Source organism: Salinisphaera sp. C84B14, assembly GCF_040361435.1.
In the GTDB taxonomy this organism is placed as follows: Bacteria; Pseudomonadota; Gammaproteobacteria; order Nevskiales; family Salinisphaeraceae; genus Salinisphaera.
Genome location: NZ_APNL01000001.1, coordinates 1 through 55,602 on the forward strand (window position 1 = coordinate 1; position 55,602 = coordinate 55,602).

Sequence of the window (55,602 nt, forward strand, 5' to 3'; positions counted from 1 at the left end):
AAAAAAAACGCGCCGTATAGCTGGCCATGGCGAAAAAGACGGTGACGTTGAACAGGTAGAGCATGAGCAGGGCATGGCCGGCGATCGGCGACAGCGCGCCGTAGTAGCTGGAGGCCAGATACATGCCGACGTAGATGCTGAACAACGCCGCCAGCGGCACGACGATACGAGAGATATAGCCGCTGACCATGATCGCCGGGATGAACATCACCAGGTAATAGTGAAAACCGGCGTTCCAGCCCACCGCGAGCGTGCCGATCACGGCATGGCCCGTGACCTCCAGCCAGATCAGCCACAGGGCAGGGGTGTTGTATCGATAGGCCAGCAGTCGGTTGGCCGTGATGTACAGCCCGATGCTGAGCAGATTGATCCAGGCCATGTAGGCCGGGCCGGACCATAGGAAAAACACGAGGAAAATGGCATCCACGCTCGCAGCGAGAATTGTCACGCGCCGGGTCATTAACCAGAACGCACGGTGCGCGGTTGTGCGGCGCGCGTTCATTACCAGGTCCATGTGATTGCCTCGTCGAATGCCATTCACGCGGAGCGGGCCCCGACTGCGCGCGCTGGCAGAACTGATAGTGTTCATATCGGCCGCAGGCAGCCGTGTTTTATCGATCCGGCCCAGAAATAGATGATTTTTAATTCATAACGCGTGTGCGAAATCACGCGCGCTCAGGCCAGCGGCCTTGAAAACATTGCAAGGAAAGACGGACCGGCGCCAGCGTTTATCTATCGATAGCGTTGAAAACGACTGAGCCGGTGGGCTGTGCTGGTGCCGGATCAAGTACCGATGAGTGTCCGTACCCATCGGGCCTGCCTAGCTCACCATGCCGTGCGCACTGAGTACCGAGTATCTTCTGCTGCGCGGGAAGTTTCGGCTTGGCCGCGAAGTTCGAGTGCGCATGGCCCTGAAAGGATGTACGGGTACGACATGCGACGCCCGGTAATCGGTTCGGCTGCGCGCGGGTTCGATTCGCGCCGGCAATCGGTTCATAATCCGCGCCCTATCCATCCGGGCGAGGCGCTCTGCTCATGCTTTTGACGGCTTTAGGCCTTGCCTCGCTCGAAGGCTATATCTATCTGCTTGCGGTCATGGCGGCGTCCAATCTCATGCCGCCGCTGCCGGCCGAAGCCACCATCCCGTTTGCTGCGGCGCTTTTCGATCAACACGCGCTGCGGGTGCCGATGGCCATCGCCGCCGCCGCTGCGGGCCTGGTCCTCGGCACGCTGCCGCTGTATTTTCTCGGCCGCGTGGTCGGCGAGGTCCGTCTCAAGCGATTCCTGACCGGGCCGGGTCGCTGGCTGCTGATCAAGCCGGCGGATATCGACCGCTCGGGCGGTCTGTTTCGTCGCTATGGCGATGCGATGATCGTCGTCGGCCGGTTGATTCCGGGCATGCGTTCGATGGTCTCGGTGCCGGCCGGTTTGCACCGAATGCCGTTTGGTCGATTCTTGGTGTCCACGGTGCTGGGTTCCACGCTGTGGGCGAGTGCGTTGATTGGCGTTGGGCACGGGCTGGCGCATGCCCTGCACGGCGTGACATCGCTGCGCGTGGGCCTGGTGCTGGTGGGGGCGATGATTGCGCTCTACCTCATCCGGCTACGGGCGTTGCTCAAGGTCGACCGCGGGCTGCGCTAGCGCGGCCCGCCGTGGCCGCTGATACCGCGTGTGTTCTGATCGCAAAAAAGCCGGCAGCGCAGTACGCGTCGCCGGCTTTATCGGTAGGTGCAGTCGTCTACTGGATGGTCGCGATCACGCTGTCCGCGCTATAGCTGAGTTCGACGGCGGTATTGCCGCTGTCGACCCGGGCGAAGCGCCCGGCGAGGTTCTCACCGCTTGGCAACGTCAGCCGGGTGCCGGCCGCTGGCGTGTTGGTGCTGTCTAAATCCAGCGTGAGCGTGCCGCCCTCGATATAGACGGCATCCGTGGCGATCAGCCGACGGGCCTTGGCATTCATGGCAAAGGTCAGGCCGTCGCGGTTCACGGTCAGACGCCCCGCGATCGCCACGGGGTCGGCGCTGTTGATGGCGACAGTGCCGCCGGTGTGGCTGTGGTCGCCGGCCGGTTCGAGCACGCCAGCGCAGCCACGACAGGGTGTGCAGCGATTTCTTGAAGCACGCTGCGATTGACGGTTCGTATTACGGGTTGAACAGGGTTTGCTGCATGGCGAGCTGCGTGAGCGGGCGGGTGTGGCGGTCCGCGGCGCGTAGCGTTTCGCCGGCTGGGGCCGGCCGCGCGAACAGAAATCCCTGCAGTTCGTGGCAGCCGATGTCTGCAAGATAGTCCGCCTGTTCGCGGGACTCGATGCCTTCGGCGGTGATCTTCATGCCGAGCCCGGTGGCGATATCGACGATGGCATGGACGATGACCTGGTCATCCTGGCGTTGGCCGATGTCTTGTACAAAGGCACGGTCGATCTTGATGCGGTCGAACGGGAACAGTCGAAGATAGCTCAACGATGAATAGCCGGTGCCGAAGTCATCGAGGGCAACGCGCACACCGAGCGCGCGCAGCCGGCACAGCATGTCGAGCGCGACTTGTGGCTCCTTGATGAATACCGTCTCGGTGACCTCGATCTCGAGCCGGCTGGGCGCGAGCCCGGTTTGTTCGAGTACGGTAACGATACGGGTATGCAGGTCGGTATCGCTGAATTGCCTGGGCGATACGTTGATCGATATGCGGCGCTCGTTCTGCCAGCTGGCGGCTTCCCGGCACGCCTGTTCGATGACCCAGTTGCCGAGTGCGAGGATCAGCCCGCTTTCTTCGGCCAGCGGAATGAACTCGGCCGGCGAGATCATGCCACGCTCGCTGTGAGGCCAACGGATGAGCGCTTCAGCGCCGGTGATCGCGCCGTTTTGTGCATCGAATACCGGCTGGTAGTGCAAAACGAGCTCGTCGCGGGTGAGCGCTGTGCGTAGCTCCTGTATGACCTGCTGTCGAAGCTGGAGTTCGCTGTCGAGGGCCGGCGAGAAGAACCGGAATGTGCCCCGGCCGTCGTTCTTGGCTCGATATAGGGCCGCGTCCGCGCTCTTGAGAATCTCGGCGCTGGTGGCCCCGTCCGCCGGAGCCAGGGCCACGCCGATACTGGCACCGACGACCACCGTCTGCTCATCGACGAGCATGGGGCGACAGGCTGCATCGATGAGCTGGCGACACAGCGTTTCAATCTGCTCGATTTCCAGCGACCAGATCTGGATGATGAACTCGTCGTCGCCCAGGCGTGCGACCACATCTTTCGATCCGACGTTCTCCTGCAGACGGCGCGCGATTTCGACGAGCGTCGCATCGCCGACGGTATGGCCGAAGTTGTCGTTGATGGCCTTGAAGCCGTCCAGATCAATACTTAGCAGGGAGAACGCACGCCCGCGTGCCAGCGAGCGGCGCAACAGGGTGCTGAAGTTTGCCCTGTTGGGCAGATCGGTGAGGGCATCGTGCTGGGCCAGGTGTGCTGCCCGCGCCTGGGCAAGCCGTGTATCCGTGATATCCGCCATCACGCCGCGATAGCCGGCGAAGCGGTTCTTTGCATCGTAGATCGGCCGGCCCGATATCGAAAACCACACCGCGCGCGCGCCCACCGACAGCGGGATGACCACGTCCCTGAACGAGCGGCGCCGTATGAGATTGGCTTCCAGGTCGGCCAGCGCTTCACTGTTGAAGTCGATGCCCGGGTGCTTCAACAGGTCGGTAATCGTTTTGCCGGCGAGGGTTTGCTCGGCCATCGCCTGCAGGAAGCGCGACGACGGCTGGTCCACGCGCAGCGCGGCATCGGTCTGCCAGAGCCAGTCACTCGACTGATTTTCGTGTTCCTTGAGCAATAACTCGATCGTTTCTGTTTTTTTCGCCAGTTCCAGCTCCTGGACCACCGACTCGCGAAACAGCGCCGACTGCTGGCGGGTGATGGTCAGCGCCGCTATAACGCCGGTGCCAAACAGCACGATGAGGGCGGCCCGTTCCCAGTCCACGCCAGCGATGCAGAGCACCGTGGCCGTGACCAACCAATGCGTGATCGTGAAAGAAAACGCCGCGGGAAACAGTGCGGTGAGCGTGAATGACGCCGACCAGTACGTGCCCAGATAGAGCGAAAGTATGTAGGCCAGCGCCAGCCCGTCGGCGTGCACGATGACCCAGGCAGGAAAGCTGGCGAGCAGCGTCGCGTTGATTATTGTCGCGATGATGACCGGCCGGATGCTCCGGGCCGGCAGGGGAACCGGTCCCCGTGCCGTCGCACGGCGCAGCATCCACATCCGGGTAGGGAATACCACGAGAACGGCAAGCACCCAAGCTATCGCGATCATCCCCCACTGTTCGTAAAACAGCAGGCCCGTGACGATAGCGGGCACGAGAAAGCTAACCAGTCCGCGCAGGGTACTCAGCTTCACGGCATGGATCTGGCGACCGCGTATGATGTCGGTGTGTTCTGCCGTAAGTGTCTTCGGGTAGGGCTTGGGCATCAGAGCACGTGGGGTTCATGGACTTGCCGCTTACGATAGAGCGGGGCTGTGCTCAAACGATGCGGTTGCAAGGTGGGTATCCGTGGAAATGCTAAGAGTCGCCACCAGCTAATGCGCTCAACGCGCTTGGGTTGAAGCCGGAGGTACCCATAGCCTTAGGTGCGCCGGATTCACGCTACTGAATAACCGTCTACTTATCGATCGGCAAAATGCGTCGATTCTTGAATCCATCGGCCCATTGGCCTATCGACCTTTCGATTCCATCCGCTCGCACCGCTTGGCGGGTCAGCCCCATGCCCAGCAATACCTTCCGCGCGCCGCATCGCTTGCAGTACGTGACGTATCGCCTTTTACGATGCATGGGTCGGGGCCGCTCGCGGTATACGCGTCGGGGCGCGCAAACCACACTGCCGGGGTGGCGAGCTGGATGAGCGTGCCCTGCCTGCAGCGCTAGCGCAGTACACCAACCCTCGAACTCAACGTTATAGTCTTGATGTCAATCTGAATCGACTCCCCCGCGGCTAGAAATCGCCTGACACACGGAGCCCATCTTGCCGCCAACCGCAATTACGCCCGATGCTTCCTACGATTATGCGTATTCGATATGCACTCTGGTCACGGATTTGGAACAATACGACGCTTGTCGATGTTCCTTCGAGCAGGCCGGGTTCACGACCGCCGATTGTGAATTTTTATATGTCGATAATACGGCCGGCAATAGTTACGACGGTTTCGATGGCATAAACGCGTTTCTCGATTCGGCGCGGGGCCGTTTCATTATTTTTGTACACCAGGACGTGCGCGCGGATTTCGATAACAGACAGGTTCTGGACGCTTGTCTGGCCGAGTTGAACTCACAAGATCCGCTATGGGCGATCTGCGGCAACGCAGGGCGAAGCCTGGATCGTTTGAATCTCGCCGTTCGCATCACCGATCCACACGGCGCGAACCGGCGGGTCGGACGTTTTCCGGCAAGAACCTATGGCTTGGACGAGAACTTCTTCGTGGTTCGGCGCAGCGCTAATCTTGCCGTCAACAAGGTGTTGAAGGGGTTTCATTTCTATGCCACGGAGTTGTGTTTCGTGGCCGATATGCTCGGTCAGACGGCTTATGTAATCGACTTCCACGTACGCCACCTCAGCCCTGGAAATCAGGACGAGAGCTACTACGCCATGCGCGATGCGTGGCGGGCGTTCAGGAATGGAAAGCAGCGGGCCTATCCCGCGATGTCGACGTCGGACATTTCCGTATTCAGCGCCGGGACTCTGCGGGCACGGCTGTTGACCCAAATTTTGCAGAGAGGCTTCAGGTTTCGGCATCGCCGCCTTGCCCGTGCCTTAGTCAGGCTCTTGTCCCGCCGCCGTGCCTGGACCGATCGATAGTTTACATTCAAGGGGGCATGCGTTGGGCACGATAAATGACAAAGCTATTGTTACGGCGATAAGGCCAGGGCGACCATCCGAAGCTAAGGGGTTGATGACGTTATGGGATTGAGGAAAAAAGTGAAGCGATGGCTTGGGACAGGCAACAAGCCGACGCCGGAGCAGCGATTTCCTGGATGTGCGAGCGATAAAAAAATTGACTGGCGATGGCGTGATACACCCTTCAACCGATTGGCAGCTGTGAATCAATGCGTGCGTATGATCGCGCGCCCCGAGGTTCGCTATCTCGAAATCGGCTGCGATGACGATGTGCTGTTCTTTTCTGTATGTGCCGAATACAAAACCGGCGTGGACCCGGCGCGGGGCGGCACTCACCGCATGACCAGCGACGAGTTCTTTGCGCAGAACGAGGACAGCTTCGACGTCGTTTTCATCGACGGGCTACATGAATACGCTCAGGTGCGTGCAGACGCAATTAACGCCCTTGCCGTGCTGAGCGAAGGGGGCTATATCGCTTTTCACGATCTGCTGCCCTCTGACTGGAAGCAGCAGCACGTGCCGCGGCTGCAAGCCAGTTGGACAGGTGATTGCTGGAAGGCAGCGGTTGAACTCGCCCACGCTGAAGGCGTGGATTTCCGGATTATTCGTATCGATCAGGGCGTGGGCGTGATGCGAAGAACCGGAGGACCTGTTCACGTGCCCGACATGAGCGCCGAGTTAGCGCATGCGACGTTCGACGATTTTGCCGCGCTTGTCGACAATCTGCCCATTATCGAGTGGGCGGATTTTCGTCGCTGGTCGAGTCGGCAGACGGTCGGGTGAGGCATGTCCGGTTCGGTTTATGAGACCAGTGGTGACGGGCGATTTCGCTAGGGAGGACAAGGGTGCATTTCGTCGAATGGAATAAGTGTTTTGAGTACCGCCGGGCGGTTACACGGCTTTTCCGGATGCGTGCGAATCCGTCCTGCAGAGCGCTTGCCTCGTGAAGGGTATTTTGCTGGCGGGCGGTTCCGGTACACGCTTGTATCCGGTGACTGAGGCGGTCTCCAAGCAGTTGATGCCGGTATACGACAAGCCCATGATCTATTACCCGCTCAGCGTGCTCATGCTGGCCGGCATTCGCGAGATTCTGGTGATTTCGACGCCGCACGACCTGCCGTTGTTCAAGCGCTTGCTTCGCGATGGCACTCAGTTTGGCGTGTCGTTCAGTTTTGCCGAGCAGGCACAGCCCAATGGCCTGGCCGAGGCATTCATCATTGGCCGCGATTTCGTTGGCACCGACAATGTATGCCTCGTGCTGGGGGACAACGTTTTCTATGGCGAGGGACTGCGTCAGCTCTGCCAGGCCGCTGTAGCCCGGTCCGCTGGCGCAACGATTTTTTCCTATTGGGTGTCGGATCCGCATCGCTACGGGATCGTGGATTTCGACCCGGAAAGCGGCCGCGCCTTGTCGATTGTGGAAAAGCCGGAGGTGCCGGCCTCGAACTGGGCTGTCACCGGTTTGTATTTCTACGGCAACGATGTGCTCGAATACGCACGCGAGCTCAAGCCGTCGGCCCGCGGGGAGCTGGAGATCACCGATATCAATAGTCGCTACCTCGAACGCGGCGACCTGACCGTGCAGTGCCTCGGTCGCGGCCATGCCTGGCTGGATACCGGTACCCACGATAGTCTGCATGAGGCGTCGTCGTTCGTGCGTACGCTCGAACATCGCCAGGGGATCAAGGTGGCATGCCCGGAGGAAATCGCGTTCGAACAGGGTTGGCTCGACGAGGCAGGTGTGCTCGCGCGGGCCGAGGCGCTGGGCAAGTCCGAGTACGGGCGCTATCTGAGAGCACGGGTGAAGGCACTGCAACGGTAATGGATATAAGACCGCTGGCACTGGATGGAGTTTACGAGATTTGTCCGCCTCGGTTTGGTGATGCGCGGGGCTACTTTTGCGAGACCTTCAAGCGCGATGCGCTCACCGCGCACGGTATCGAATTCGAACCGGTACAGGACAACGAGTCGCTTTCGACTCGTGTGGGCACGCTTCGGGGGCTGCATTTCCAGGCCCCGCCGCAAGCTCAGAGCAAGCTGGTGAGGTCGGTGGTCGGCCGTATTTACGATGTGGTCGTCGACATTCGAGCGCAGTCGCCGACGTATGGCGATTGGCTAGGCCTGGAGCTTAGCGCCGAACAGGGCAACCAGCTGTTCGTGCCGGCCGGCTTTGCCCATGGGTTCATGACCCTCGAGCAACGTTGCCTGATTGCCTACAAGGTCGATGCCGGCTACGCACCGGACACCGAAGGCGCTTTGCGTTGGGATGACCCCGATCTGGCCATTGCATGGCCCGATGTGGGCACGCCGCCGCAATTATCCGACAAGGATCGCCGCGCCGGGTCATTCGCTGACTTTCGCACCCCCTTCGATCGAGGCCGATAGATGCGCATCATGGTGACTGGCGGCGCCGGCTTTATTGGCTCGGCCGTCGTTCGACAACTGGTGGCCCAGGGCGAGGACTTCGTGCTCTGTCTGGACAAGCTGACCTATGCGGGGCACCGCGCATCGCTACGCGATTGCGAAGGCGCGGCGAACTACACATTCGAACAAGGCGATATCGAGGATGAGAGGCAGCTGGATGAGCTGCTCGAACGCTACGATATCGATGCGATCATGCATCTGGCGGCAGAAAGCCATGTGGATCGCTCGATCGATGGGCCGGAAGCCTTTGTTCAGACCAACGTGGTCGGCACGTATCGGCTGCTGTCGGCGGCGCGTCGCCGCTGGCTGAAGCTGGACGATGTGCGCCGTGCGAACTTTCGCTTTCATCACGTTTCCACCGACGAGGTGTTTGGCGACCTCGACTTCGATGACGGCATGTTCACCGAGGACACCCCGTACGCGCCGTCTTCGCCTTACTCGGCCTCCAAGGCCGCATCGGATCATTTCGTACGTGCCTGGCACGAAACCTATGGTCTGCCCGTCGTGCTATCCAACTGCTCGAACAACTACGGCCCCTACCACTACCCCGAAAAACTCATTCCCTTGACCATCCTGAACGCTCTCGATGGGCGGGAACTGCCGGTGTATGGGCAGGGGGCGAACGTGCGCGACTGGCTCTTCGTGGAAGACCATGCCCGTGCACTCGAAGCGGTGCTGAAAAAGGGCACGCCGGGCCGCAGCTACAACATCGGCGGGCGCGAAGAGCGCAGTAATATCGAGGTGGTGCGTGCAATCTGCGTACTGCTGGATGACCGTCGGCCCAGAGGCGATGGCGTTGGCTACTTCGAACAGGTGCGCTTCGTCGGCGATCGGCCCGGCCACGACCGGCGTTATGCGATCGACCCGGCCCGTATCGAGCGCGAGCTGGGTTGGCGTGCTGAACACAGCTTCGAAAGCGGGCTGGCCGCGACGATCGACTGGTTCATCGACAACCGTTGGTGGTGGGGCCCCATTCGCGACCGCGACAACGGCAGCCGACGGGGAAGCCTGTGACGCGCTTGCTGTTGATTGGCCGAAACGGCCAGGTCGCGACGGCGCTACGCGAACAGGCGCCCCAGCATCCGGACTTTGAGCTGGACGTGCTGGCGCGGCCTGAAATCGACCTGGCCGAGGCTGAGGGGCTCGCGCGTCAGGTCGCCGAACGCCGACCGGCAATCGTCGTTAATGCAGCCGCCTATACCGCGGTCGACCGGGCGGAATCCGAGCCCGATCTGGCCGGGCGGATCAACGCGCAGGCCGTAGGCGAACTGGCGGCGGGCGCGCAGGCGGCCGGCGCTGCATTCATCCATCTATCCACCGATTATGTTTTCGACGGTACGGGCACGCATGCTTGGACGCCGGACGATGCAACGGCGCCTCTCGGCGTTTACGGACGCACGAAGCGGGCCGGCGAACAGGCGGCGATAGCGCGCTGCGATCGCACGCTGATCATTCGCACGGCCTGGGTTTTTTCACCGTTCGGCAGGAATTTCGTGAAGACGATGCTGGGCCTGGGCGCGCAGCGCGACACGCTGCATGTAGTCGCCGATCAGTATGGCAACCCAACCAGCGCTATCGATATAGCGCGCGGCGTATGGGCAGCCGCCACGGCGCTCGCACAGGGCCGCGATGAGGGCTACGGCATATTTCACCTGGTGGGCGAAAATGCGACAAACTGGGCCGACTTCGCGCGCGAGATCTTTCGTCAGGCCGGGCTCGGGGGCCGCACCGGCGTCGAGGTCATTTCAATCCCCAGCGCCGACTACCCCACGCCTGCCGAGCGGCCGGCCAACTCCCGCCTTGATGCCAGCGACTTTCATCGCGTCTTCGGCTTTCGCTGCGCGCGTTGGCAAGACGCGTTGGCCGAGGTGCTGAGACGTCTCGACGAGCCGCCGTACGGGGCATGAGTGGCCGTAGAGAGCTGGGATCACGCGAGTCAGGCGGGGGGGACGTTCTGACGTAGGAAGTCGGCAAACGAATAGTCCGATGTAAGCAGCGCTGCCATGTTGGTGTAGACCTCGGCGAGTTCGTCGTCATCAGGCGTAGCGTTCAGGTCGAAGTAGTGGCGACCTGCCAGCAGTTCTTTCGACAGCGGTTCGGAAAATACCGGCTTGCCGGCATGTAGTGCCAGCAGCAGACGTGGATATTCGGTATAAACCCCGGCTTCGTTGTGCACGTTGACGATACCGCGGTGTTTCGTGATGGCAGCAGTGAGCGCTGCGCCGTAGAGTCCCCCGGAAACGATATCGACGGTGTCGGCCGGCAGGCTTTCGAGCATGGCCCGGCGCCGGTCGCTCAACTCGCCGATGAAAACGCCACGAGGGCTGGTTGCCGGGACGTATTCTGGAGCGCGCGAAGGGAAGATATAAGGCCCGAAACGCAAGCGTCGCTTGAGCAGGCCCGGGCACCAGCGATACGCCGGCCGGTTGCTCACAGACAGGTCGAGCAACAGATCGGCGTGGAAAAGGTGTTTGAGAAGCGTTTTATGAATACGCGGTCGGCGCAGCCCCCAAAGCGCGACACCGTTCTCATCCAGCAACTGTTCGGTCTGAATGGCGATGGTGAAATGGTTCTTATAGACTGCCCTTCGATAATTATTGTGTATACCGCAGATAATGGCGACGGGCTGCGGAAGTTCGAAATTTTCGGGCAGACCCGAAAGCAGCGTGTCAGCGAAGTCGTTGAGTACGACGTGGCGCGAGAAGATCGTTACAGGGCCACGGCTCGAACAAACCAGTTCTTTTTTCACACGAGATCGCTTTTGTCGAAGACATTTTCTGCCGAAACCGGCGGCAAACGGTCGTATCGTACCCGACTGCGGGACAGAACCGATTTCGACTATAACAAGGTCTTGAATATGCGATAAGCGACACTTCGCGTGCACATGCGGTGCCGCCCGCAATCGCTTCAAATCGTAGGCGTGGCTTGCAATGCGGTTGTCGTAGCGTCGCGAGCGCGTTTACAAGATCGGTTGAAATTTCATATCTTTGTTTTTGCAGGGAGTGTTCCACGCCCGTGTTTTCACTTAATCCGATCTGCCGGTGCGCTGTGTTTTCCGGCGTGCTGTGCGCGATGCTTTCCCTGTCAGCCTGCATTCGTGACAACGATACGCCGTCAAAAAATGCGCTTGCGGAACAGGCGAGGGCGACGGCCCGTTATATGGCCCGTGCAGCCTCGCCGGGCGAGAATCCGTATCGGGGTTATCACAGCCGCAACTACAGCGAGATACGGCATTGGCTTTGCCACCCGGCGCAACCGCTGGCCAATAACGTGTGTCGCAGCGATACGCGGGCGACCGCGGTCGAAGCCAACGGCACGCTCAAGCCGCTGGATACCGATTTTGAACGCACGTCGGCGGTGGCCTGTTTCTATGTGTACCCGACCGCCAGCATGGAAATGGGTGCGAACGCCGACTTCACCCCCGACGACGAAACCGTGGCGATTACGAAAATCCAGGCCGCCTTGTATCAGCGCGCCTGCGATGTGTACGCGCCGGTCTATCGGCAGTCCACGCTCAGCCTGATGGCGCTCGACATGGTGCCGGGCGTCAAGCGCATGACGTCGCCCGCCAAGCAGGACGCCTATGCCATGGCGTATGCCGACGTGGTCGATGCCTTCATGCAGTTCGTGGGCGAAAACGACGGGCGGGGCTTCATCCTGATCGGCCATTCCCAGGGCTCGGAGCTGCTCATGCGCCTGATTCGCGACGTGATCGAGCCCGATGCCTATCTGTCTCGGCATTTCGTCGCCGCCCATATTCCGGGAGCGAACATTGCCGTGGCCCGCGTACCGGCCCAGGCGGATACCAGCTTTCGGCATACGCCGGCATGCCGCACGGCGAACGATATCCACTGCGTGGTCGGCTACAGCAGTTTCAGTCGCGACGACCCGGCCCTGGGGGATGCGCCCAAGTATGGTGTCACCGACGCTGCCGCTACTCAGGCGCTGTGCGTGAATCCGGCAGAACTCGTCAACGGCGGCACGCGCCTTGATGCGCGCCTGCCGACCGGCTATCCGCCGGTGTTTCGCCTGATCCTCAAGCCCACGGACGCCAACGCCGGTCCGTTCCGCGACCGGGCCCGCAACGAGGCAATCGACACGCCCTTCTATGCGGTGCCCGGGCGGGTACACGGACGCTGCGTGGAACGCAGTGGCGCCCGCTATCTGGCGGTTTCGATCGATTCGCCTGAAAGCGATGCCTTGATCGACAAACTGCCGGGCGCCTTTTTCGGCAACACCGGCTGGGGGCTGCACCTGATCGATATCAACGTGGCCCAGGGCGATCTCGTACGCCTGGCGACGCTCCAGGCAAAGGCATGGGCGGCGAGAAGCGCGGGGGAATCCGAGCGCCGTTGAATAGTCGCCGCGGTGCAGCGCCCCGACGCTAGAGCAGCGCCGGGGCGTCGTTTGGGCAGGTGATTAGTCGCCGGTCGTGCCGTCTTCGGCGTTGTCCGGCTGCGACGTGGCGTCGTCCCGGGTGATGCGCCAGACCGCGTTGGTGAGATCGTCGGCCACGATCACCGCGCCGTCGGGGGTCACGCTCACGCCCACCGGGCGGCCGCGGGTCTTGCCGTCGTCGGTTAGAAAGCCGGAGACGAAATCGACCGGGTCGCCCGCGGGTTCGTCGTTTTCGAAGGGAATGAACACGACCCGATAGCCGACCGGATCGCCGCGGTTCCAGCTGCCGTGCTCGCCCACGAACACGCCGTTGGCGAAATCGCCGCCCACCTGTTCGTTCGAGAACGCCACGCCCAGCGGGGCATGGTGCGAGCCGAGGCTGTAGTCCGGCGCGATCGCCGCCTTCACTTTCTCCGGGTTTTTCGGACGTACGCGCGGATCGACGTTCTGACCCCAGTAGCTGTAGGGCCAGCCGTAGAACGCACCTTCCTGAACCGTAGTCAGATAGTCCGGCACCAGGTTCGGGCCGAGTTCGTCACGTTCGTTGACCACGGCCCAGAGCTGGTCGGTGCCCGGCTGGATGGTCAGGGCGGTGGGGTTGCGCAGGCCGGTGGCATAGGCGCGATGGGCGCCGGTTTCCGGGTCGATCTCCCAGATCTCGGCCCGGTCGACTTCGGCTTCCATGCCACGTTCGGTGATATTGCTGTTGGAGCCGATGCCGACATAGAGATGTTCGCCGTCGGCGCTGGCGGTCATCGCCTTGGTCCAGTGATGGTTGATTTCGGCGGGCAGGGGCGTGACCACTTCCGGCTCGCCGCTGGCTTCGGTCTGGCCGGGCTGGTAGTCGAAACGCACCAGCGCGTCCTGATTGGCCACGTACAGATTGTTATCGATCAGTGCCAGGCCGTAGGGGGCGTTGAGGTTGTCTGCGAAGACGTTCTGCTGTTCGTAGCTGCCGTCGCCGTCGGCATCGCGCAGCAGGGTGAGCCGGTCGCCGCTTTTTACCGAGGTCGTGCCCCGCGATTTGATGATGCCGGCAATGAAGTCCTTGGGACGTTTCTTGGGCGCCTTGCTGCCGCCCTTGCCTTCGGCGACCAGGATATCGCCGTTGGGCAGCACCAGCGTCTGGCGCGGCACCTTCAGGTCGGTCGCGATGGCGGTGATCGTATAGCCGGCAGGTACGGTGGGTTTGGTATCGCCCCACTCTGCGGGCTCGGGAATCGTCATGTTGGGCAGCAGCCCGCGCTGCGGCTCGGGCAGGTTCGGGTTGGCGCCGAACTGCTGCTCGGAATTCGCGGCCGTGGCCGCGCCGGTGAACAAGGTAAGCGCGAGGGCGCTGGCACAGACGTAGACAATGCGGCGTGTATTCATGACCGGCCTCCGAGGCGGGCAAAACCGAGTAGCGTCGCGGCACAGGCCAGCACGGCAACGACGATGGACAGGATGAAGCCGGTTGGCATCATGGCCCAGACGTCGCGGGCATGAATCAGCGCGTTGACGAAGCCCAGCACCCAGGTCGCCAGCAGTAGCAGGAAATAGAGGATGTACGGCCCGCGATGGCTGGCGCGGAACAGGCCGATCAAGCCACAGAGCATGGCAAAACCGGTGAACACGAGCGCGCCCGCGATCAGCCAGGAGGCGAAGGTGCTCCACTGCACAAGATAGGACGTGGCATAGGCGTAATCGCTGAGTGCCGCGCCGAGAAACAGCGGAAAGCTGCCGGATAGCAGCAGGCCGTGCAGCGGGTGAATCCCAGCCGCCGACGGTCGGGTTGAGGTGGCGTTCAAAACAGACTCCGGTGATACATGGGGCTGCCGAGGGGTGCGGCCGCCAATGCAATGGTTGTTACCGTCAGTGTAGTGGTCGCAACCGCCGATTACGAAGATTTCGAAAAGAACCGCTGATCTTGCATGCGCTCTGATGCAAGTCAGCAAGGGTAATCGAGGCTGTCGAAACGTCGCCGTGGTGCATCCGTGAGGGTTTAAAGCGTGGCGTGCATGCGCGTGCGCTGTGAGTCGGGCATGCTGAGGTTTGCGACAGGTATCCATATCGGGGCGAACCCCAGGGGACGAGGCAGGCATGACGCAAGAACCGGAGCAAACGCGCAAGGCGCTCTACGAACAGGCACAGCAGCAGGGCATCGAAGGGCGATCGTCGATGAGCAAGGCAGAGCTGGCGGCTGCGCTGGAGCGCGAATCCTTCGAAGACGCGCGGCCGGTCGTGGCGACGCGCTTCGATGCGTTCCAGCGGCTGGCCGAGTCGGTCGCGGCCGGCGAGTTCGTACTGCGCCCGCGTATTCTCAGCGGCCATGATCGGCGCCGTCACGTGCGCCAGTGCCTGCGCGAGGACCACGAAACACGTATCGCCGATTCCTCCGAGGATGCCGCCATCAAGTTCGACGAACTGTCGGATTCGCTGTATTCGTTCTTTCGCGGTACGGCCCTGCTGTTCTATCGCGACATGGCCGGGGAGGACGCCTGGATGCCCACCGTGCTCACCCTGGGCGATGTGCATCCGGAAAACTTCGGCGTGATGCCGAATGCGAACAACGTGCCGATCTTTTCGGTCAACGATTTCGACGAGGCCTACTACGCCCCGTTCACCTGGGACATCAAACGCGGCGCGGTCGGCTTCATGATCGCCGCCGAGGCGGAGGGCGAGCTCGAGCGCAAGCAGCAGATCAAGATCGTGCGTCGCTTCGTCAAGGGTTATATCGAAGACATGCAGCGCCTGGCGCGCGAGGGCACGGAACAGAACGAGGAGATGCGTTTCGACAACGCGCCCAAACTCATTCGCAAGCTGTTCAAGGAGGCCCACGAAGAACGTGCCGAGTGGTTGGTCGATGATTATCTCGACGAGACGAAGCGTGGCTTTCGCTCGACCGAGGAGCTGGTGCCGATCTCGTCGCGGCGCAAAGAGTTTCAGAAGATCACCGACCGTCTGGTCAAGAACAACGACATCGCCGTGCCCGAGCGGGCGAAAGGCATGCGGGTCAAGGACGTGGCGATCCGGCGCGGGCAGGGCACGGCATCGCTCGGTCTCAACCGCTATTACGTGCTCATCGAAGGCCCGCAGGCCGACGGCACGGATGACCTGATCATCGAATACAAGCAGGCACGCCGCTCGGCGCTGGCGGGCCTGGTGCCGCCCTCGGCCTACGAAATGGACGAGCGCGCCGAGCGCATCAGCCATGCCCAGACCGTGCAACTGGTACGCGGCGACGTGTTCTACGGTCATATCGAATTCGACGGATTGAGCTATATGTCCCGCGAGCGCGCCCCGTTTCGCGACGATATCGATCTCGACGACCTCTCCAAGAGTCAGTGGAAGGCGTACGCCGAGATCTGTGGGCGTATGCTGGCCCGTGTGCATGCGCTGTCCGACGAGTCCGGCAAGATCGATTACGACATCGAGCCGGCCATCGTCAACGCGATCGGCCCGCCCGAGCTGTTCGTCGCCGATATGGTGGAGTTCGCCATGGAAGCCGCGGATCGGGTACGCCGTGATCACGCGATGTTCCGCGAAGATCATGCCCGCGGGGCGTTCGAACAGCTGGACATCGTGCACCGTTGATCGCGATACCGCGGCGGTCCGGGGCTGGTCGGCAGGCCGCAGCGTGCCGGTCTGGCGATTGATGCAGCGCATGCAAACGTAGGCGCGTCGGGCGATAATGGCGGCTCGCGCAGCGTGTTCGTCGGCCCGGACTCAAGCGCTCCCGTGTGCGGGGCGCCCCGATCGGGCCCGCAACGCTTGCGCCGAAGGATTCGGGCAGCCGCCTGCGATCCGTCATCTGTCGTGCCGCAACCTGTTCCAACCGATGAATCAAGACTTGCCCGTAGAACGCATCATGCAGACGGGGCTTCTCAGCTGCGATCGGCATACGCCGCTGGACGTGGCCGCAGCACGCATGGCCGAACGCCGCTGCAGCTCGATGCTGGTAATGGAAAACGACGAGCCGGTGGGCATATGGACCGAGCACGACTGCATTTACCTGGATTTCGCCGACCCCGGCGCGCTACGCCAGCCGATCGGCGACCTGATGATCGAATCCATCGCCACGATTGCCGCCGACGCCTCGCTTGGCGAGGCGGCCATGCGTTTCGCTGCCGAAAACCGGCATCATTTTCTGGTGGTGGATGAGGCCCAGGCGCCGCTGGGCATTCTTTCGCGAAGCGATGCCGTGCTCAATCAGGGGCTGGAGAGCTACCTGCGGCTGCGCGAGGTTCGCCACGCCATGTGCAAAACGCCGCTGGTGTTGCCGGGTACGCTGACCCTCGGCGAGCTCGCCTCGCGCATGCGCTTTACCCACACCGATGCTGCGGTGATCACGCAGCCCGGGCAGGCTCTGGGCATCATCACCGAGCGCGATCTCGTGCGGTTCGTGGCCGCGCATCCGGGGCAGGTGAGCGTGGGCGAACTGGCCACCCGACCGCTGTTGAGCGTGGCGCCGGGCGATACGCTGATTCATGCCCGCGATCAGCTGATCGCGAACCGGGTAAGGCATCTGGCCGTCATTGATGAAAGCGAGCAGGTCGTCGGCCTGCTCGGTTTTCGCGAGATGCTGGACGGCAACGAGCAGTTCTATATCGAAGACCTGCGCCAGGCGCTCGCCCAGCGCGATCAGGCGCTGTCGCAATCGCGCTTCAACCTGGAGCTGGCCGAGCGGGTCATCGATGCCTCGCTGGAAGGCATCATCATCACCGATGCGCAGACCCATATCGAGTTCGTCAATCCCGCCTTTACCCATATGACCGGCTATCGACCGGAAGAGGTGATCGGACGTACGCCCGCGCTGCTGTCTTCCGGTCGCCACGAGGCGGATTTCTACGCGCGCATGTGGCATTCGCTCAAGAGCAACGGCTACTGGCGCGGCGAAATATGGAACCGGCGCAAGAACGGCCAGCTGTACCTGGAGCTGCTGACCGTGACCGCGATTCGCGACGAGGCCGGCGAAACCACCAACTATGCGGCCTTGTTCAGCGACATCACCCATATTCGGGAAAACGAAGAACAGGTCCGGCGGCTGGCCTACTACGATGCGTTGACGCGCCTGCCCAATCGCCGCCTGCTCGAAGACCGTCTGTCGTTGTCCATGCGTCATGCCCATCGCAACAGCCGGCGTCTGGCAGTGATCTTCATCGACCTGGACCACTTCAAGCAGGTCAACGATTCGCTGGGCCATGCCATCGGCGACGAGCTGCTGCTGCAGGTCTCCCAGCGCCTGAGCGCACGCCTGCGCGAGGACGACACGCTCGCGCGCCTGGGCGGCGATGAATTCATTGCCCTGCTGCCCGATCTCGACGAGCCGGCGGAGGCCACCCACATCGCCGGGCGGCTGATCGCGGCCATCAGTGAGCCGTTCAAGATCGACGGCCACGAGTTTCGTGTGGGCGGCAGCCTGGGAATCAGTTTCTATCCCGATGATGCAGCGACCATCGACGACCTGATGCGCAATGCCGATGCGGCCATGTATCGGGCCAAACAGGAAGGCCGCAATACCTATCGGCTGTTCAATTCGAAAACCCATGTGCAGGAAAACCATCACCTGGCCATGGAAAGCGCGCTGCGCGATACCGCGGAAACCGGCGCGGGGCTCGACGTGCACTATCAGCCCATTTTCGATACCCGCAGCGGCGCCCTGCGCGGGGCCGAGGCGTTGCTGCGCTGGCAACATCCCGGCTTTGGCCACGTCGCGCCGGCGGATTTCATACCGGTGGCCGAACGCTCGGGCCTGATCCTGCCGCTCGGGCGGCGCCTGATCCGCAAGGTGGCCGCACAGCAGCAGCGCTGGCTCGCGGCGGGCCAGGCCGTGGTGCCGGTGGCAGTCAATCTCTCGGCCAAGCAGTTCTGGCAGAACGACCTGCCGGCGCGCCTTGCCGCGATTTTCTCCGAGCACGAGCTGCCGCCCGGCCTGATCGACGTCGAGCTCACCGAGAGCACGCTGCTGGATGAAAGCCAGCAGGCGACCCATATACTGCAGTCCCTGCGCGAACTCGGCTGTGGCGTGGCGATCGACGATTTCGGCACCGGCTATTCATCGCTGCGCTATCTGCAGGATTTGCCGGTCACCACCCTTAAAATCGATCGCAGCTTCGTGGCCCGCATGCAGACCGCCCACGGCAGTCGGGCGATCGTGGCGGCGGTCACCGGCCTGGCCCACGAGCTGGGTCTCAAGGTGGTGGCCGAAGGGGTCGAGCAGGCCTCGCAGCTGGCCGCACTGAAGCAGTACCCCGTGCACTGCGTGCAGGGGTTTCATCTGGGCATGCCGGTTGCCGCCGACGTGTTCGCCCGCGAGTGGCTGGGCTCGGCATAAACCTGGCTGGCGCACGCGCGGGGGCGGATGGCGATCCGCTGGCCACAACCGCGGGCAGGCAGCAGGCGGCCGATCAGCTATGCCGCCGTGAGCCCTTTTTGAATTAGGCTAGACGCGATGCTCGCGATCCAGAATGCACTGGGGCCCTTGTTTGCACTGATTTTATTCGGTGCCGTACTGGGGCGCCTCAACTATCCGGGCGGCGATTTCTGGCCGCGTGCGGAGCGGCTGGTCTACTACGTATTCTTTCCGGCTCTGCTGGTTCATACGCTGGCCACGGCGGATGTCGCCGATGTGCCGATAGCCCGGCTGGCGTTGGTGTGTCTGGGTACGATATTGGCCGTAGCGATCGGTCTGTGGTGTTTGCGCCGCTATCTGGCGCGCGGCGACGCTGCCTTCACCTCGGTGTTCCAGGGCGCACTGCGCTTCAATACCTATGTTGCGGTTGCCGGGGCCGGCGCTCTGCATGGCCAGGCCGGCATGGCGAGCGCAGCGGTGGTAATCGCCTTGCTCGTGCCGACGGTCAATCTGTTGAGCGTGGCCTGTTTCATTGGCGTGGGCACATTGGGCCGCAGGAGCCTGGCTCGCAGCCTGCTTGAACTGGTGCGCAACCCGCTGATCCTGGCGTGCGTCGTCGGCATCGCGCTCAATGCCCTGCATATCGGCCTGCCGGGTTGGAGCGGGCCGCTGCTCGAACTGGTCGGGCGGCCGGCGTTGCCGATTGGGCTGATCGCCGTCGGGGTGGCGCTGCGTCCGCGCTATCTCGTACACGGCGGGCGCACGCTCTGGCTTACCAGCGCCGTGAAGCTCGGACTCGTGCCAGCGCTTGCCATGACGCTGGCCTGGGGGATGTCGCTCGATCCGGTCAGCCGCGACGTGGTTTTGCTGTTCACCGGCATATCGACGGCGACGTCCGCCTATATTCTGGCCCGCCAATTGGGTGGCGACGGTGAACTCATGGCGGCCGTGATTACGCTGCAGACAGCCCTCGCGATGTTGACGTTACCGCTGTGGCTGCTGCTGGCGGGCTGACCCGAGCGGGGCGTCGGTCAGGCCGCCGGGCCGCAGACCGCGTTGCGGCCGGCATCCTTGGCGCGGTAAAGGGCGCGATCGGAGAGGATCATCAGGTCGTGAAACGATTGGCATTCAGGCGCCAGGGTCGCGACGCCCGTGCTGATGGTTACATGGATACTGTGCCCGCCGGTTACCGCCACCGGCTGGCGGGCCACTTCGAGTCGTAGTCGATCGGCCAGTTCCAGTGCTTCGTCCAGGCCTACTGCGGGCAATACAATGGCAAATTCTTCGCCGCCGATCCGTCCCACCGTGTCCACATGCGCGCGGGTGCCCCCACTGCAGCGCTGCGCGATCGCCCGAATGACTTCGTCGCCGGCGACATGGCCCAGCGTGTCATTGACGCGTTTGAACCAGTCGATATCGATGAGCAATAGCGCCAGCTCGTGCCTGAGCCGACGCGCGCGCAGAAACTCGTCTTCGCCGGCTTTCAACAGATAGCGACGATTGCGAAGACCGGTGAGCGAATCGCTGGTGGCCAGGGCATGCAGTTCTGCGTTCATGCGTTCGAGCAGGGCGTTCTGCTCGCGCAGTTTCTCGTTGAGCGCCTGCAACTCTTCTTCCTGGCGCTTCTTGATGTCGAGGTTGAAGCTCACCCCACAGAAGCGGTGACCCGGGTTCTCGCCTTCGCGGTCCAGTATCTTGCCGTAGTTGGCATACCAGACCCAGGCGCCGGACTTGGCTCGAATACGGAATTCGCTGTAGTAGCGCTGTGTCTTCGCGGCGAGATGGTCGGCGATGGCCTGTTCCACCGCCGGTTTGTCGTCGGGGTGCATCAGGGAGAATATGTCGTCGATATAGCCTGCCGCTTCGCTCTTGTCGTAGCCCAGGTCGGAAAAGACCCGGTCCAACCCGAAGATGACTTCGCCGGTGAGCAGGTCGTTCTCCCACAGGTCGAGCCCGCTACATTCCAGCGCCAGATCCAGCCTTCTTCTATAGAGCGCTTCTTCTTCCATGCGGGCAGTCTGAGGTGATCAGCCGGGCACTCGGCCACCGTAGCCGATCGCGCGCAACAGGGTGGTAAAACTCTCTACCACGCCGGCGGCGCGACGAAAGGCGGGGGCAGCATCGATCTTGATGACGCTTAGGGCGATGCCGGTGCTCCGTGCGTTGGCTCGATCATAGTAGGGGGCGAGGTCGTCGAAGGCGTTCGAGAAGCCGCGTCCCGTGTGCTCGGCGTAGTAGCAGATCGAGTCCGGTGCCACGACAAGCGGGGCTTCGTGCTGCGCCGAATACAGAATCAGATTCTCGTTCATGTTGTAGATGAAGTACGTATTGCGGCTCTGGCCGATATCCGGATGGTCGTCCAGCCTGATGGTGCCCACGTCGAGCGAAGCCTGACTGGTCGCCTGCTTGACGTCGGTGATGTAAACCTGGATTAAAGCGGCCGACGCGCGTCGGCCGGTGATCGCTGTAATGCGTTCAACCACCGCCTGCGTCGCCGGTTTTTCGTCCCCCTGCATGAGATATTGCCCCAATTTGCGCGTTTGTTCTAACGTGCCGGGCAAATAATTGTTTTTTAATGCGAACCCGTTGCTCCGGGTCGACGGCCAGAGCATGATCGCCGCATAGCTGCCAAATGCATTGACCAGACTGCCTGCCAACGACTCCACTTCGGCAGCGCTTGCGGCGCCGATACGGGCCGACCGGATTGCGCCGGCCGAGGCAGCATCGTCGGCCAGCACGCAGGGGCTGGGCGCCAGCCCGGCGGCACCGCCGTAGACGGTCTGTGGCAGTTGGGGGACGGCACGGCCGGCGCCGTCGCCGTCGACCACCCACGCGATCGATTGGCTGTTCAATGCCGCCGCGATCAGAGGTACGGTGGAATTGATCGGCCCGATCTCGACCGGAATCACGCAGCGCGGCGTCATGCCGCAAAGCGTGCCGAAAGCGTCCACGGTGTTGTGCATGGCGCGTTCGATATCGGCCAGGGCCAGATGCTCGGCCGCGTCGGGCGAGCCCATCATGGCGAGTACGCAAGCATCGGTCGCGCCGTCGTAGTCGCGCACCTCGACGGTGCCGGTCCAGCCGCTATCGCCCAGCTCGGCGATGACGTTGTGTGCGTCGTGATAGCTGCCACCGCCACCGCTACCCAGCAGTGCCGCCCCCACGGCGACCGAACGAAAATCTTCCAGGCCGTAGCGATAGCTCATGGGTTTTTCGGGCCGGTTGGGTTGCTTCTACTTTGTCGGCGCGCGAATCGGGTTCTTAATTGGCCATTGCGCAAAAGTCCTTCTGCGCCCTGTGCGCTACCCGCGGGCAGGGCCCGATCTTGTTGTGTACGTCCCGGGGCGCGTTTCGTGAGCGAACGTCTCCGGTATCCTGTGCGGCCCAATTCATGTCTTCCAGGACAGGCGCCCATGAGTGGAAAAAGCCTATCTCCGGCGTTTCGCAGCCGCGCGGACGAAGTGATCGATATTGCCAACCGCCAGTCGCAGAGCGTGTCGGCCGGCCAGGTCAGTGCTTCGCTGATGTACGCCACGGCGCGGTTCAATGCCTTTCAGGTCGCGGCCACGGCCGAAACCCGCGACGATATGGCCGAGGAGCGCGACAACGCCATCGAGTACTTCACGGCCCAGTACCGCAAGATGTTCGAAGACCATTTCGATGAATGCATGGCGAACTTCGATCGTCATACTGGTCGCGACAAGTCGTAGGGGCGCCGACTTGCCCGGGGTGAGTGGAATCCGGCCAGGGGCGATCGATGGTGGCTGATCACCCGTCTGACCCGGCGCGCACCGGATCGCTGTTTGCCGATGAGGCGTCGGCCCACGCCGGGGTGGGCGCGGCCGTGCCGGATGAAGCGCTCAAGCGGTTGGCGGTGCAGCTGCCGGCCCATCTGCGCCTGGGGACGTCGTCCTGGCATTTCCCCGGCTGGGCGAACCGCGTGTGGGATCGGCTGTACAGCGAAAAACAGCTCTCGCGTGCGGGTTTGTCGGCCTATGCCCGTCACCCGCTGTTCGGGGCGGTGAGCCTGGACCGCGCCTTTTATCGGCCCCTGAGCGTTGCCCAGTACGCAGCCTATGCCGAACAGGTCCCGGACGGGTTTCGCTTTCTGGTCAAGGCGCCGGCCCGGGTGACCGATGCGCTTATTCGTGAAAGCGGCGGCCAGGGCGTACGCGACAACCCCGATTTTCTGGACGCGGACCTGGCCTGGCACGAGTTCGCCGCGCCCGCGAGCGAGGGCCTGGGCGAAAAGCTCGGCGCGCTGGTGTTTCAGATCAGCCCGCTGCCGGGGCGCGTGCTGGCCGATCTCGATGCCTTGATTGCCCGGCTGCACGAGGTGCTGTGCCGCATGCAGCAGGTCAAGGCGCGGGTGCCCCATGCCGTCGTCGCGGTCGAAGTACGTAACCCGCAGTGGTTGGCTCCGGCGTTCGTCGATGCGCTCAAGGACAGTGGTGCGACATACTGCCTCGGGCTGCACCCGAAGATGCCGGCTCCGGGCGACCAACTGCCCATTCTGCGCCAGCTCTGGCCCGGCCCCTTCGTGTGCCGATGGAACCTCAACCCCCGACACGGCGCCTACGGCTACGAGGCCGCGCGCGAGAGCTATGCCCCGTTCGACCAGATGGTCGACCCCGACCCGCATACGCGCGAGATCGTTGCCCGCGTGGCGGCCGGAACGGCCGGTCAGGATCAGCCGGTGTATATCACCATCAACAACAAGGCCGAAGGCTGTGCGCCGGAATCGGTGCGGGCGCTGGCTGATGCCATCCAGTCGCTGGCCACCCGCGGCCGCGATCGCAGCTAGCGGCTTCTATACTGATACCTGCTGCGCTCGGCCGCCGATCCGGCACGGGCGTATACCGAATTCATTCATTTGAACGAGCATTGCCATGGACGAACAGACCCGTATCGAAGCCGAAGCCGCCGCTTTTCGTGGCCTGGTCAAGCATCTGCAAGCCAGGACCGACGTGCAGAACATCGATCTGATGAATCTGGCGGGCTTCTGTCGTAACTGCCTGTCGAAATGGTATCGCGCCGAGGCCGAGCTTCGCGGCGCTTCGATCAGCGATGCCGAGGCGCGTGAACATGTTTATGGCATGCCGTATGCTGACTACAAGCAGCAATACCAGACGCCGGCTACGGCGGATCAGAAGGCGCAGTTCACGGCCGGCGAAGACGGCCACGCCGACACCCGCGCAGGTAACTAGCGCCGGTTAGCAATCTCGCAGCGCTTTATGCCGCGGGTGCCAGATGAATCCTGTTACGGCCCGCATTCTTGGCTTCATAGACCGCCTGATCGGCGTGATCGATGAGCGTGGTGATCTGGCTGTTGCGGGCGTTGTCGGCCGTGGCCACGCCGATGCTCAGCGTGATGTAGAGCGTGTGCTCGCCGACGGTGATCGGGGTACGCTGGATATGTTCACGCAGGGCTTCGGCGATATCGCGTGCGTCGGCCGGCGGCGTGTTGTAAAGCAGGCCCGCAAATTCTTCGCCGCCGAAGCGGTACAACAGGCCACGTGCCGACAGCTGCCCGTCGATCGCCTCGGCCACGCGGCAGAGAATGATGTCTCCGATGCGATGGCCGTAGGTGTCGTTCACGCGTTTGAAATGATCGATGTCGATGAACAGCAGGGCCACGGCGGTATCGGTCTGCAACTGGTGGACGGCGGCTTCGAACAGCGCACGCCGGTTGGGTAGATCGGTCAGTTCGTCGGTGCGTGCGAGTCGATACAACGCGTGTTCGGCTTCGTCGAGACGTTTGATCAGCGACAGCAGCGCGACCATCATCGCGGGCATGATCGTGAGGGAACAGGCAAGCGCGATCAGGTAGCCGATCGCGCCGTGCCGCAGGCCGGCCAGTTCCAGGCTGACGCCGGTGACCGCAAAGGCAATAAGGGTCGAGGCGAACGTGAAGATGGCCGTGCCTTTCCAGACGCCGACGCGGCGTACGAACGAGCGTAGCCGCCCCGACGGCGCGTGCTGATGCGAAACGAGGCGGCGGCCCGGCCGCGAATGTGCCGGTGAGCGATTACGACAAGGTGCAAACACGGTCATTCATAAGGTATGGAACCGCCCGGCTGATACGGGCTTCTATCGGCTTAGAACTCGCCTAGCTTGAAAGTGGCACTGATTAAAGTGGCACTGATTATCGTGCCAACGTCGCGCGAATGCTAGGGAAAATCGTACCAAATCCTTTGGGTTGCGCTGAGTGGGCGCCGATTACGGTTGGCCGCAAACGCGCCGCCACGGCGCCCGCAGCTTGACCTGCCCCTGAGCAGTCGCTGCGCCTTGTAGTTCCCTGGCAGCGACCTCGAAGTCGAGCCGCAAGGCGTTGATCAGAGCTTCGGGTTCGCGTCGGCACCGATATAGCGGTGCGCCGCGACGCCGAGTGCAGCCGCGGCCAGAGCAGCGAACCACAGGCCGTCCAGGCCGATACGGTTATAGACGGCCGCCCCGACCAGCGTGCCGACCACCAGGCCAAGCCATAGCAGCAGGTACCAGGCCCATGCGAAACGATCGCCCTGGCCGAGCAGGGCCGAGGTCACGCGCTGGCCGAGCTTGACCAGCGTGCCGGTCATATAAGTCAGCCCGATGGTGACTTCGCCATTGCGTTCGAACACGGTGTTCTCTGCCCCCATGGCCAGGGCCATGAACATGACCGCCAGCGAGCTCATGCCGGCGTCGTTAGAGATCGCGGCCGCGCACAGCAGCACCGTTACAAGCGCGACCACGGCGCTCGGGCGGCGACTGCGCGCGACCTGGCCGGTGAGCGTGCCCAGCACCACGCCGGCCACGAACAGGCCGATCAGCATCGCCGGCAGGGCGGCCTTCGACCAGGCGCTTTCCAGCCCCACGCCCAGCCGTGTGGAGTTCCCGCTCATGAACGACACGAAGTAGCCGCCCAGCGCGATGAAGCCCATCGCATCGACATAGCCCGACAGCGACGTCAGGCCGGCAGCAATCACACGTTCGCGGCGGCGGTAGCTGATCACGTTGGCAGGTACGTTGGCGACGACAGGCCGCCGATTTTGCGGTGTCCACCATACGAGCACAACATCGCCGCGAGTGCCGGGCGCCTGTCCGGCCTGCCCGGCCCGCCCGTTGGCGCCGGCTGCGCAGCTCACACAGCCACAGGGCCAGCCGGGCGACCGCCATGCCTCCGGCTGATCAGCCCAGGGTCAACTCGATAGGGTGCAAACACATGAAAATGGGTGGATTATCCTGTTCGCTTGCCGGGTTTGAGCATGGGCTGAATATCTGGGTATAGCGCAAATTATTGTTTTTAATCGGTTTTGAGCTAGTCTGACGTCCCGATTGCACAGCCGTTCGAAACAGCGGGATCGCTGATGTCACTCCTTACGTCATTTTCGCTGGGGCTGAGCCTGTCGATGGATGCCTTTGCTGCGTCCGTGACTCAGGGCGCGCTTCAACGGCGCACCCCGGTTGCCGAAGCGGTACGCGTCGCGTTCTATTTCGGTGCCCTCGAGGCGTTGTTGCCGCTGATCGGCTGGACGCTGGGCCTGGTGCTGGGATCGGTCATCGCAGCGGTCGACCACTGGATTGCGTTCGTCTTGTTGCTGGGTATCGGCACGAAGATGATCTATGAGGCGGTCCGTCCGGATACGAAAAGCGCGCCGGACGAACCTGCCAGTGGCGGCCGCATGCTGCTATTGGCCCTGGGAACGAGTATCGATGCCGCAGCGGTCGGCATGCCGTTGTTGGTGCTCGGCGTGCCGATCCTGCCTGCTGTGTTCATTATCGGCGCCACCACATTTGCGATGACCTGCCTGGGCTTCATGCTCGGCGGCCTTGCCGGCAAACGTGTGCCACGCTATGCGGAAGGCGTCGGCGGCTTCGTGCTGATCGGTATTGGCACGGCGATACTGTTCGAGCATATCGGTCTGCTCTAGCGCCTGTTAACGCTAACGCCAATCGTCGCGTTGCCTTGCGCAAATTCGCCCGGCAAGGCGCGAGCAGAGATGCTGGGTGAGCCAAATGAACGACGCGCAACGCTGCATGGTGGATTTCGGGACGCAACCCGTCGGCACGCGGATCCCCTGCGTAACTATTCGAGGCGCGCAGTCCGGCATTGCCGCTGGCTCATGTCGCAAACCGACAGCACGCCCGCGACGTATTGTCTTGCACAAAAATGGTTCGCGGCGCGGCGATTTCGCTCGCGTCGACAGGCCCTTGGCTGGGCCGTGACAGAGCAACCGAACGCCACCATCCGTGCCGGCATCGGCGGCTGGACCTACAAGCCCTGGCGGGGAACGTTTTACCCGGACGCTCTTGCCCAGAAAAACGAGCTTGCCTATGCGGCGGAAAAGCTCGCGACGATCGAAGTCAACGGCACCTACTACCGCACCCAGCAGCCCGCCACCTTCGCACGCTGGGCAGAGGCCGTGCCCGACGGCTTCGCGTTCTCGCTCAAGGCGCCGCGTTATGTGGTCAACCGCAAGCGCCTGGACGAGGCCGGTGAGGGCATTGCCCGGTTCGTGAACTCGGGGCTGTCCGCGCTGGGTGATCGGCTTGGTCCGATTCTGTGGCAGCTGCCGCCGACCAAGACCTTCCAGGCCGAGGAATTCGCCGCCTTTCTCGATCTGCTTCCGGCGACGGTCGACGGGCTCGCTCTACGTCATGCCGTCGAGCTGCGCCACGACAGTTTTGCCTGTGCCGATGCGGTGAATCTCTGCCGCGAGGCGAGGGTGGCGATCGTCTATGCCGATAGCGACGACTATCCGGCCATCGCCGATCCCACCGCGGATTTCGTCTATGCGCGTCTGCAGCGTGGCGACAACGCAATCGAAACCGGCTACTCGGCGGCCGCACTCGCAGCCTGGGCGACGCGTCTGAGCAGCTGGGCGCGGGGCGATTTACCCAAGGATCTGGCCTACGTCGGCCAGGGCCATGTTCAGAGCGCCGGCAAAGACGGACAGTCGCGCGATGTCTTTGCCTATTTCATCCGCGAAGGCAAGGTTCGTGCGCCACAGGCGGCGATGGCCCTGCAGCAGCGCGTCGCCGGCTGAGCGCAAGCGCGGTGCTTACCGCTGGAGGGTTCGCCAGGCGTCGTAGGTGCTCAAAAACACGCCACCGGTCATGCCCTTGAGAAACGCGGTCTGTTGCAGGCGGTCCATGACCGGGCCCTTGACCTCGGCCAGATGCAGGCGCACGCCGTGCTGGCCAAGCTTGTCGCTGATCAGCTCCAGGCTTTCCAGCGCCGAATAGTCGATGAAGTTCACCGCCGGACACATGAGCACCAGATCGGTCAGTTCGGGCTGGCTGGCGCGAATCTCGTCGACGACCTGCTCGAAAAATCGGGCGTTGCCGAAATACAGGCTTTCGTCGATGCGCAGAATGGTCAGGTGCGGGGCGGTTTTTACCCCGTGACGACGCACGTTGCGAAAATGCTCGGAGTTCGGCATGAGCCCGACCACCGCGTAGTGCGGTTTCGACGTGCGATAGATATAGATAACCAGCGACAGCGCGACGCCGGTCATCAGGCCGCCGCTGACCCCCAGAACCAGGGTGACTCCGAACGTCGCCAGCCAGGCGAAGCCGTCCGGGCGGCAGTAGCGCCAGGCGCTGAAAAACGAGCTGGGGCTGAGCAGGCTCTGGATGGCCACCACGATAATGCTCGAAAGCGCGACCAGCGGCAGATAGGCGAGCATGGGCATGAGGAAAAGCGCGCTCAAGGCCACGGCCACTGCGGTGAGCGCGCCCGCGGCGCGGGTGCGTGCGCCGGCTTCGTCGTTGACCACCGAGCGCGACAGGCTCGCACTCACGGGGAAGGCACCCGACAGCGCCGAGGCGATATTGGCGCCGCCAAGGCCGACCAGCTCGCGATTTGGCGCAATCCGCTCGTTGCGCGGGCCGGCCAGGGTCTGGGCCATCGACACCGACTCGGCGAAAGTGACGATGCTGATCAGCAGCGCCGGTAGCCATAAATAGGTTAATGACGCCCAGGGCGGCAGCGGCAGCGAGAGTGAAGGCAGCCCCGCGGTTACCGTGCCCACGGTGGCAATGCCGTGGTCGTGCAGGTCATAGACCGCGCTCGCGGCGGTGGTTGCCAGCACCAGCAGGATCGGGCCGGTACGTCCGAGCAGTCGCGCGCTCGCTGGCGGAATGCCGAGCCTTGAGAGCGCGCCCGCCAGATAGCCCCGTGTGACCACCAGCCAGGCCAGGCAAATACCGGCCAGCAGCACGGTCGCCGGCTGGATGGCGTCGTGTTCCTGCCAGAGTGCCTGGGCGATGGTCCAGAGCGTCTGGCCGCGGGCCTGGACACCCAGCAGCCGACCGAACTGGCTGGCAGCGATCAGCACGCCGGAGGCGGCGATAAAGCCGTAGATGACCGGGCGGCTGAGAAAATTGATCAGAAAGCCCAGCCGCAGCACGCCCATGGCCACCAGGATCGCGCCCGACAACAGGGCGAGGGTAATAGCGGCGGTGACGCTATCGATATCGGTCTGGGCCGACACCTGGCCGGCGGCGGCCGCGGTCATGATCGATACCACCGCGAACGGGCCCACGGCGAGCGTACGACTGCGCCCGAACACGGCATAGGCCACCAGCGGCAGCATGCTGGCATAGAGCCCGGTTTCAGGCGGCATGCCGGCGAGCAGGGCATAGGCCAGCGCCTGGGGAATGAGCAGGGCGGTGACCACCGTTGCGGCCACCAGATCGGCCGTGAAGGCGCTTCGATCGTAGTTCGGCAACGCGCGCGGCCCCAACAATGAACGCAGCCTGTGGGTCAGCCGGCTCACGGGCGTGCGCGGCCTGTCGCTCGATGTTTGCCACGGGTCGGTTGGTCGGTCATGCAAGCAGATAGCGTGGCTGTCTGCGCAACTCTAGCTCGACTGGCACTGCTTGACGAGCTTGCCTGGCGCCGGCGATGGGCCGGTGTGTGCTCTGGTTTGCCAAGTGGCGCGCGCTTGGGCCGTGTGGTAATGGTAGCCGTTCACACGCAACGCGGCTTGGCATCAGTCGCCCCGAAGCGCATACGGCTTCGGGGCGAATTCAGGCCGGATACTAGACCTTGAGCACCAGCTTGCCGAAGTTGCTGCCTTCAAAGAGCTTGAGCAGCGTCTCGGGGAAATTCTCGAAGCCTTCGACGATATCCTCGCGATGCTTGATCTTGCCATCGGACAGCCAGCCGGCCAGCGCCTTGGCGGCTTCGCCGTAGCGATCGGCATAGTCGAACACCACGAAGCCTTCCATACGGGCACGGTTGACCAGCAGCGACATGTAGTTCTTGGGCGCGTACATGCCGTCGGTGGCGTTGTACTGCGAGATCGCGCCACAGATCACGATACGGCCGTTGAGGGCGAGGTTGGCGAGGGCGAAGTCCAGAATCTCGCCGCCGACGTTGTCGAAGAACACGTCGATGCCCTTGGGGCAGTGTTCTTTCATCGCCTTGTAGACGTTTTCGTTCTTGTAGTCGATGGCCGCGTCGAAGCCGAGTTCATCGGTGACGTAGCTGCACTTCTCGCTGCCGCCGGCAATACCGACCACGCGTGCGCCCTTGAGCTTGGCGATCTGGCCGACCAGCGCGCCCACCGCGCCGGAGGCCGCCGAGACCACCACGGTTTCGCCTTCGGCCACGCCGCCGACATCCAGCAGGCCGAAATAAGCGGTCATGCCGGGCATGCCCAGCACGCCCAGATAGGCCGGCAGTTCGGCCAGGCGGGTATCGACCTTGCGGGCGTCCTTGCCGGCCACCACGGCATGAGTCTGTACCCCGAAGTTGCCGGATACCTTGTCGCCTTCGGCGAAGTCGGCGTGGTTGGATTTGAGTACCGTGCCGGCGGTGCCCGCGCGCATGACTTCACCGATTTCCACCGGCTTGATATAGGACTTGCCGGCGTTCATCCAGCCACGCATGGCCGGATCCAGCGAAATGTATTCGACAGCAACGAGGATCTCGTCGTTGCCGGGCTCGGCGACGGCTTCGCTGACCAGTTCCCAATCGCTCTTCTTGGGCAGGCCCTGGGGCCGTTCGGCGAGACGAAACTGGCGATTCTGATCGGTCGAACTCATGGCAGTACCGTGGTTTGAACAAATAAGTGCAATGCACCTTAGAAGCTCGTACGCGTGGCGGCAAGCAAAATCGAACGTTCGTTCGATGTCTTGTGTGCAACCGGATCGGCGGTGCCGAGGCTAGCGCTTGCGAATCAACAGATTCTGATGGGCCATGCCGATACGCCCGCTTGTGTCGTAGAGCGTGGAACTGCTCAGGCCCACGCCGTTGGGCTGGGCGACGGTCTGCGCATCCACGCCGATCCATTCGCCCACCGGCGCCCGGTGCAGATAGACGGTCAGATCGGTATTGGTGAACAGATAGTCGTCAAAGGGCAGCACCCAGCTCAGGCCGTTGCCGAAGTCCGCCGCGGCCGCGGCGCGCATGGCAGCACTCGTTTCGACGCCTTCGACAAGCGCTACGCGCGGACGAAACCAGGCCGCCGCGGGGCCGGCTTCGCGGGTGCTGCCGGTGGCCACGCGAATCTCCATGGCCTGATCGTGAAAGAACGCGCCGGTGGGCATGCCGGGCGTTTCGAATTGGGCGCTGCATTGCTCGGGTGCGGGCGTGAGTGGATCCGAGCGCGTGTCGGGTACGACGACCTGTTGCTCGCGCAGCATCAGGGCAATGGCACGGCCTACCACGGCGCCGTCGTGCTCGAGCTCCAGTGTGATCCGGCGCGCGCTGCGGCCGCGGCTGGCCTCGGCATGGACCTGCAGGGCGGCCAGCGGCACCGGCCGGCTCAGCTCAAACGTCAGGCGCGCGAGCACGAATTCGTGGCCGGCGTTCTGTTCGGCCACATGCGCGAGCAATGCGGCCGGCGCGCCGCCGTGCAGGGCCCGCGCGTCCCAGGGGCCGCGGGCCAGATCCGTGGCGACGAAATAGTCGCCGTCGCGCTGAAAAACCGATCGTGCCGTGTCGTTGGCCATTTCGCCTGATACCGATATTCAAGGATTCGAAGGCCGGTTATGCTGCCATGATTATCCTTGGCCATGGCGGTCCGGGCCCGCTTCACGTCACGCCCTCGCCAACGAACTCGCCTATGTCCGATCGCGATCCCGCCCCACGGCCTGACGGCGTAGCCAATGCCCGGGGCCCGGTACAAATCGGCTGGCGCGGCTGGTGGCAGATCGTGCGCCGAGTCAGCCGCGAGTTCAGCCGTCACGATATGACCATCACCGCGGCGGGCGTGTCGTTTCTGGCCCTGTTCGCCGTGTTTTCGGCACTGGCTGCGTTCGTCGCGTTTTACGGCTTGATCGCCGATCCGCAGGCGATGGTCAAGGATATGCAGGCGCTGCGCGGCTTTGTACCGGCCGACGTGGTGCTCTCGCTGGTCGATCAGATGCAGTCGGTCTCCAGCCGCTCGTTGACCAAGCTGGTGACGGCCGGCGCGTTCAGTCTCGTGGTGGCGGTGTGGTGTGCCCAGCAGGGGGTCGCTGCGCTGTTGCTGGCGCTCGACACGGCTTACCATGAAGACAGCGACCGCGGCACCTGGTGGCGGCTGTTCAAATCATTGTTCGTGGCGATCGGGGTGATCGTGGGGCTGATGTGCACCGCCATTCTGGCGATCGGGCTGCCGGTGACCGCATCGCGGCTGGGCTGGAGCCTGTGGCAGGTGGAAGCGGTACGGGCGGCCGGCATGGCGGTGGGCGGGCTGATTCTACTGTTCGGTCTGGCGGCCCTGTATCGCTGGGCACCGGACCGGCGGCCGCCGCGCTGGCGCTGGGTGGGTGCCGGTGCCAGCGTTGTGGTCGCGTTCTGGACGGTGGGGTCGCTGGCGTTTTCGTGGTTCATGGCCTATTCGAACTCGTACACCGCCTTGTATGGCTCGCTCAGCGCGGTCGTGATGCTGCTTACGCTGATCTATGTGACGGTCGTGACCGTGCTCGTGGGCGCTGAATTCAACGCCCAGATGGAATATCAGGTCGAAGAAGATACAACCGTGCACGCCCCGCGGCCGGCGGGCCAGCGCGGGGCCCATATGGCCGACCATTCGGCCCGGTCGCGGTAACAATCGCTACCACGTGAACGGTTGACCGGTCGCCATGGCGGTCAGATACTTCGGTTTCACGAAACTTCGTTTCACAAATAAAAAAGGTGATGCATGCGCGATATGGAGGCGTTCAGGGCCGAGGTTCGGTCCTGGCTGGAAGACAATTGCCCGGAGGAGATGCGCCAGCCGCTGGCCTCCGACAAGGAGCATGTCTGGGGCGGCCGACAGTGGGAGTTCTCCTCCGAGGCGCAGCGGCTCTGGTTCGAGCGCATGGTCGAGAAAGGCTGGACCGCGCCGGCCTGGCCGGTGGAATACGGCGGCGGCATGACGCCAGCGGAGCACGACGTATTCAAGGCCGAAATGAAGCGTATCAACGCGCGCAGCCCGGTCAGCAACTTCGGTTTCTGGATGCTGGGCCCGGCGCTGCTGAAGTTCGGTTCGGAAGAACAGAAGCGCGAGCATCTGCCGGCCATCGCCCGGGGCGAAATCCGCTGGTGCCAGGGCTATTCCGAACCCAATGCGGGCTCGGATCTGGCCAGCCTTAAAACGTCGGCGGAAATCGACGGGGACCATTTCGTGGTCAACGGCCGCAAGATCTGGACGTCCTATGCCGACCGGGCGGACAAGATGTTCTGCCTCGTGCGTACCGATCCGGATGCCAAGAAGCAGGCCGGCATCTCCTTCATCCTGCTGGATATGGAGAGCAAGGGCGTATCGACCCGGCCGATCCAGCTGATCTCGGGTGAGTCGCCGTTCTGCGAAACCTTCTTCGACGACGTGCGCGTGCCGCGCGCCAATCTGGTGGGTGAGCTCAACCAGGGCTGGACGATCGCCAAGTATCTGCTCACCCATGAGCGCGACAACATCGGCGGCGAACCGCCGGGTCTGCTCAAGGGGCGCGATCTGGCGAAGATGGCGCTGGAGGCGGTCGGCACGGACGAGGCCGGGCGGCTGGACGATCCGATGTTGCGTGCCGATATCGCCCGCCTGGAAATCGATGCGATGGCGTTTCGTGCGCTGGTCGAGCATACCCGTGCCAAGGCCGAGGCCGGCGAAGGCGTGGGCGCGCGCTCGGCCATGCTCAAGTACTACGGCACCGAGCTCAACAAGCGCCGCTACAACCTGATGATGGATGCCATGGGCGGCCAGGGCCTGGAATGGGAGAGCGAACGCACGAATGGCGGACGCTATGCCCGCGAATGGCTGCGTTCCAAAGGCAACTCGATCGAAGGCGGTACCTCGGAGATCATGCTCGGCATCATCTCCTCCGCCGTTCTCGAACTTCCCAAAGGCTAGCGAGGCATCCCCATGATATTGAATGAAGAACAGCAGATGCTCGCGGATCTGGCCGAGCGTATTTTTGCCGACAAGGCCAGCGTGGACACGCTGCGCGCCATTCGCGGCGGCAGCCACGGCCAGGATTACGATCACGAGCTCTGGCAGGCGATGGTCGAATCGGGCCTGACCGGGATTCTGGTGCCGGAAGACCAGGGCGGTATGGATTTCGGTCTGGTGAGCGCGGGCCTGGTGGCACGTGAAGTTGGCCGCCGCCTGGCCCTGACGCCGTTTCTGTCGACGGCGGTACTGGGTGCGATCGCGATCGGCCGGGGCGGCAACGCCGACCAGAAAAGCCGTTGGCTGGGTTCGATTGCCAGCGGTGAGCTGATAGTGGCGCTGGCGCTCGACGAAAGTGCCAAGCATCGCCCGGAACGCGTGGCCACCGAAGCCCAATCAGCGGGCGACGGCTACACGATCAGCGGTGCCAAGACGCTCGTGCTCGATGCCGTCAACGCCGACGTGCTGCTGGTAAGCGCGATGCTCGACGGCACGCCGCGCCTGTTCGCAGTCGAAACAGGCGATGCCGGCGTGGCGACAACGCCGGTGGTGTCGCTGGATACGCGCAGCATGGCCGACGTACGATTCGAAGACGCGAAAGCCGAGCTGCTCGACGGCGATGCGAACGCCTTGGATGCGGTGCTCGACGCCGGTCGTGCGATTCTGGCCATGGAGCTGGTGGGTCTGGCACGCGCCGTGTTCGAACGCACGCTCACGTATCTGTCCGAGCGCAAGCAGTTCGGTCAGCGCATCGGTTCGTTTCAGGCGCTCCAGCACCGTGCCGCGCATCTGTCGGTGGATATCGAAATTAGCGAAGCCATGGCCTTCCAGGCACTGGCAGCGTTCGATGCCGGCGCGGACGATGCCTCGCTGCAAATCCTGGCGGCCAAGGCCCGGGCAGCGGAGACCGCGCGGCTGGCCAGTGCCGAAGGCGTGCAGATGCATGGCGGCATGGGCATGACCGATGAGTTCGATATCGGCTTTTTCATGAAGCGTGCGCGCGCGGCCAGCGAGCTGTTCGGCGATGCCAACTTCTGTACCGAGCGGTTCGCCCGGGCGAAGGGTTACTGAGGCAGCGCCTTCGTAACCGCGGCAACGAAGCCGCCGGTCTAACGCCGGCGGCTTCGTTCGTTTAGGGCGACGCCCCGTTCCTTGGCCGGCCCCTTGAAGCCTTTACAGGCCGGTTCAGTTGCCGGATTGAATACCGGTGCCCTTGACCCGTTCCATGGTGCCGTCGGGAAAAACCAGGATCGTCTCGCCGCCCGAGGCCGACGGACCGATTACGCCGCCGCTGGCCAGCGCCTGCATGCCGGCTTCGAACTGTTCGAGCGTGATGCCGCTGCCCGCGCTCTCACTCGACCCGCCTTCAATGGTCGCAGACGTATCGAAGGAGTCGTAGAGCGCCCCGATCGTATAGTCGGCCTCGGCTTCACTGCGGCTGAGCAGGCCGTCGCCGTTACGGTCGAGTTGCCGGAATTTTTCCGATATCTCGATATCGCCGGTGCCATCGGCACGCGCGGCATCGATATCGGCCGCCGTCGATTCGGCGGCCACGGACGTGCTCGCCAGCAGGGCGAGCGACAGGGTAGTGGCAATTCGGATGAGCATGGCGTTTGCGTGGTTCAAGCCAGCCATCAATTTAGCCTGCGGCACGCGGCCATGCCATGGCCGCGTGCAAGTTCGTGACTACTGGCGACGCGGGTCGGTGACGTGTTCGGGGTTGTAAGGCCCCAGCGGCAGGCCATCGCTCTGGTCGGCCACCATATTGACGTTGGCCATGCGCGAGACCTCGCGGGTGCGATCGGCGCTGGTATCCACGATCTGTTCGACCACGGCCACGATCACCGCGGCCAGCAGGCCGCCCTGGTTGTTGTTGGAGCCTTCGATCGCGCGCGCCTTGCCGTCCCAGAGCAGGGTGCCGGTCTGGGTATCGATCAGACGCAGCGATACGTCCACCGTGGTATCCGACGACAGCACGTGGAATTTCTGGCCCCAGTCCTCGATCGTGGCATAGAGCACCGCATCGGGGCCGATCACTTCGTCGATCTTGTTCAGCGGCACCGACTGCATTTCGGCCGGTTCCGACAGCCCGTTTTCCTTCATGAACGCGTCTACGACCGCCACCGGGTAGACGTAGTAGCCGGCCTCGGCGAGCGGGCGCGTGACCGTGGACAGATACACATAGGGCGCGTTGACTTCCACCGAGTTATTGATCGGCGGCAGCACCAGGATCGAACGCGGCGGGTCGGCGCGATAGGCCGAGTAGTCGTAGCCGGGGGATGTGGCACAGCCGGTCGCCAGAAGCGACGCGGCGATGAGGCCAAGCAGTGCGAGATAGCGGCGCATCGGTCAGCTCCCCTTCTGGATACGTTCGATGAACGTGGTCATGAACGCCGAGGATTCGGGGTAGAGCTGGCGCTCGATCGCGAACTGTTCTGCCGCGCCGGCTTCGTTGCCCTGCATGTAGTTCATATAGCCCAGCTGGGCATGCACGCCCGGCGGCACCCGTTTGCCTTCGGCTTCACTGCGCTCGATATCGGCACGCAGCTTTTGTGCCTGCACACCGGGTTCGGCCTCGCCCGGCTTCATGTACATCGCATAAACCAGGTTTTCGTATTCGCCCCAGCGATAGAGTGGTTCCGGTTGGGTGACACAGCCGACCAGCAGCAGGGCACCTGCAAGCGCTGCGAGGCCGCTGTGACGCACGAATCGTGTATGCCTTTTCATGCTTAGCGAACCGGCGACCAGGCGCCGTTTTCCATGCCCTGGGTCAGGTTGTTGACGGCTTCGGTGATGGCGAAGTTAAGCACCTTGCCGTTGAGCGTGGCGTCGTAGCCGGCGGTGCCGCCAAAGCCGGCCACCTGGCGGTTGCTCAGTTCGTATTCGCCGGCGCCCTGCACGGAGTAGATGATTTCCGAGGTGGTGACATCGACTACGTTGAGCGCGACCTTGGCGTAGGCCACCTGGGTCTTGCCGGCACCGAGAATGCCGAACAGCTGCATGTCGCCGGTGGTGCGACGGCCGAACTCGGTCACGTCACCGGTGATCGCCACCTGGGCGCCTTTCAGGGTTTGCTGCGTGCCGCTGATCTTGGCCTCCTGGGCGATCTGGGCCATGTTGTCGCGATCGACCACGGCAAAGCGGTTGGTCTGCTGCAGATGGGTCTTGAGGATGGTCTTGGCCTGGCTGCCGAGCCGGTCGGTGCCATCGCTGAACAGTCCCTGGCGATAGGTCGAGCGGTTCTGGAAGTTGCCCACCACCAGAACATAGCGCGGGCCGTTGTAGGCGGTGCCGTAGCTGGCCACCGTTTCCGGCTGGATGCTGCGATGCGACTCGGTAGCACAGCCACCCAGCAACAACAGCCCGATGACGAGCACGCCGAATACGCGCGCCCGCGCAGAAAAACGATCAAGCATGATGTATCCCCCAAGTGGGTACGCGCGCTGTGTTACGCGGGCGATCCCGATTTGCCGTTTAGCATGCTCCGCACAACCTGCCACGGTCGCGGCGGGTGCTTTGCGCGCAATTGACAAGCAAGTGAGAGCGTCGCGTGCCCAAGCCAAAAACAAGTTGCACGGTAGCGAACACTGACACCGGTCAAGCGCGCAAAGCATTGGCCGCTCAGCGGTTAGGCCTCACAGATGCCGCTGCAAGGCGTCTGTGAGACTCGAACGCGAACCGCGAGAAGTAATGCAGAGCTTCCCCAACAAGCCGGCGATCGTTAAGACGATCTCGGCCTGCGCCGCACTATAGAACGTTTGTACCGTACCCCCGCAACCGCGCTACGTGAATTGAGGCCCTACAGGCGTCCGGCCCATATGGAAACAATGGCTTGCGCGAAGCGTTCGGGGGCGAGCAGCCAAGATGCGCATTCGAACCTGCCGAAGGCGGCCGATAACGCGCATTACCGCGTCGCAGTCAGCGCGATCGTTTGCCGCGCTTGCCGGCGCCGGTCGGCTTTTTTGCACCGCCGGGCGTACGCGTGGCGCGCAGGGCGAGCTGGTCGGCCGCCTGGGCGATCTCGCCGCGCAGCTTTTCGTAGTTCGCAAATCGAGCGGCGTCGAGCTGGCCGGCGTCGATCGCGGCGCGAACCGCACAGCCGGGCTCGCCCACATGACGGCAATCGCGAAAGCGACAGTGCGTGGCCAGTGCTTCGATATCGGCAAAGCCGTCCTCGACCAGATCCTCCTCGCCGGTGGGCTTGAGCTCGCGCATGCCGGGCGTGTCGATCAGACAGGCGCCGGCCGTGAGCGGGATGAGCGCGCGGTGGGTCGTGGTATGCCGGCCGCGCGAATCGCTGGCCCGTACTGCGCCGGTCTTCATGGTCTGAGTGCCGGTCAGGCCGTTGGTGAGCGTCGACTTGCCGACCCCGGAGCTGCCCACGAGCACGGCCGTGATGCCGGGCGCCAGCCAGCGCTGCAGGGCACCCACGCTGGCCGGATCAGTGGCGTCGAGCGTGCACACATCGACGTCCAGAGTCGCCAGCGCTGCCTTTGCGTTTTCCACGGCCCCGGGTTCGCGTGCCTCGGCGATATCGGTTTTCGTGAGCACTACCACCGGGCGCGCGCCGCCGCGTACCAGCAGCAGATAGCGTTCGATACGGCGCGGGTTGAAGTCGCCGTCGAGGCTGGAAACAACGAATACGACATCGATGTTCGCGGCGATGATCTGTTGGCCGTAGTGCTTGCCGGCGCTGCTTCGCTTGATGGTGCTGCGCCGCGGCAGAAGGGCAACGGCCTGGGCGTGGGTATCGTCGCCGCCGCTCACGAGCAGCCAGTCGCCCACCGCCGGGCGTTGCTCCGAGGGCAGGCGTGGTCGTTGCCAGTCGGGCAGGGATTCGACCGCATAGCTGTTGTCGATGTCTTCCGCGACGATATAGCCGCTGCGGTGCTGTTCGACCACGCGGGCCGGTCTTGCCGCGGGGTGTTCTGCCAGCAGGTCGGCCCAGGCGCCGTCTGCGGCCCGGCTTGCAAACGGCCAACCGATACGGCGCAGGGCGTCCACGTCAGCCGGCATCAACAGGCGCCGCCCAGCGCAGGCGAGGCGGCGTGCCGGCTTGCGATACGCAGCGCGGCCATGGCTACCACATCAGATCGTCGGGCACCTGGTAGTCGGCATAGGGATCGTCGGGGTCGGGCGTGTCATCGGCGGGTGTGGCAAGCCAGATGCGGTTGGGGATTAACGGCTGCAGCCGCTCGGCCACGTCCGCGTTCACCAGCGACGTCTTGCCCTGGTACCGCACGATTGCCATGCGGCCTGCGGCCAGAGCCTTGCGCTGCGTATCGCTGACCATGAGCCGCTTGATCTTGCCGTTGACGTTGTAGTTGTAGGCCACGGCCTGGTCGTTGTCGCCTTCGGCTGCGACCCGGTTGCGTTCGATGATCTGCACCGCTTTTTGCTGGCGCTCCTGGGCCTCGCGCTGGGCCTTTCGCTGTTCGTTCAGGCGCCGGTCGTAGTCGCGCTTGCCGGCTTCCTTGGCCGAAATCTCGCGGGCGAGCTGGTCTTGCTCCTTGGCCTTCTTCGGGTCGCGCCGGGCGGCCTGCGCTTCGCGGGTCTTGTCGCGGCGGGCCTTCTTGGCCTGCTTGGGCTTGGCCAGACCGGCTTGCAGCAGCTGTTCCTGCAGGGATTTCGACATCTTGCGTCTCGATACGAGCATGCGTGGCTATACTCACATTCTATCGAAGCCGGGCGCTGCTGCGCAGCCGTCGGTCAGCCAACCCTGTGTCGTAGCGATGCGAGTTCGGCCGCGCAAGGCATTTGTGGCAAGCGTCGGATTTGGCGCTACGCTGTCTGTCCGTGCACCGCAGGGGAATCCATGAAAACGTTCGTATCGATACTGTCAGCCGCCGCGCTCGCCCTGGCGACCACTGCATGGGCCGCGCCTGAAGGCGAGACGCTGGTGGCCACCGCTGATGGCGACGTCACCCTCTATCGCATTCAGCATGCCAGCTTCGTGCTCGACTGGAATGGACAGACGATCTACGTGGATCCGACCCAGGGCGCCGAGGCCTATGCCGGGCTGCCGACCGCGGATATCGTGCTGCTCACCCATGGCCATGGCGATCACCTGGACCCGCAGACGCTGAACGGGCTGGATCTGCGCCAGGCGATCGTGGTCATGCCACAGGCCGTGGCCGACGAGGTCGGCGAACGCTACGGCCATGCACAAACGATCATGGACAACGGCGAGAAGGTGCATACCGATGCCGGCGTGGGTATTCATGCAGTGCCCATGTACAACCTGCCGCCCAGCGCCGACGCCTACCACCCTAAGGGTTGGGGCAACGGCTATGTGCTGACCCTGGCCGACAAGCGCGTTTATATCTCGGGCGATACGCAGGGCATCGAGGAAATGCGGGACCTGAAGGATATCGACGTGGCCTTCGTCTGCATGAACCTGCCCTACACCATGGACGTCGAAGAGGCAGCGGATGCGGTAGCTGACTTTGCGCCGGCCGTGGTCTATCCCTATCACTATCGCGGCCAGGACACCGAGCGTTTTCGCGAGCTGGTCAACCGGCGCGAGCCGGCGACCGAGGTTCGCCTACGCGACTGGTATAAGCCGCTCTAGGGTCTATCTCGCGACGAAAGGCACTAGGCTTTGGCCACCTGATCGCGGCCGTCCCGTTTGGCGGTATACATCGCCAGATCCGCACGTGCGACGAGCGAGCGAAGCTCTTCGCCCGGCTCGTACTCGGCTGCGCCCACGCTGATCGTGCATTCGATGCTCTCCTGTCCGGGGCGCACGGCACGGCTGGCTACGGCAGCACGCATGGCGTCGGCCACGTGCAGGGCGTTGGACAAGGTGCAATCGACGAGCAGAATGAGAAATTCGTCGCCGCCCCAGCGACACAGCGTATCGGTATCGCGTAGATGCGCTCGGCAGGTATCGGCCAGCGAATAGAGGACGAGGTCGCCGGCCGCATGCCCGTACGCGTCGTTGATGTGCTTGAAGTGGTCGATATCGATGGCCAGCAGCGACAATGGCGACTGGTTGCGCAGCGCGTTCTTGCGCGCCTGATCGAAGATGGCCTCGAAAACCCGGCGCGTGGTACAGCCGGTCAAGGGGTCGGTGCCGGCCATCTGTTCCAGGCTCATCTGATAATTGCGCACCGCGAACCAGCCGATCGCGCCCACCAGGGCGGCAATGGCGATGGCAATGCCGATATTGAGCAGCAACGCACCCAGTACGCGTGCCTCGGCCGAGGACTGGGCCTGCTCGACGATCAGATACCAGTCGAATTCCGGAATCAGGCGGCTGTTGACGTACACACGCCGGCCTTGAGCGCTCTCGTAGCTTACCGAGGCGCTGGGCGTGGCGAGGATCGTGGTGGCGATATGGCTCATGCCAGCGCGTTCACGTAGATTCTCGGCGCCCTCGAAACGCGGGCCACGCAGGGTGACGCGGCCTTCGCGGTCGGTCAGATAGATTTCTCGGGCATAGCGGGTCTGATAACTGGCGATCAGCTTGGCAACCGAGTCAACGGACAGCCCGATGCCGGTCACGCCGATGAACCGGTTTTGGTAGTCGGTTACCCGATAGTTGAGAAAGATGGTCAGGCGGCTTGGATCGGCGGTGTCGGTATCGACATTGATTTCGTAGGGCGTGTTCAGCTCGCGCGTACGAAAGTACCAGGCGTCCTGAGGGTCGTCGGCCGAAACCTGCTTGAGAACGCCGTCGGCGTGGTAGTAGTTGCGCGTCTGTTCCGATACGTAGAAGGCCGTGGTCGTGTCGTACTTGTTCTGGATCTCACGCAGATAGCGCACGATCTTGTCGGGGCCGGCTTCGCCGTCGAGGGTCCAGTCGCGTAGCAGCGTGTCGTGTGCCATGAGCGACGAAATAAGCACCGAGCGCAGCAGGTCCTGCTCGATTTCGGAATAAATGTTATCGCTGGTCAGCGGCAGCGTTTCCTCGGCGATATGATCGTTGACCGAATCGCTGGCCAGAAAATAGCTGATCACGCTGGTTGCGATAAAACCGAATACGAGCGCGCCGGCCAGTGCGACCGCCAGATAGACTTTCTTTTGAGCCAGCATTGTTCTTTCTGGGAGTAGGGCGGTGGGCCGTGGGCCGCTGAGGCGGTCAGGAGACTTTATCGCCGCATCGGTTCGCCGCGATTAGCTTAATCAGTTGTTTGCGCCTTGGGTAGCGCGAGACGCTTGTCGGCGTGTCGTGCCTGGCTTATACCGTTGTTATCGGCCCCGCATCACGATGTCTGCATGCGGGATTAGTAATCATGTTCATGGTTTTGAAGATACCGATGAAAACAGTTGGATTGTCGATCGGACGACGTGTCCGAATGGCCTGTGTTTCGTTCGTTGTAGTGGCTTTCCTGGCCGCCTGTTCGGGTGCGCCCGATGCCGGTGACGTACAGCCGCTGCTGGAAACACAGGTGCGCGCAAGCCTGGAAAACGCCCAGTCGGCGATGCGGGCGTTGGGGGGTGAATCCGGCGTCGAGTTCATGCGCGCCATGGGTGCGCCGAATCCGGATGACATCCATATCGAGAACGTCGAGATTCTGGAATCGCGTGAACTCGAGCACCAAGACTATGAGCTGCAGCTGCGCTACGACATCGTGGCCGGCGACAATCGCAAGGTCGAAACCACGACCGTGCGCGTCAACGAAGGCGATAACGGCTGGCGTTTATTGCCCGATTGATGTCGGCAAACAACCCGCAGAACACGGTTCGCTTCGCCCTCGGGGCTGGCGTCGGCGGGTTGTTTGAAAGATGTCAAAAAACCGCCTTACGACAGTCATATAGCGCGCATCGGCGACGCGTACTCTGCATCCGGTGCATGAGCCATAGCGGCTATCTTGCTGAGAACATGGTACTAATGGGGTGATTTCACTGGCGTTACACTCGTGTGGCGCTTCGATGGAGGCCTCGATGAAAGAGACGTTTTCGCACGCTTCACGCTGGCGCTGGCTGGGCAGCATCGCCCTGGCCATGGCGGTTGGGGGCACGACGCCCGTGTATGCCGACAGCGCCGCGAACTGGGAAACCCTCGAAGTCACGGCCACGTCGTTCACCCTTGCCGAAGAAGAAACCAAGCAGGGCAACATCGGCCTGACCGCCTTCGGCGAACAGCTCGAGCCCGGCGACAAGGCGATCGCCGTATCCCGCGATCTCATTCGACTGGGCCTGACCCATGGCACCAAAGTCCGCGTCGAAGGCCTGCCCGGCACCTATACCGTGCAGGACAAGATGCACCGACGCTGGCGCAACAAGATCGATATCCTCTTCGCCAAGCGCAAGCGCGCGCTGAAATGGGGCCGCAAGAATATCGAGATCCAGTATCTGGTCGCCGACGCGAATTGATCGGACGTCTCAGGACTTCAGGCGATAACCGGTTTTGAAGATCCAGGCGACGACCAGCAGGCAGGCGGCCAGAAAGACGCCGATCATGCCCAGGCTCACAAACACGTTGACGTCGGCCACGTCGTAAAAGCTCCAGCGAAAACCGGACACCAGATAGACCACCGGGTTGAGCAGGGTGATCTTCTGCCAAATCGCCGGCAGCATATCGATTGAATAGAAGGTCCCGCCCAGAAAGGTCAGCGGGGTGACGATCAGCAGCGGCACGATCTGCAGCTTTTCGAAGTTGTCGGCCCAGATACCGATGATGAAGCCAAACAGGCTGAAGGTGATGGCGGTGAGCGCCAGGAACACCAGCATCATGAACGGGTGGGCGATGCTGATATCCACGAAGAAAAACGACGTGCCGAGGATGATCAGCCCGAGCGCGGCCGATTTGGTGGCGGCCGCGCCTACGTAGCTGATCACGATTTCCACATAGGAAACCGGCGCGGACAGCAGTTCATAGACAGTGCCGATGAACTTGGGGAAATAGATCGCGAACGAGGCGTTGGAAATGCTCTGCGTCATCAGCGACAGCATGATCAGCCCGGGCACGATGAACGCGCCGTAGCTCACGCCCTGTATTTCGTCGATCCGTGAGCCAATGGCCGAGCCGAACACCACGAAGTACAGCGAGGTGGATATCACCGGCGAAACCACGCTCTGGAACAGCGTGCGCCAGGTGCGGGCCATTTCGAACTTGTAGATGGCGGCAATGGCATGGATGTTCATGCGTCGTTCCTTGTGCTCTCGGTCGTTGGCGCCTTCACAAGATCCACGAAGATCTCCTCCAGCGAGCTGTGCTTGGTGTCCACATCGCGCAACCGCAGTCCGGCGCGGTCCAGATCCCGAAACAGCGAGTTGACGCCGGTGCGCTTGTCGTTGGCGTTGTAGGTATAGATCAGGGCCCGCCCGGCATCGGCGAGCTCGAGATCATGCGCGGACAGCGCCTCCGGCACCTGCTCGATTGCCTGTTCGAGCTGCAGGGTCAGGCGTTTCTCGCCGAGCTTGGTCATCAGTTCGCTCTTGCGTTCGACCAGCACGATTTCGCCTGCGTTGATCACGCCGATACGGTCGGCCATCTGTTCGGCTTCTTCCAGATAGTGGGTGGTGAGGATGATGGTCACCCCGTGTTCGCGCAGCGATCGCACCACCTCCCACATGCTGCGCCGAAGTTCCACGTCAACGCCCGCGGTAGGTTCGTCGAGAAACAGAATGCGCGGTTCGTGCGACAGGGCCTTGGCGATCATGACCCGGCGCTTCATGCCGCCAGACAGGGTCATGAGCATGTTGTCCCGTTTGTCCCAGAGCGACAGGTCCTTGAGCACCTTCTCGATATGCGCCGGATTCTTGGGCTTGCCGAACAGCCCGCGGGAAAAGCTCACCGTGGCCCAGACCGTTTCGAAGGCGTCGGTGGTCAGCTCCTGGGGTACGAGGCCGATCAGCGAGCGCGCTGCGCGATAGTCGGTGATGATGTCATGGCCGGCGGCTTCGACCGTGCCGCCGCTGGGATTGACGATGCCGCAGATCACGTTGATCAGCGTGGTCTTGCCGGCGCCGTTCGGCCCGAGCAGGGCGAAAATATCGCCGTCCGGAATATCCAGGTCGATGCCCTTGAGCGCCCGAAAGCCCGAGTCGTAGCGCTTTTCGAGATTGCGAATCGATATGATCGAAGCCAACGTGACAGTCCTTTTCGTGGGCCGGCCGCATCCGGCCTGGGCAAAAGCGGTGTCGAGGCAAAGCGCGTAGGTTACGGCGCTGCGCGCACAAGGCAAATTGCGCCAGCGCGAACGATACCGCTATCGCCACGCAAGCTCGTGTACGCTCGCATGGCGTATGAACGACAACTGGAGAATCGAATGATCGGCTATGTGACCCTGGGCGTGAGCGACATGACCCGAGCCAAGGCGTTCTACTCGAAGCTGCTCGCCGACATGGATGCCCGCGTGCTGATGGATATGGGGCGCATCTGCTTCATCGGCAAGAAGATGAGCGAGCCCATGCTCGCGGTATGCATTCCCTACGATGAACAGCCGCATGACCCCGGCAACGGCAATATGGTTGCATTCCATCCCGGCTCCAAGACCGCCGTGGATACGATCTATCACCAGGCGATCGAACTGGGTGCGAGCTGCGACGGCGAGCCGGGCCAGCGTATTCCCGATCAGTTCTATGGCGCCTATGTGCGCGACCCGGACGGTAACAAGATCTGCTTCTATCACTTTGGCTGATGTGCCGGGCGCTACCCGGGCGGAGGTGCATATGATTTCGTCCCCCTCGGCCACGGGTTTTCATCCTGTTGCGCGGGCGTTTCACTGGCTGGTGGCGATTCTGGTCTTCGCAGTGTGGCCGCTGGGCAAGGTCATATCCTTCGTGCGAGACGATGCCAAGACCGGGTTCTATCTCTGGCATGAATCGCTCGGCTTTCTGGTGCTGTGGTTGATGCTGGCCCGGCTTTGCGTGCGCTTTCTCACGCAAACGCCGGGGCACGGCGATATGCCGCGTGCCCAGGCCTGGCTTGCCGATACCGTGCAGTGGTCGCTCTATCTCGCGCTGATCGCGATGCCCATCAGCGGGTTTCTGGCGACCAACGCCCACGGATTTCCGCTTGACTGGTTTGGCGTGCTGCCGGTGGCCAGCCCGATCGGCAAGTCGCCGGAGATTGCGCCCCTGCTGTCGGCGATCCACTACTGGTTGAGCTGGGCCACGCTGGCGCTTGTCGTCTTGCATCTCGCCGGCGTGCTTTTTCACCGCGTGATTCTGGGGGATCGCACGCTCGACCGCATGATTTGAGACTCGCTTTCGCCTGCCTGAACGAATCGCGCGTGTTGTCCGTAGTTAACCGGATACTGCCGTACCCATATCGGCCCCAATGTATCTGTACACGCACGACATCGTGCGTGGCGCGGCAACACTGCCGCCGGATGCATCCACGGCTCGCGAGTTTCGATGGCGGCTCGGGTGTATTCGAGAATCCAACCTGCCGGTAGGGCTCAAGCAGTCGACCGGCTCATCAAGGAGTATTTCCATGGTTGATGATGATCGCAAGCAGGGTACAGCCGACCGTGTCAAAGGTGCCGTCAAGGAAGGCATCGGCAAGGTCACCGGCGACGAACAGAAAGAAGCCGAAGGCAAGGCCCAGCGCAAGACGGGCAAGGTTCAGGACAAGGTAGGCCAGGCCAAGGACAAGGTTCGGGACAAGCTCAAGGACTAGAACCTCTCGCGGATCGCGTTCGAGTCCTCACAGACGGTGCGGCAAGGCGTCCAGGCGCAGCGCCTGCCTTATTGGCAGGTCAAGCCTGGCAACGCAGTCGCGGCGTCTGTGAGGCCGGACCCCTTGCGGGCCGGGGCTTTGCGCACGCTTGAACAGCGTCAGTGTTCGCTACCGTGCCACTTGTTATCGGCTTGGGCACGCTACGCTCTCACTTGTCTGTCAATCGCGCGCAAAGCACGCCGGCGCGACCGCGACAGGTTGTGAAGAGCTTCCCTGGCCATTCCCTGACCAGGCCCGTTCTCGAACATGGCGCGCCGGGGGCCTCCTCGGCGCGTTTTTTTTGCGGCTAGGGCTTGTTAGCAGGCGCTAGTCGGAGCTGCCCTCGAAAGCCCGCCGGCGCTGTTCGATCTTGTCGCTGAGCGGGCGCGAGTCGGACTCAAACTGGCTGCGTCGCGTCTCAAGCGAATTCGCTCGCGCGGCGTTGCTGTTGGTTACCCCGTTGGAATAGCCGGTGCTCCCGGATATGCCCAGGTTGGTACGCCGGTCGCCGCCGTCGATGACCGACATATTGCCGGAGCCGGGCGTGCCGCTGTCGCCGCCGATCGCACGTTCGCTGCCGCTGATGGCGCGATCGCTTCCGGTAATAGCGCGCTGGGATCCCGTGATCGCGCGTTCTGCCAGGGCCGTGCCGGCAAAGCCGAGCAAGACGCAGGTGAGAGCGACAATACGTATGTTCATGTGGAACTCCGGACCCGCAGGGGCCAGTATGAGAGTGGCTCCCCCCCCCCCCCTGCCCCCGCCCGCGCCCCCCCGCCGATGGCGATGACTTGATTATGGCGCGCATCGCCGGCGCGTACCAGAAGCCACGCGACCGGCGGCGAAGGCTAGGCGCGGTTCGCCGTCCAGCGCGCATGGCTGATCGCGACCGCCCAGATCGCCAGCCCGCCCAGGGCCAGCAGGCTGCCCACCGCGCCGGTCGAGCGCAGGCCCAGGCCGGCGGCAAGCGCCAGTCCGGCGACCCAGGGCCCCAGCGCATTGGCCATGTTGAAGGCCACATGGTTGAGCGCCGCGGCCAGGTTCTGGGCGTCGCCGGCCACATCCATCAGGCGCGTCTGCAGCACGGGGCCAAGCGCACCGCCGATCCCGATACAGAATACGTCGAGGGCAATCAGCCACGGGTTGTCGGCCACGAACGGAAAACACGCCAGTGCGATCGCGCTCCAGAGCAGAATGGCGCCCGCGGTGGGCATGAGCGCGCGATCGGCAAAGCGCGGCAGTACGGCATTGCCGAACGTCATACCCAGGCCGAATACGCACAGCACCAGCGGTATCAAGCGCTCGGACATGCCGGTGACCTGATCGAGCGTGGACGTGACATAGGTATAGACCGCGAACATGCCACCAAAGCCCACCGCGCCGATTGCCAGCGTCAGCCACACCGATACTCGGGCGAGCGCGCCCAGCTCGCGCATGGCGCTGGCATCCGCTGCGGCCTGGTCGCGCGGCGCATAGATCGCGATCAGCGCGACGGCCGTGACCGCGATGGCTGCAATCACCCAGTAACCGCTGCGCCAGCCCGCGGCGTTTCCCAGCCAGGTGGCCAGCGGCACGCCGATGACGGTGGCGATGGTCAGCCCGAGCATGACATAGCCCACGGCCTGGGTACGCCGGGCCGGGTCCACTACCGCTGCGGCCACCAGCGATGCCACGCCGAAATAGGCGCCATGTGGGATGCCGGCCAGAAAACGACACAGCATCAACGAGCCGTAGCCGGGTGCGACCGCGCTCAACGCGTTGCCCAGCGCGAACAGCGACATCAGTATGAGCAGCAGCGGTTTGCGGGCCATCTTCGCCGCCAGCACGGTGATGATCGGGGCGCCGAAGACCACGCCCAGCGCATAGGCACTGATCAGGTGGCTCGCGGTGGACGGATCGATATCCAGCTCAGCCTGAATGAACGGCAGCAGGCTCATGGTGGCGAACTCGGTGGTACCGATCGCGAAAGAGCCTGTGGCCAAGGCAAGGACGACGGGCAGGGCGCCTAACTTCTGGGGCATGGGAACTCATCCGCGGGCGGGCAATGTCGGTACATCGTTTCGCCCCGAGCCGGTTTCAAGGGCTCGGCAGGTATCAATCGTCGGGTCGGGCCAGGCAGTGCAGGCGGTCAGCGTCGCGCACGCGGTCAAACAGCCAGGGATCGAGCCGGTCGCCGTGGGCGAGTACGGAACAATCGCCCGTGGTTTCGAACACCACGGCAAGCACCTGTTCGCGGTCGGTCACGCCCGCCAGCCGTAGCTTCGAGCGCAGATCGTCTTCGGTGACCCGTGCGATGCGCAGGTTGTCGTAGAGCACCTCGTCGCCGGCCATCAGAAGCAACGGCTCGTTGTCGACCAGGTTCTGAATGGCGGCGCTCGCATGGCGTGCGCGCGAGACCGCATATTGCAGGCCATACAGCACGGCCAGGCCAAAGGCCGCGCTCAGCAGATCCGGATTTTTCGATAGCAGCGTCGAAGCGATGATCGAACCGAAGGCAACCGTGGTCGCGAAATCGAAACTCGACATCTTTGAAAAGCTGCGCAGCCCGGCAAGCCGGGTCAGCACGAGCAACGCGATATAAATGCCGATACCGGAAATCAGCACCATGGTCAGCGTGGTTGCGCTGCTGGTCAGCCACTGAAAATTCATTGGCCGCATCCTCGTTTGGTTGGAAAATAAAAGCGGCGCATGGCTGCCGGCCCGGGCGGGGGCGGCATGTGGGCGCGACGGTGGGGCGGGATAGCTTGGTGTGCCAGTCTACCGGACATCGCGGCCGCGACTTTTGCACACCGACGCTGGACGAAGCTGTGGATAAGCCGTGTGCGAGTGCTTCGATCGCCCGGCCGCCAAGGCCTGACGATGGATTGAACAATTTTTGACCACGCCTGTGGCGCGTTTGAAAGGGGGGATCGCGCCGCCGCAGCCGGCGCGCCTGGCGCGCCCGATGCGGTTCGTTATCCTGAGGCCTGTTCTGCACCGGCGCGAAGCGCGCATGGCGCCTGGCCGATCACTCTGGAGCCGATACCGATGTCGCAGTCACTACGCCCGCTGTATCCGGTCGTGGGCACGTTCGTGCTGCTGGGCCTGCTCTGGTGGGGGTTCGATCAGCTGCTGGATAGGCGCGCCCACCCGAATCGGGATGTTGCGGTCGGCGCCGAGGCGCCCGAGCGGCTGGTGCTCGACGCCGGCCCGGGCGGGCACTACATGGTTCCCGGCGAAATCAATGGCCAAGCGGTGCGGTTTCTGATCGATACCGGGGCCAGCCATGTGGCGGTGCCGGCCGATATGGCCGAGCGGCTTGGCTTGTCGCGTGGTGCCCCCATGATCGTGGAAACGGCTGCTGGGCGCGTGCGGGCCCATGCCACGCGCCTGGGCTCGGTTCGTGTCGGTGGGTTCACCCAGTACGACGTGCGGGCATCGATCAACCCGGCGATGGCTACGGATTTCGTCCTGCTGGGCATGACGTTTCTGCGGCATGTGGATATCAGTCAGCGCGACGGACGGCTGATTCTGGAGCCGCCGGCGGGCCGGTGATCGAAGCCGGGTTGGTGGTCGGCCTGTTGAAAGGGCGGCGCGCATGGGTAATGCTGAATCTCTCGCACAGTCGAGGAGCACGACATGGCAACCGGTTGGGCGCGCGAAGGCGCCGTACAGGAACAGATCGACAGCACCGTGGCCGAAGGCGTCGAACTCGCACGCTCGCGGCTGGGCCGCGCCGGCGAGAGCCTGGAGTACTGTGCCGAATGCGGTGAAGAAATTCCGCAGCGCCGGCGCGAAGCGATTCCCGGCGTGCAGCTGTGCGTGGCCTGCCAGGAGGAGGTCGACCAGGATCACCGCCAGAACGCCGCCTTCAATCGGCGCGGCAGCAAGGACAGCCAGCTGCGCTAGGGCCTACATTCCGACGACTGGCTGATCCATCATGCGTTTTATCTGTGAAATCGGTAGCGACGAACATCTGATCGATGCCGATACCTTCGAGGCCGCGGCCGAGGCCGCCGCACGGGCACATGCCGGCGCACGCGGCGAAACCGGCGGGCGCTATACGGTCAAGGTGTCGGAGGCCAACGAGGCCGATTTCCCGCTGGTCAGCGGCGAGGACTATCAGGTGACGCTGGCGGACTGACGCCCCGACGCGCTCGCGCACGCGTTGGCAGCGCCCCTGCAACCGAGCGGCCCATGGCGTGGCGCAGCGTGCGGTTATGGCAGCATGGGCAGATCATGTCCGTACGAGCGTTTCAATGAGCGAGTCCAACCCGTTCGAGAGCCTGCCGCAGAATGCGGCCAACCATGCGGCGATGTCGCCGATCAGTTTCCTGGCCTGGTCGGGCGAGGTCTATCCCGAGCGTACCGCGCTGATTCACGGCGAACTGCGCCAGAGCTGGGGCCAGACGTACGCGCGCTGCCGCCGACTCGCGAGCGCGCTCGACAAGCGCGGCATTGGCCGCGGCGATACCGTCGCGATCATGGCGCCGAACATCCCGGCCACCTACGAAATGCACTTCGCCCCGGCGATGATTGGCGCCGTGCTCAACGCACTCAACGTACGTCTGGATGCGGCCACGCTCGCCTTCATGCTCGAGTTCGGCGAAGCGAAGATCGTGTTCGTCGACCGCGCGTTCGCGCCGGTCATGGCCGATGCCGTAGCCCGTCTGGACAATCCGCCCACGGTGGTGGATATCGACGATCCGGTCTATTCCGGTGACGAAGCGCCCATCGGCGAGGTCGAGTACGAGGCTTTCGTCGCCGAAGGCGACGCCGATTTTCAATGGCGTCTGCCCGACGACGAGTGGAACGCGATCTCGCTAAACTTCACATCGGGTACTACGGGCAACCCCAAGGGCGTGGTCTATCACCACCGCGGTGCTTATCTGAACGCCATGACCAACGCCATGGCCTGGGATATGCCCACCCATGCGGTGTATCTATGGACCTTGCCGATGTTTCATTGCAACGGCTGGTGTTTCGCCTGGACGCTGGCCGCCAAGGCCGGCACCAACGTCTGCCTGCGCCAGGTTGCGGCCGACCCGATCATCGAGGCCATGACCGAACACCGCGTCACCCACTACTGCGGCGCGCCGATCGTGCATTCCATGCTGGTCAACGCCGATGCGCAAAAGCTTGCCGGCATCGACCAGACCGTTTACGGCCTGGTGGCCGGGGCGGCACCGCCGGCCGCGATGATCGAGGGCATGGAGCGTATCGGCTTCAAGTTGACCCATGTGTATGGCCTGACCGAAACCTATGGTCCGGCCGCGCTCTGTGCCAAGCATGAATCCTGGGACGAGGTCAGCCTGGACGAGCGTGTGCGCCTGAACGGCCGTCAGGGCGTGCGCTATCCGACGCAGGCCGCGCTGACCGTCATCGATCAGGACAGCGGCGAGATCGTGCCCCACGACGGCAAGACGATGGGCGAGCTGGTATTCGCCGGCAATATCGTCATGAAAGGCTATCTCAAGAACCCGTCTGCCACCGAAGAGGCCTTTGCCGGCGGCTGGTACCACACCGGCGATCTCGGCTATATCGAACCGGACGGCTATATCAAGATCGCCGACCGCGCCAAGGACGTCATCATCTCCGGCGGCGAGAACATTTCCTCGCTGGAGATCGAAAGCGTGCTCTCGCGCCATCCCGCGGTCGCCTCATCTGCGGTGGTCGCCAGACCCGACGAGAAATGGGGCGAGACGCCCTGTGCCTTCATCCAGCTGCGCGATGGTCAAAACGCCAGCGAAGAAGACATCATCGCCTACTGCCGCGAGCATATGGCGAAGTTCAAATGCCCCAAGACCGTGGTTTTCGGGCCGCTGCCGACCACCTCGACGGGCAAGGTGCAGAAGTACGAACTGCGCTCGCAGGCCGGCGAGTTGAACGACTAGCGCCGAGCTGGCGGCTTGCCGCGTTGGATAGCGATCATGACGGCTTGGCACGCGATATGATTGCGCTCTATGAAACTGCGTACGAGCGCAATCGGAGATTCCATGCGTACAAAGGCTATGTTCATTGGTTTGCTGGTAGCCGGCATGACTGTTCTGGCCGGGTGCAACGACGATGACGCCAACATCGAGCTGACGAGCGCTAACCAGACAGGCGCTACGCCAGCCGATAACCAGGGCTCGACGCCGGGTCGTGGCGATTCGGCTGACGGAGTAGAGGGCGTCGACGAGGCATTTGTGGGCCCGGCGCTGCAGACTGAACCGGCCGAACTCGACCGCTCGTTGAACTGCACGGCATTCGAGCACCCGGATAAACCGCCGGTCTTGTTGGTACACGGCACCACGGTCACTGGCACCGAGCAGTTCACGACGTTCTACACGCCGCAGCTCGTCGCCCTTGGGTTTGATGTGTGTATCGTCACCTATCCTGACCGCGGGCTGGGCGATATGCAGGTCTCGGCCGAATACGTGGTTCACGCCCTGCGCACGATACACGCCCAGACCGGTCGCAAGATCGCGATGATCGGCCATAGCCAGGGCGGGGTGATGCCGCGCTGGGCGATCAAGTACTGGCCGTCGGCGCGCGCGGCGGTGGCGGATTTCGTCATGCTCGCCGGGGTCAATCATGGGACCGATGTGGCCCTGCCGGCCGCAGTGGCCGACAGCTTGACGACGTTTCTGGGGATCGATCGCTTCCCGGTCGGTTTCGCGCCCGCGGTGACCTATCAGTTCGCGCGGAGCTCGAACTTCGTGGCCGCGCTCAACGCCGGCGATGAAACACCCGGCGAGATCGACTATACCGCGCTGTACACGCTCTACGATGAGCTCGTACGCCCGGTAGTAGTCCCCGAGCCCACCGCCGCGCTTGAGTACGAGCAAGGTAATCCGAAGGTAGCCAATATTCTTCTGCAGGACATATGCCCGGGCCATGTGTCGGAGCATTTCGTCATCGGTACGGCCGACAGTCTCGCTTTCGCGCTTGCACTGGATGCAATCAGCAACGACGGCCCCGCCAACGTCGAGCGCGCCGGCGGCGCTTCGGCGCTGTGCGGCCTGCTGCCCGTCGATATCGCGCAAATCGTCATGCCGGGCAGTGCGGTAGGACTGCTCGACGTCGTGGCGAGCACGCTACGCGAGCCCGAGATCGGCCCGAATCTCACCGCCTCGGAGCCGCCCCTGATGCCCTACGCGCAGCAGCCAGCACGGCCATAGGTACGTAAGCGCAGTCCGGGTATGGTCTAGGACCAGGGCAGGCGGTCCAGATCCACGTTGCCGCCGGTCAGGATCACGCCCGCGCGTTGACCGGCGAAACGTTTCGGATGATGCAGGATCGTCGCCAGGGGCAGGGCGCAGGATGGTTCGATGATGATTTTCATGCGCTGCCAGATCAGGTGCATCGCCTCGACGATCGCCGCCTCTTGCGCCAGCAGGATAGCGTCGACGTGGCGCCGCACGATGTCCCAGTTCAGTTCGCCAAGCGAGGCTTTCAGCCCGTCAGCGATGGTATCGGGCGCATCTTCGACCAGCCGCTCGCCGGCCGCGAGTGAGCGATAGGCATCGTCTGCGTTCGCCGGCTCGGCGGCGAGCAGGCGTGTCGTCGGCGACAGGGCGCGACAGCTCAGCGCGGTGCCCGCGACCAGACCGCCGCCGCCGATCGGCGCGATCACCATATCCAGACCTTCGACGTCTTCGAGCAGCTCTTTCGCACAGGTCCCCTGGCCGGCGATGACCCGGGCGTCGTCGTAGGGCGGGACCACGTTGGCGCCGCTTTCGGCGACGATCTCGTCCAGGGTCTGCTGGCGGGCGGTATTGCGCGGCGCACAGAACACCACCGAGCCGCCATAGCCGCGCACCGCCGCAACCTTGGCCCGGGGCGCGGTTTCGGGCATGACTACGGTGCAGTCGATGCCACGGCAGGCGGCCGCGCGTGCCAGGGCCATGCCGTGATTGCCGCTCGAGTGGGTGGCCACGCCGCGACGGGCATCGGCTTCATCCAGGCCGAACACGGCGTTGACCGCGCCACGCGATTTGAATGCGCCGGCTTTCTGGAAGTTCTCGCACTTGAAGAACAGCGTCGCGCCGGTCATCGCATCGAAGGTCGCACTGGTGAGTATCGGTGTGCGATGAATCCAGGGGGCGATGCGCTCGTGTGCGCGGCAAACGTCGTCGTAGTCCGGTAAGTGCATGGCGCGCTCGTGGTTTTAAACACGATGCATAGTGCCCGAGGCCGGTCGCATAAGGGAAACATCGCGGCCTCGGCACCAGGCGCGCGCCGCCTGTCGCAAAGCACTTGTATCGCAACGAGTACGCGCCTTAATAATAAGCGATCGTTGATAACCGCAGCGCCTGCTGTACCGAGGTTTGCATGGCCGAATCCCAGTCTCCAGAACCTGCTCGTGAAACGATCGACGGCCAGAGCCCGGCGCAGGCCGCACAAACGCTCGGTCGGTTACCGCCCGAGCAGATCGAAACGCTGCTTGGGCAGATGCCGCACGACGAGGCGATGGCCGTGGCCGCGCAGCTGCCCGGCGTAGCCTCCGCCCTGGCGGGTGACGAGGCCAGCGAACAGGCGACCGAGGCGGCCGCGGCCGAAATCGATGCAACCATCGACGAGTTGCTGGCCGCCGCGCCGGCCGTGCTCGATTCCAGCAAGACCGCGGCCGAGGCGGTGGCGTTTTTGGTCCAAAGCCAGG

At 63.3% G+C, this 55,602-nt stretch carries 56 protein-coding genes and 1 pseudogene (1 of these 57 only partly in view); 31 read left to right on the top strand and 26 right to left on the bottom strand.

Annotation, left to right across the window (positions count from 1 at the left end; all coding sequences use genetic code 11):
• Nucleotides 1–448 (bottom strand): annotated as a pseudogene (locus tag C84B14_RS00005) (GGDEF domain-containing protein); the annotation flags it as partial.
• Between the two features lie 587 nt (nt 449–1,035).
• Between C84B14_RS00005 and C84B14_RS00010 the strand changes: the two are divergent.
• Nucleotides 1,036–1,641, top strand: coding sequence for a DedA family protein (locus C84B14_RS00010; RefSeq protein ID WP_353221332.1), 606 nt, complete (start codon nt 1,036–1,038; stop codon nt 1,639–1,641).
• 97 nt (nt 1,642–1,738) lie between these two features.
• On the opposite strand, the gene C84B14_RS00015 is transcribed toward C84B14_RS00010, so the two are convergent.
• Nucleotides 1,739–2,077 (bottom strand): hypothetical protein, encoded by a 339-nt coding sequence (locus C84B14_RS00015; protein ID WP_353221333.1) that lies wholly within the window; start codon nt 2,075–2,077, stop codon nt 1,739–1,741.
• A gap of 64 nt (nt 2,078–2,141) precedes the next feature.
• Nucleotides 2,142–4,454, bottom strand: a complete 2,313-nt coding sequence (locus tag C84B14_RS00020) for a putative bifunctional diguanylate cyclase/phosphodiesterase (RefSeq protein WP_353221334.1) — start codon at nt 4,452–4,454, stop codon at nt 2,142–2,144.
• A gap of 551 nt (nt 4,455–5,005) precedes the next feature.
• On the opposite strand from C84B14_RS00020, the gene C84B14_RS00025 reads away from it, so the two are divergent.
• From C84B14_RS00025 to rfbD, 6 genes are all read left to right on the top strand, one after another.
• Nucleotides 5,006–5,836, top strand: a complete 831-nt coding sequence (locus tag C84B14_RS00025) for an acyl esterase (RefSeq protein ID WP_353221335.1) — start codon at nt 5,006–5,008, stop codon at nt 5,834–5,836.
• A gap of 102 nt (nt 5,837–5,938) precedes the next feature.
• Complete coding sequence (locus C84B14_RS00030) at nt 5,939–6,658, top strand: class I SAM-dependent methyltransferase (RefSeq protein ID WP_353221336.1); 720 nt, start codon at nt 5,939–5,941, stop codon at nt 6,656–6,658.
• Between the two features lie 160 nt (nt 6,659–6,818).
• Nucleotides 6,819–7,697 (top strand): glucose-1-phosphate thymidylyltransferase RfbA, encoded by an 879-nt coding sequence (gene rfbA / locus C84B14_RS00035; protein ID WP_353221337.1) that lies wholly within the window; start codon nt 6,819–6,821, stop codon nt 7,695–7,697.
• On the top strand, nt 7,697–8,260 hold the full coding sequence (gene rfbC / locus C84B14_RS00040; RefSeq protein WP_353221338.1) for a dTDP-4-dehydrorhamnose 3,5-epimerase: 564 nt from the start codon (nt 7,697–7,699) through the stop codon (nt 8,258–8,260). Before rfbA ends, rfbC begins: the two co-directional genes overlap by 1 nt.
• Complete coding sequence (rfbB, locus tag C84B14_RS00045) at nt 8,261–9,313, top strand: dTDP-glucose 4,6-dehydratase (RefSeq protein WP_353221339.1); 1,053 nt, start codon at nt 8,261–8,263, stop codon at nt 9,311–9,313.
• Complete coding sequence (rfbD, locus tag C84B14_RS00050) at nt 9,310–10,206, top strand: dTDP-4-dehydrorhamnose reductase (RefSeq protein ID WP_353221340.1); 897 nt, start codon at nt 9,310–9,312, stop codon at nt 10,204–10,206. The genes rfbB and rfbD overlap by 4 nt, the downstream gene beginning before the upstream one ends.
• A 29-nt stretch (nt 10,207–10,235) precedes the next feature.
• Here rfbD and C84B14_RS00055 read toward each other — a convergent pair whose 3' ends face one another.
• Nucleotides 10,236–11,048, bottom strand: a complete 813-nt coding sequence (locus C84B14_RS00055) for a hypothetical protein (RefSeq protein ID WP_353221341.1) — start codon at nt 11,046–11,048, stop codon at nt 10,236–10,238.
• Nucleotides 11,049–11,458: 410 nt separating this feature from the next.
• Here C84B14_RS00055 and C84B14_RS00060 point away from each other — a divergent pair, with 410 nt between their 5' ends.
• A complete protein-coding gene (locus C84B14_RS00060; RefSeq protein ID WP_353221342.1) occupies nt 11,459–12,655 on the top strand; it encodes a DUF3089 domain-containing protein in 1,197 nt (398 codons plus the stop codon).
• Between the two features lie 63 nt (nt 12,656–12,718).
• On the opposite strand, the gene C84B14_RS00065 is transcribed toward C84B14_RS00060, so the two are convergent.
• Nucleotides 12,719–14,068, bottom strand: a complete 1,350-nt coding sequence (locus tag C84B14_RS00065; RefSeq protein WP_353221343.1) for a PQQ-dependent sugar dehydrogenase — start codon at nt 14,066–14,068, stop codon at nt 12,719–12,721.
• Complete coding sequence (locus C84B14_RS00070; RefSeq protein ID WP_353221344.1) at nt 14,065–14,484, bottom strand: DUF2231 domain-containing protein; 420 nt, start codon at nt 14,482–14,484, stop codon at nt 14,065–14,067. The genes C84B14_RS00065 and C84B14_RS00070 overlap by 4 nt, the downstream gene beginning before the upstream one ends.
• Nucleotides 14,485–14,776: 292 nt before the next feature.
• Between C84B14_RS00070 and C84B14_RS00075 the strand changes: the two genes are divergently transcribed.
• From C84B14_RS00075 to C84B14_RS00085, 3 genes are all read left to right on the top strand, one after another.
• On the top strand, nt 14,777–16,270 hold the full coding sequence (locus C84B14_RS00075) for a DUF2252 domain-containing protein (RefSeq protein WP_353221345.1): 1,494 nt from the start codon (nt 14,777–14,779) through the stop codon (nt 16,268–16,270).
• Nucleotides 16,271–16,544: 274 nt separating this feature from the next.
• Nucleotides 16,545–19,010 (top strand): EAL domain-containing protein, encoded by a 2,466-nt coding sequence (locus C84B14_RS00080; protein ID WP_353221346.1) that lies wholly within the window; start codon nt 16,545–16,547, stop codon nt 19,008–19,010.
• Between the two features lie 117 nt (nt 19,011–19,127).
• On the top strand, nt 19,128–20,042 hold the full coding sequence (locus C84B14_RS00085) for an AEC family transporter (RefSeq protein WP_353221347.1): 915 nt from the start codon (nt 19,128–19,130) through the stop codon (nt 20,040–20,042).
• 17 nt (nt 20,043–20,059) lie between these two features.
• Here C84B14_RS00085 and C84B14_RS00090 read toward each other — a convergent pair whose 3' ends face one another.
• Both C84B14_RS00090 and C84B14_RS00095 read right to left on the bottom strand, forming a co-directional pair.
• The gene (locus C84B14_RS00090) at nt 20,060–21,037 is read right to left on the bottom strand and encodes a GGDEF domain-containing protein (protein WP_353221348.1); all 978 of its coding nucleotides are present in this window, start codon (nt 21,035–21,037) and stop codon (nt 20,060–20,062) included.
• Between the two features lie 18 nt (nt 21,038–21,055).
• Nucleotides 21,056–22,234, bottom strand: coding sequence for an S-methyl thiohydantoin desulfurase domain-containing protein (locus C84B14_RS00095; RefSeq protein ID WP_353221349.1), 1,179 nt, complete (start codon nt 22,232–22,234; stop codon nt 21,056–21,058).
• A gap of 207 nt (nt 22,235–22,441) precedes the next feature.
• Here C84B14_RS00095 and C84B14_RS00100 point away from each other — a divergent pair, with 207 nt between their 5' ends.
• The 3 genes from C84B14_RS00100 (at nt 22,442) to C84B14_RS00110 (ending at nt 24,235) form a co-directional block, all read left to right on the top strand.
• Complete coding sequence (locus C84B14_RS00100) at nt 22,442–22,738, top strand: DUF3144 domain-containing protein (protein ID WP_353221350.1); 297 nt, start codon at nt 22,442–22,444, stop codon at nt 22,736–22,738.
• 47 nt (nt 22,739–22,785) lie between these two features.
• A complete protein-coding gene (locus C84B14_RS00105) occupies nt 22,786–23,832 on the top strand; it encodes a DUF72 domain-containing protein (RefSeq protein ID WP_353221351.1) in 1,047 nt (348 codons plus the stop codon).
• Between the two features lie 85 nt (nt 23,833–23,917).
• Nucleotides 23,918–24,235 carry a DUF1244 domain-containing protein gene (locus C84B14_RS00110; protein WP_353221352.1) on the top strand — a complete coding sequence of 106 codons (318 nt, stop codon included), beginning with the start codon at nt 23,918–23,920 and terminating at the stop codon, nt 24,233–24,235.
• 25 nt (nt 24,236–24,260) lie between these two features.
• Here C84B14_RS00110 and C84B14_RS00115 read toward each other — a convergent pair whose 3' ends face one another.
• Nucleotides 24,261–25,076, bottom strand: a complete 816-nt coding sequence (locus C84B14_RS00115; protein ID WP_353221353.1) for a GGDEF domain-containing protein — start codon at nt 25,074–25,076, stop codon at nt 24,261–24,263.
• A 287-nt stretch (nt 25,077–25,363) separates the two neighbouring features.
• Nucleotides 25,364–26,020: a YoaK family protein gene (locus C84B14_RS00120; protein WP_353221354.1), complete on the bottom strand. Its 657-nt coding sequence runs from the start codon at nt 26,018–26,020 to the stop codon at nt 25,364–25,366.
• A 354-nt stretch (nt 26,021–26,374) separates the two neighbouring features.
• Between C84B14_RS00120 and C84B14_RS00125 the strand changes: the two genes are divergently transcribed.
• Nucleotides 26,375–26,938 (top strand): manganese efflux pump MntP, encoded by a 564-nt coding sequence (locus C84B14_RS00125; RefSeq protein WP_348767913.1) that lies wholly within the window; start codon nt 26,375–26,377, stop codon nt 26,936–26,938.
• 291 nt (nt 26,939–27,229) lie between these two features.
• Nucleotides 27,230–28,054: a DUF72 domain-containing protein gene (locus C84B14_RS00130; protein ID WP_353221355.1), complete on the top strand. Its 825-nt coding sequence runs from the start codon at nt 27,230–27,232 to the stop codon at nt 28,052–28,054.
• Between the two features lie 15 nt (nt 28,055–28,069).
• Here the strand turns inward: C84B14_RS00130 and C84B14_RS00135 are convergent, their stop codons facing one another.
• From C84B14_RS00135 to C84B14_RS00145, 3 genes are all read right to left on the bottom strand, one after another.
• On the bottom strand, nt 28,070–29,758 hold the full coding sequence (locus tag C84B14_RS00135; protein ID WP_353221356.1) for a SulP family inorganic anion transporter: 1,689 nt from the start codon (nt 29,756–29,758) through the stop codon (nt 28,070–28,072).
• A gap of 295 nt (nt 29,759–30,053) precedes the next feature.
• On the bottom strand, nt 30,054–31,061 hold the full coding sequence (locus C84B14_RS00140; RefSeq protein ID WP_353221357.1) for an NADP-dependent oxidoreductase: 1,008 nt from the start codon (nt 31,059–31,061) through the stop codon (nt 30,054–30,056).
• Nucleotides 31,062–31,181: 120 nt separating this feature from the next.
• Nucleotides 31,182–31,970, bottom strand: coding sequence for a thioesterase family protein (locus C84B14_RS00145; RefSeq protein WP_353221358.1), 789 nt, complete (start codon nt 31,968–31,970; stop codon nt 31,182–31,184).
• 113 nt (nt 31,971–32,083) lie between these two features.
• On the opposite strand from C84B14_RS00145, the gene C84B14_RS00150 reads away from it, so the two are divergent.
• The 3 genes from C84B14_RS00150 to C84B14_RS00160 all read left to right on the top strand — a co-directional run bounded on the left by C84B14_RS00150 (nt 32,084) and on the right by C84B14_RS00160 (nt 35,440).
• Entirely contained in the window at nt 32,084–33,052 is a 969-nt protein-coding gene (locus C84B14_RS00150) for a YihY/virulence factor BrkB family protein (protein ID WP_353221359.1), read from the top strand.
• A 93-nt stretch (nt 33,053–33,145) separates the two neighbouring features.
• A complete protein-coding gene (locus tag C84B14_RS00155) occupies nt 33,146–34,330 on the top strand; it encodes an acyl-CoA dehydrogenase family protein (RefSeq protein WP_353221360.1) in 1,185 nt (394 codons plus the stop codon).
• A gap of 12 nt (nt 34,331–34,342) precedes the next feature.
• Nucleotides 34,343–35,440, top strand: coding sequence for an acyl-CoA dehydrogenase family protein (locus tag C84B14_RS00160; protein ID WP_353221361.1), 1,098 nt, complete (start codon nt 34,343–34,345; stop codon nt 35,438–35,440).
• A 114-nt stretch (nt 35,441–35,554) separates the two neighbouring features.
• Here C84B14_RS00160 and C84B14_RS00165 read toward each other — a convergent pair whose 3' ends face one another.
• The 6 genes from C84B14_RS00165 to C84B14_RS00190 all read right to left on the bottom strand — a co-directional run bounded on the left by C84B14_RS00165 (nt 35,555) and on the right by C84B14_RS00190 (nt 40,004).
• The gene (locus C84B14_RS00165; protein ID WP_348767214.1) at nt 35,555–35,977 is read right to left on the bottom strand and encodes an EF-hand domain-containing protein; all 423 of its coding nucleotides are present in this window, start codon (nt 35,975–35,977) and stop codon (nt 35,555–35,557) included.
• A 78-nt stretch (nt 35,978–36,055) separates the two neighbouring features.
• Complete coding sequence (locus tag C84B14_RS00170) at nt 36,056–36,715, bottom strand: DUF799 domain-containing protein (RefSeq protein WP_348767215.1); 660 nt, start codon at nt 36,713–36,715, stop codon at nt 36,056–36,058.
• A 3-nt stretch (nt 36,716–36,718) separates the two neighbouring features.
• Nucleotides 36,719–37,096 carry a DUF4810 domain-containing protein gene (locus C84B14_RS00175; RefSeq protein ID WP_353221362.1) on the bottom strand — a complete coding sequence of 126 codons (378 nt, stop codon included), beginning with the start codon at nt 37,094–37,096 and terminating at the stop codon, nt 36,719–36,721.
• A 2-nt stretch (nt 37,097–37,098) separates the two neighbouring features.
• The gene (locus C84B14_RS00180) at nt 37,099–37,785 is read right to left on the bottom strand and encodes a CsgG/HfaB family protein (protein ID WP_353221363.1); all 687 of its coding nucleotides are present in this window, start codon (nt 37,783–37,785) and stop codon (nt 37,099–37,101) included.
• Between the two features lie 502 nt (nt 37,786–38,287).
• A complete protein-coding gene (gene rsgA / locus C84B14_RS00185; protein WP_491731206.1) occupies nt 38,288–39,385 on the bottom strand; it encodes a ribosome small subunit-dependent GTPase A in 1,098 nt (365 codons plus the stop codon).
• A gap of 64 nt (nt 39,386–39,449) precedes the next feature.
• The gene (locus C84B14_RS00190) at nt 39,450–40,004 is read right to left on the bottom strand and encodes a DUF2058 family protein (RefSeq protein ID WP_348767218.1); all 555 of its coding nucleotides are present in this window, start codon (nt 40,002–40,004) and stop codon (nt 39,450–39,452) included.
• Nucleotides 40,005–40,184: 180 nt separating this feature from the next.
• Between C84B14_RS00190 and C84B14_RS00195 the strand changes: the two genes are divergently transcribed.
• Entirely contained in the window at nt 40,185–40,940 is a 756-nt protein-coding gene (locus C84B14_RS00195) for an MBL fold metallo-hydrolase (RefSeq protein WP_348767219.1), read from the top strand.
• Between the two features lie 23 nt (nt 40,941–40,963).
• Here the strand turns inward: C84B14_RS00195 and C84B14_RS00200 are convergent, their stop codons facing one another.
• Complete coding sequence (locus C84B14_RS00200) at nt 40,964–42,406, bottom strand: sensor domain-containing diguanylate cyclase (protein WP_353221364.1); 1,443 nt, start codon at nt 42,404–42,406, stop codon at nt 40,964–40,966.
• A gap of 263 nt (nt 42,407–42,669) precedes the next feature.
• On the opposite strand from C84B14_RS00200, the gene C84B14_RS00205 reads away from it, so the two are divergent.
• Entirely contained in the window at nt 42,670–43,029 is a 360-nt protein-coding gene (locus C84B14_RS00205; protein ID WP_348767221.1) for a hypothetical protein, read from the top strand.
• A gap of 229 nt (nt 43,030–43,258) precedes the next feature.
• Nucleotides 43,259–43,690, top strand: coding sequence for a 3D domain-containing protein (locus C84B14_RS00210; protein ID WP_348767222.1), 432 nt, complete (start codon nt 43,259–43,261; stop codon nt 43,688–43,690).
• Between the two features lie 9 nt (nt 43,691–43,699).
• On the opposite strand, the gene C84B14_RS00215 is transcribed toward C84B14_RS00210, so the two are convergent.
• Nucleotides 43,700–44,461, bottom strand: a complete 762-nt coding sequence (locus C84B14_RS00215) for an ABC transporter permease (protein ID WP_348767223.1) — start codon at nt 44,459–44,461, stop codon at nt 43,700–43,702.
• Nucleotides 44,458–45,408, bottom strand: coding sequence for an ABC transporter ATP-binding protein (locus tag C84B14_RS00220; protein ID WP_348767224.1), 951 nt, complete (start codon nt 45,406–45,408; stop codon nt 44,458–44,460). The genes C84B14_RS00215 and C84B14_RS00220 overlap by 4 nt, the downstream gene beginning before the upstream one ends.
• A 180-nt stretch (nt 45,409–45,588) precedes the next feature.
• On the opposite strand from C84B14_RS00220, the gene C84B14_RS00225 reads away from it, so the two are divergent.
• From C84B14_RS00225 to C84B14_RS00235, 3 genes are all read left to right on the top strand, one after another.
• Complete coding sequence (locus C84B14_RS00225; RefSeq protein ID WP_353221365.1) at nt 45,589–45,960, top strand: VOC family protein; 372 nt, start codon at nt 45,589–45,591, stop codon at nt 45,958–45,960.
• Between the two features lie 31 nt (nt 45,961–45,991).
• The gene (locus tag C84B14_RS00230; protein WP_353221366.1) at nt 45,992–46,522 is read left to right on the top strand and encodes a cytochrome b; all 531 of its coding nucleotides are present in this window, start codon (nt 45,992–45,994) and stop codon (nt 46,520–46,522) included.
• A 235-nt stretch (nt 46,523–46,757) separates the two neighbouring features.
• Entirely contained in the window at nt 46,758–46,943 is a 186-nt protein-coding gene (locus C84B14_RS00235) for a CsbD family protein (RefSeq protein ID WP_348767227.1), read from the top strand.
• 366 nt (nt 46,944–47,309) lie between these two features.
• Here the strand turns inward: C84B14_RS00235 and C84B14_RS00240 are convergent, their stop codons facing one another.
• The 3 genes from C84B14_RS00240 to C84B14_RS00250 form a co-directional block, all read right to left on the bottom strand.
• On the bottom strand, nt 47,310–47,681 hold the full coding sequence (locus tag C84B14_RS00240) for a hypothetical protein (protein WP_353221367.1): 372 nt from the start codon (nt 47,679–47,681) through the stop codon (nt 47,310–47,312).
• A 146-nt stretch (nt 47,682–47,827) separates the two neighbouring features.
• A complete protein-coding gene (locus tag C84B14_RS00245; protein WP_353221368.1) occupies nt 47,828–49,000 on the bottom strand; it encodes an MFS transporter in 1,173 nt (390 codons plus the stop codon).
• Nucleotides 49,001–49,073: 73 nt separating this feature from the next.
• Nucleotides 49,074–49,628 carry a DUF421 domain-containing protein gene (locus C84B14_RS00250; RefSeq protein ID WP_353221369.1) on the bottom strand — a complete coding sequence of 185 codons (555 nt, stop codon included), beginning with the start codon at nt 49,626–49,628 and terminating at the stop codon, nt 49,074–49,076.
• Nucleotides 49,629–50,006: 378 nt separating this feature from the next.
• Here C84B14_RS00250 and C84B14_RS00255 point away from each other — a divergent pair, with 378 nt between their 5' ends.
• From C84B14_RS00255 to C84B14_RS00275, 5 genes are all read left to right on the top strand, one after another.
• Nucleotides 50,007–50,513 (top strand): retropepsin-like aspartic protease family protein, encoded by a 507-nt coding sequence (locus C84B14_RS00255; RefSeq protein ID WP_353221370.1) that lies wholly within the window; start codon nt 50,007–50,009, stop codon nt 50,511–50,513.
• An 84-nt stretch (nt 50,514–50,597) separates the two neighbouring features.
• Nucleotides 50,598–50,867, top strand: coding sequence for a DksA/TraR family C4-type zinc finger protein (locus tag C84B14_RS00260; protein ID WP_348767392.1), 270 nt, complete (start codon nt 50,598–50,600; stop codon nt 50,865–50,867).
• Nucleotides 50,868–50,898: 31 nt separating this feature from the next.
• The gene (locus C84B14_RS00265) at nt 50,899–51,102 is read left to right on the top strand and encodes a hypothetical protein (protein ID WP_348767393.1); all 204 of its coding nucleotides are present in this window, start codon (nt 50,899–50,901) and stop codon (nt 51,100–51,102) included.
• A 115-nt stretch (nt 51,103–51,217) separates the two neighbouring features.
• A complete protein-coding gene (locus C84B14_RS00270) occupies nt 51,218–52,852 on the top strand; it encodes an acyl-CoA synthetase (protein WP_353221371.1) in 1,635 nt (544 codons plus the stop codon).
• A gap of 102 nt (nt 52,853–52,954) precedes the next feature.
• Nucleotides 52,955–54,121 carry an esterase/lipase family protein gene (locus C84B14_RS00275; RefSeq protein ID WP_353221372.1) on the top strand — a complete coding sequence of 389 codons (1,167 nt, stop codon included), beginning with the start codon at nt 52,955–52,957 and terminating at the stop codon, nt 54,119–54,121.
• Between the two features lie 26 nt (nt 54,122–54,147).
• Here C84B14_RS00275 and bhcB read toward each other — a convergent pair whose 3' ends face one another.
• Complete coding sequence (bhcB, locus tag C84B14_RS00280; RefSeq protein WP_353221373.1) at nt 54,148–55,095, bottom strand: beta-hydroxyaspartate dehydratase BhcB; 948 nt, start codon at nt 55,093–55,095, stop codon at nt 54,148–54,150.
• A 179-nt stretch (nt 55,096–55,274) separates the two neighbouring features.
• Here bhcB and C84B14_RS00285 point away from each other — a divergent pair, with 179 nt between their 5' ends.
• On the top strand, nt 55,275–55,602 hold the 5' portion of the coding sequence (locus C84B14_RS00285) for a magnesium transporter (RefSeq protein WP_353221374.1). The gene runs 869 nt beyond the window's last position; 328 of the gene's 1,197 nt are visible here — the first part of the coding sequence; it begins with the start codon at nt 55,275–55,277; its stop codon lies off the right edge, out of view.

Excerpts from the sequence above, each read along its gene's own strand:
- C84B14_RS00010 (WP_353221332.1), top strand. The coding sequence starts at position 1,036 with ATGCTTTTGACGGCTTTAGGCCTTGCCTCGCTCGAAGGCTATATCTAT.
- C84B14_RS00020 (WP_353221334.1), bottom strand. The coding sequence starts at position 4,454 with ATGCCCAAGCCCTACCCGAAGACACTTACGGCAGAACACACCGACATC.
- C84B14_RS00030 (WP_353221336.1), top strand. The coding sequence starts at position 5,939 with ATGGGATTGAGGAAAAAAGTGAAGCGATGGCTTGGGACAGGCAACAAG.
- rfbC (WP_353221338.1), top strand. The coding sequence starts at position 7,697 with ATGGATATAAGACCGCTGGCACTGGATGGAGTTTACGAGATTTGTCCG.
- rfbB (WP_353221339.1), top strand. The coding sequence starts at position 8,261 with ATGCGCATCATGGTGACTGGCGGCGCCGGCTTTATTGGCTCGGCCGTC.
- C84B14_RS00060 (WP_353221342.1), top strand. The coding sequence starts at position 11,459 with ATGGCCCGTGCAGCCTCGCCGGGCGAGAATCCGTATCGGGGTTATCAC.
- C84B14_RS00065 (WP_353221343.1), bottom strand. The coding sequence starts at position 14,068 with ATGAATACACGCCGCATTGTCTACGTCTGTGCCAGCGCCCTCGCGCTT.
- C84B14_RS00075 (WP_353221345.1), top strand. The coding sequence starts at position 14,777 with ATGACGCAAGAACCGGAGCAAACGCGCAAGGCGCTCTACGAACAGGCA.
- C84B14_RS00080 (WP_353221346.1), top strand. The coding sequence starts at position 16,545 with ATGCAGACGGGGCTTCTCAGCTGCGATCGGCATACGCCGCTGGACGTG.
- C84B14_RS00085 (WP_353221347.1), top strand. The coding sequence starts at position 19,128 with ATGCTCGCGATCCAGAATGCACTGGGGCCCTTGTTTGCACTGATTTTA.
- C84B14_RS00090 (WP_353221348.1), bottom strand. The coding sequence starts at position 21,037 with ATGGAAGAAGAAGCGCTCTATAGAAGAAGGCTGGATCTGGCGCTGGAA.
- C84B14_RS00095 (WP_353221349.1), bottom strand. The coding sequence starts at position 22,234 with ATGAGCTATCGCTACGGCCTGGAAGATTTTCGTTCGGTCGCCGTGGGG.
- C84B14_RS00100 (WP_353221350.1), top strand. The coding sequence starts at position 22,442 with ATGAGTGGAAAAAGCCTATCTCCGGCGTTTCGCAGCCGCGCGGACGAA.
- C84B14_RS00105 (WP_353221351.1), top strand. The coding sequence starts at position 22,786 with ATGGTGGCTGATCACCCGTCTGACCCGGCGCGCACCGGATCGCTGTTT.
- C84B14_RS00110 (WP_353221352.1), top strand. The coding sequence starts at position 23,918 with ATGGACGAACAGACCCGTATCGAAGCCGAAGCCGCCGCTTTTCGTGGC.
- C84B14_RS00125 (WP_348767913.1), top strand. The coding sequence starts at position 26,375 with ATGTCACTCCTTACGTCATTTTCGCTGGGGCTGAGCCTGTCGATGGAT.
- C84B14_RS00140 (WP_353221357.1), bottom strand. The coding sequence starts at position 31,061 with ATGAGTTCGACCGATCAGAATCGCCAGTTTCGTCTCGCCGAACGGCCC.
- C84B14_RS00145 (WP_353221358.1), bottom strand. The coding sequence starts at position 31,970 with ATGGCCAACGACACGGCACGATCGGTTTTTCAGCGCGACGGCGACTAT.
- C84B14_RS00150 (WP_353221359.1), top strand. The coding sequence starts at position 32,084 with ATGTCCGATCGCGATCCCGCCCCACGGCCTGACGGCGTAGCCAATGCC.
- C84B14_RS00155 (WP_353221360.1), top strand. The coding sequence starts at position 33,146 with ATGCGCGATATGGAGGCGTTCAGGGCCGAGGTTCGGTCCTGGCTGGAA.
- C84B14_RS00160 (WP_353221361.1), top strand. The coding sequence starts at position 34,343 with ATGATATTGAATGAAGAACAGCAGATGCTCGCGGATCTGGCCGAGCGT.
- C84B14_RS00165 (WP_348767214.1), bottom strand. The coding sequence starts at position 35,977 with ATGCTCATCCGAATTGCCACTACCCTGTCGCTCGCCCTGCTGGCGAGC.
- C84B14_RS00170 (WP_348767215.1), bottom strand. The coding sequence starts at position 36,715 with ATGCGCCGCTATCTCGCACTGCTTGGCCTCATCGCCGCGTCGCTTCTG.
- C84B14_RS00175 (WP_353221362.1), bottom strand. The coding sequence starts at position 37,096 with ATGAAAAGGCATACACGATTCGTGCGTCACAGCGGCCTCGCAGCGCTT.
- C84B14_RS00180 (WP_353221363.1), bottom strand. The coding sequence starts at position 37,785 with ATGCTTGATCGTTTTTCTGCGCGGGCGCGCGTATTCGGCGTGCTCGTC.
- rsgA (WP_491731206.1), bottom strand. The coding sequence starts at position 39,385 with ATGCCGGCTGACGTGGACGCCCTGCGCCGTATCGGTTGGCCGTTTGCA.
- C84B14_RS00190 (WP_348767218.1), bottom strand. The coding sequence starts at position 40,004 with ATGTCGAAATCCCTGCAGGAACAGCTGCTGCAAGCCGGTCTGGCCAAG.
- C84B14_RS00195 (WP_348767219.1), top strand. The coding sequence starts at position 40,185 with ATGAAAACGTTCGTATCGATACTGTCAGCCGCCGCGCTCGCCCTGGCG.
- C84B14_RS00200 (WP_353221364.1), bottom strand. The coding sequence starts at position 42,406 with ATGCTGGCTCAAAAGAAAGTCTATCTGGCGGTCGCACTGGCCGGCGCG.
- C84B14_RS00205 (WP_348767221.1), top strand. The coding sequence starts at position 42,670 with ATGGCCTGTGTTTCGTTCGTTGTAGTGGCTTTCCTGGCCGCCTGTTCG.
- C84B14_RS00210 (WP_348767222.1), top strand. The coding sequence starts at position 43,259 with ATGAAAGAGACGTTTTCGCACGCTTCACGCTGGCGCTGGCTGGGCAGC.
- C84B14_RS00215 (WP_348767223.1), bottom strand. The coding sequence starts at position 44,461 with ATGAACATCCATGCCATTGCCGCCATCTACAAGTTCGAAATGGCCCGC.
- C84B14_RS00225 (WP_353221365.1), top strand. The coding sequence starts at position 45,589 with ATGATCGGCTATGTGACCCTGGGCGTGAGCGACATGACCCGAGCCAAG.
- C84B14_RS00230 (WP_353221366.1), top strand. The coding sequence starts at position 45,992 with ATGATTTCGTCCCCCTCGGCCACGGGTTTTCATCCTGTTGCGCGGGCG.
- C84B14_RS00235 (WP_348767227.1), top strand. The coding sequence starts at position 46,758 with ATGGTTGATGATGATCGCAAGCAGGGTACAGCCGACCGTGTCAAAGGT.
- C84B14_RS00240 (WP_353221367.1), bottom strand. The coding sequence starts at position 47,681 with ATGAACATACGTATTGTCGCTCTCACCTGCGTCTTGCTCGGCTTTGCC.
- C84B14_RS00245 (WP_353221368.1), bottom strand. The coding sequence starts at position 49,000 with ATGCCCCAGAAGTTAGGCGCCCTGCCCGTCGTCCTTGCCTTGGCCACA.
- C84B14_RS00250 (WP_353221369.1), bottom strand. The coding sequence starts at position 49,628 with ATGAATTTTCAGTGGCTGACCAGCAGCGCAACCACGCTGACCATGGTG.
- C84B14_RS00255 (WP_353221370.1), top strand. The coding sequence starts at position 50,007 with ATGTCGCAGTCACTACGCCCGCTGTATCCGGTCGTGGGCACGTTCGTG.
- C84B14_RS00260 (WP_348767392.1), top strand. The coding sequence starts at position 50,598 with ATGGCAACCGGTTGGGCGCGCGAAGGCGCCGTACAGGAACAGATCGAC.
- C84B14_RS00265 (WP_348767393.1), top strand. The coding sequence starts at position 50,899 with ATGCGTTTTATCTGTGAAATCGGTAGCGACGAACATCTGATCGATGCC.
- C84B14_RS00270 (WP_353221371.1), top strand. The coding sequence starts at position 51,218 with ATGAGCGAGTCCAACCCGTTCGAGAGCCTGCCGCAGAATGCGGCCAAC.
- C84B14_RS00275 (WP_353221372.1), top strand. The coding sequence starts at position 52,955 with ATGCGTACAAAGGCTATGTTCATTGGTTTGCTGGTAGCCGGCATGACT.
- bhcB (WP_353221373.1), bottom strand. The coding sequence starts at position 55,095 with ATGCACTTACCGGACTACGACGACGTTTGCCGCGCACACGAGCGCATC.